A 56340-nucleotide genomic window follows, 5' to 3' on the forward strand; every position below is an offset into this window, starting at 1 on the left:
ACCGCACCCTCGCCGACGGCTGGGCCTACGCCCGCCACTACCCCTCAACCCAGCAACGCGACGACACCCTCGAGACCTGGCTGCACTTCTACAATCACCACCGGCCCCACACCGCCATCGGCGGCCAACCACCCATCACCAGGCTGACCAACGTCCCTGGACATCACAGCTAGCGCGGCCACCTCAACCACCGGGCCAGCGCGCGGCCACCTCGACCACCGGGCCAGCGCGCGGCCACCTCGACCACCGGGCCCAGCGCGCGGCCACCTCGACCACCGAACCGGGAGCGGGGTGGCGCGCCAGCGCCGCGTCCCGACACGACGCCGCGTGCCGCCCTACTCCACCGCCATCTGCCGCGGTGCTGACGTCTGACGCGGTGCTGACGTGTCTGGGTGCGCCGCCTGACGCGTGTGCAGTAGCCCGGACACCGCGTTACACGGGCGGGCGACCGGCCACGGACCGGCGACGGTGCGGGCGGATCGACCCCGCCCGCTACCTCACGCCACGTACGGCGCGGCGTCGCCGTCGGCGACCACGGGGCGGCCGGCGGCCTCCCAGTCGAGCATGCCGCCGTCGAGGTTCACGACGTCGCGGCCCTGCTGCGTCAGCCACGCCACGGCCTGGCCGGAGCGGCCGCCGGCCTTGCACACGACGAGCGTCTGCTCGGTCGGCACCTCGTCGAGCCGGGCGGGCAGCTCGTTGAGCGGCACGTGGAGCGCGCCCTCGATGTGGCCGGCGGCCCACTCCGACGGCTCGCGCACGTCGAGCACGGGCAGGCCCTCGGGCAGCGGGTGGGGCACGCCGTCGATGCCGACGGTGGGGATGGAGACCATGCGGCAACGGTACGACCCGCGGGCCACCTCGGGCGGGCCAGGGCCGCGCCCTACTTCAGCAGCTTCGACATCCGCCGGTCGGCGAGCGGCTTGCCGCCGGTCTGGCAGGTGGGGCAGTACTGCAGGCTGGAGTCCGCGAACGACACCTCGCGCACGACGTCGCCGCAGACGGGACACTTCTCGCCGGTGCGGCCGTGGACCGCCAGGTTCGACTTCTTCTCGCCCTTCAGCTCGCTGGCGGCGAGGCCGCGCGAGCGACGGACCGCGTCGCCCACGACGGCGTCGATGGCGGCGAACAGCTGGTCGACCTGCTCCGGGGTCAGGCTGTTCGCCGGCTTGAACGGCGAGAGCCGCGCGGCGTGCAGCAGCTCGTCGGAGTAGGCGTTGCCGATGCCCGCGATCGTCGACTGGTCGCGCAGCACGCCCTTGACCTGCGCCCGCCCGGCCGCGGTGAGGATGTCGGCGAGCGTGTCCCGCGTGAACTCGGCCGACAGCGGGTCGGGCCCGAGCCGGGCGATGCCGGGGACGTCGGCGGGATCGCGCACGACGTACATGGCGAGGCTCTTGCGCGTCCCGGCCTCCGTCACGTCGAGGCCCGTGTCGTCGTCGAGCACGATGCGCGCCGCGAGCGTCGACTTCGTGCTCGGCCGCGGCGGCACCGCGGGCACCTCGTCGCGCCAGCGCACCCAGCCCGCGCGGGCCAGGTGCAGCACCAGGTGCAGCCCCCCGACGCCGATGTCGAGGAACTTCCCGTGCCGCGACACCCCCTCGACGAAGGAGCCGTCGAGCGCGCTCAGCGGCGGGTCGAACGTCTTCAGCGCGCTGAACGCCGCCAGGTGCACGGTCGCGACCGCGCGCCCCTCGAGCCGGCTGCTCAGGTCGAGCGCCAGCGCCTCCACCTCGGGCAGCTCGGGCATGGGCACGAGCCTAGTGCCGCACCCCACGTCGTACGCCGGACCGCGGCCGCCGCAGCAGGCTGCGGCGCGTCTCTACGAACGGGGCTAGACGCCCCGATACGTTCCTCGCCATGGACCCGGTGCGCAACCCCTACGCCCCCGGCGCCGGACAGCGGCCGCCCGAGCTCGCCGGCCGCGACCGCCAGCTGGAGCAGTTCGAGGTCACCCTCGAGCGCGTCGCCGCCGGGCGTCCCGAGCGCAGCATGGTGCTCTTCGGCCTGCGCGGCGTCGGCAAGACGGTGCTCCTCAACGCGCTGCGTTCCGCGGCGGTGAACCGGGCCTGGGGCACCGGCAAGATCGAGGCGCGGCCCGAGGTCAGCATCCGGCTGCAGGTCGCCCAGGCCGTGCACGCCGCCGTGCGCGAGGTCGCCCACCGCCACCGCGACCCCGACCGGGTGGACGAGGTCGCCGGCGTGCTCAAGTCGTTCGCCCTGGCCACCGGCCGCGGCGACCGCGCCGGAAGCCGCTGGGTGCCCGGCGCCCACCTCGCCGACGTGCCGGCTACGAAGGGCCGCGCCGACTCCGGCGACCTCGAGCTCGACCTGCTCGAGCTGTTCACCGACGTGGCCGCGCTGGCCCGCGACCTCGGCGTCGGCATCGGCCTGTTCCTCGACGAGATGCAGGACGTGCCGCTGCCCGAGCTGACCGCCCTGTGCGGCGCCTGCCACGAGATCAGCCAGCAGGGCGCCCCGCTGGTCGTCGTCGGCGCCGGCCTGCCGCACCTCCCGGCCGCCCTCGCGGCGTCGCGCTCCTACGCGGAGCGCCTGTTCGCGTACGTCGAGGTCGACCGCCTTCCGCGCGCCATGGCCGAGCGGGCCTGGACGGTGCCGGCCGCGGGGGAGGGCGTCACGTTCGAGCCCGAGGCGCTCGACGAGCTCTACCGCCTCACCGACGGCTACCCCTACTTCGTGCAGGCCTACGGCAAGGTCACCTGGGACGCCGCGGTCGCCGACCCGGTGCGCCTCGCCGACGTCCACGCCGCCGCCCCCGAGGCGGAGGCCGAGCTGGGCCGCGGGTTCTTCGGCGTCCGCTACGAGCGCGCCACCCCCGCCGAGCGCGACTACATGGTCGCGATGGCCGACCTCGCGCTGGAGACCGGCGACGGCCCCGTCGCCACCGCCGACATCGCGCGGCACCTGGGACGCAAGCCGCAGTCGCTCAGCCCCGCCCGCGACGGCCTCATCAAGAAGGGTCTCGTCTACTCCGCCGAGCGCGGCCAGATCGCCTTCACGGTGCCGCACTTCGCCCGGTTCCTCCGCGGCCGCGACGCCTGAGCCGCGCGCAGCTCGGCGCCCCGCACCGCAGCACCGGGCCCCGGTGGGGGTACGCCGCCCTCAGCCCCTGCGCCGCGCCTTCACCCAGCCGCCCGCGGCGCGCACGGGCGCGGTGACGCGCCACGACGTCGACCCGGTCATGGCGTCGACGCGGCGCTGCGCGTCGACCGCCGCCTGCCGGCAGGCCACGAGCGCGCGCCGCGCCTCCTCCAGCTCGCGCTGCACCGTGGCCAGGCGGGCCCGGCCCTCCTGGAGGTCGTCGCGCAGCTGCTGCTCCTGCGCCGACCCGTCCTTCGCGCGCGCGGCCGCCTCGGCGGCGGCCCGGCGGCGACGCGGCGAGCCCATCCCGTAGACGTCGACGAGCGCGCCGAAGAACTCGACCTCCGGCTTGCCGAGCAGGTCGGCCATGTCCTCGCGCAGGTGCGCCACCAGCGGGCCGGTCGCGTCCGGCCGGGCCAGGTAGAGCTTGTTGGCCGAGACCGCGAACGGTCGCAGGGCGCTGCTCGTCGCCAGGTAGTCGCGCAGGCCGGACAGCACGCCGAGCCAGTGCGGGTTGAAGATGTCGTCGAGCACCACGACGCCGTCGTCGACGAGGCACGCCTCGGCCAGCCGCAGGTCGTGGCACGTGATGCCGCTGGTGTGCCCGCCGTCGACGGAGAAGAGGCGCACGTGCCCGAACGTCTCCACCGCCCGGTCGGGGGCCACGTCGGTGCTCGAGCCCTGCACCACGACCACGCGGTCGGGGTCGGCCCACGCGGCGACGTTGCGCTCGAAGACGGCGCGGTCGCCCTTGCCCGACTGGTCGACGTTGAGGTGCTGGTCGTCGAAGACGTCGAGGGCCACGGCCCGCTCGTCGGGCCGCACGCCGTTGGCGAGCAGCAGGAACGACTTCCCGTGGTGCACGCCGATCTCGGCGACGTCGCCCTGCGTGCCGGCGGCGAGCTGGTGGCGCAGCAGCGAGGCGATCACCTCCGCCGACTCCGTCTCGAACCAGCCCGTGACGGCGCCGAGCCCCTCCTCGACGTACCGGCTGATCCGTCGTTCGACGGACGTCGTCCCTGCTCCCGACATGGGCCCCCCTCGTGTGGTCGCTGGCACCCGACCCTAGCGACCGCGCGCCCCGCCGCGCCGGGGACGACACGCCCCGGCGCGCCCGGCGGGCGGACGGGCGGGTTGACAATGGCGGGATGAGGCCGCTCGTCGTCGCCCACCGCGGTGCCACGGACGTGGCCGCCGAGCACACCCTCGGCGCCTTCGTCGCCGCCCTCGACGCCGGCGCGGACGGCCTGGAGTGCGACGTGCGGCTCACCGCCGACGGTCACCTCGTCCTCGTCCACGACCGGTTCCTGCCGCGCCCTGGTCGCCGCCCCGGCATCGTCTCCACCATGGAGCTCGCGGACCTCCACGAGCTCGACGTCGCCGCCCGCCACCGGCCCTGGACCGTCCTCGGCGACGAGGCGCCCGACCTCGACCCCGCCGAGCACGGCGTGCTGACGCTGCGCCGGCTGATGGAGGTCGCCGCCGACCACGCCCGCCCCGTCGAGCTGGCCATCGAGACGAAGCACCCGACCCGGTACGGCGGGCTCGTCGAGCGCCGCCTCGTCGAGCTGCTGCGCGACTTCGGCTGGGACGGCGCGGACGCCCCCGTGCGGGTGCTGAGCTTCTCCCACACCGCCCTGCAGCGGGTACGCCGGCTCGCCCCCGACCTGCGCGTCGTCCAGCTCTTCGAGCAGGCGCACTACTGGCCCGCGCTGCGCCGGATGATCGGCAGCGACTGGGGCGTGGGCCCCGGCATCGACGAGCTGAGCGAGCACCCCGGGCTCGCCGAGCGGCTGGCGCTGGGGCCGCACGAGGTGCACGTGTGGACCGTGAACGACCGCGCCCAGCTCGACCTGTGCCGCCACATCGGCGCCCACGCCGTCATCACCGACCGCCCGCGAGCGCTGCGGGAGCTGGTGGACGCCGCCCCGACGTGACCGCGCCCGACGCGACCGTGCCCGCCGGCGGCCCCACCGCGCCGCACGACCTAGGGTGGCCCGCATGGCGAAGCGCTCCCGCACCAAGGCCCGCGACCAGCAGACCACCCCCGGCGAGGTCGGGCCCCGGCAGCCCTGCCCGTGCGGCTCGGGCCGCCGCTACAAGGCCTGCCACGGCTCGCCCGACGGCCCGCCGCCCGTCTTCGTGCGCCGACCCTTCGAGGGCCTGGCCTCGGAGTGCGACCTCGTCGCGCTGCGCGAGCTCGTCCCGGCCGCGACCGCGCCCCTGACCCTGCGCGACGGGGGCGACCGCGAGGTCCTCCTCGCCACCCTGCTGCCCGGGGCCGCCCCGGCGTACGTCGGCGCGGACGGCCGCGTCGTGCTCGCGCTGCAGGTGCTCCACGGCTTCGGCGACCCGTCCCGCGACCTCGGGGCGGTGCTGACGGACGCGCTCGCCTACGCGGAGGCCGGCGACTCCGGCACGGTCGGGCTCACGAGCGACCCGGGCGAGGGCCCGCGGCTGCAGGACCTGCTGGTCGACGGCCCGCTCGACATCACGGTCCACCCGACGTTCGGCTACTGGGCCGACGTGGTGGACGACGAGTCGGGCGCCGTCGCGGCCGCCGCGGAGCAGGCCGACGCGCAGATGACGCCCACGCGGCGCCTGGAGAGCGTGACGGCGGCGTACTGGACCGACGTCCGCACCAAGGAGCACCTGCGCTGGGCCATGCCGCAGCCGGAGGACGAGCTGCTCGACGCCCTCGCCCGGCTGCACGCCGCGGGCGCCGACGAGGTGGCCGAGGGCTCGCGCCTCGTCGGGATGTTCCGCGCCCACGGCCTGCTGACCCCGGTGTGGGACCTGCCGTCGGGCACGGGCGCCGACGTGCTCGAGGACGCCGCCACCGCCTTCGCCGCCCGGCTCGACGACGCGCTCGCCGAGAGCACCCCGCTGACCACCGAGCAGCGCTCCGTGCGCTCCGCGCTGGCGGGCCGTCAGGTCACGATTCGCTGAGCGGAGACCGACCGATTTCCCGCGTCGTTGACGGCCGCCGCCCGTCTGGACCGGGATGCGGGACGTTGCCCGCGGAAGTTGCCTCGGGGCCCCGAGGTCAGTAGATTCACCCTCGTCCGGTCGTTGCTGTATCCCCCGTCAGCAGCGGCCGGACTTCTACATTTCCTCCCCGGCCCCCTCGTGCGCGCCGCAGCGGGAGACGCAGGAACCGGCGACCCCGACCGCGTGGGTGGGATCGCCGGCTCCTCCTCCGGTACGGCGGACGCCGCTCCGGTGGTGCGCCGGGGGCGCAGCCTCAGACGTTGACGCCGAAGTCCGACGCGATGCCGCGCAGGCCCGAGGCGTAGCCCTGGCCGACGGCCTTGAACTTCCACTCGGCGCCGTTGCGGTAGACCTCGCCGAAGACCATGGCGGTCTCGACGGAGGCGTCCTCGGTCAGGTCGTAGCGGGCGATCTCCGAGCCGTTGGCCTGGTTGACCACGCGGATGAACGCGTTGCGCACGGCGCCGAAGTTCTGGCTGCGACCCTCGGCGTCGTAGATCGAGACCGCGACGACGATGCGCTCGATCTCGGCGGGCACGGAGGCGAGGTTGGCCTTGATGACCTCGTCGTCGCCCTCGCCCTGGCCGGTGGTGTTGTCACCCGCGTGGTTCACGGAGCCGTCGGGGGAGGCGAGGTTGTTGAAGAAGATGAAGTGCTGGTCGGAGACGACCTTGCCGTTCGAGCCGACCAGGATGGCCGAGGCGTCGAGGTCGAAGTCGGCGCCGGAGAACGTGTTGACGTCCCAGCCGAGACCGATGTCGATGGCGGTGAGGCCGGGGGCCTCCTTCGACAGTGAGACGTTGCCGCCCTTGCTGAGCGAGACTCCCATTGCGGTTCCCTTCGCGTTGCGTGACCCGGGTCGGTCGACCCGGGTCTCCCTGGTGCCAGTTCTAACGGACCGGTGGGCACGGAAGTGCCCGTTCAGCGCCCGCCCTGCTGGGAGCGGGCGATCAACCGCTGCCCGAGCGCGCCGGCCGACTGCGCGTCGAGCAGGTTCGTGTGGCTCTCCACCGTGCGCAGGAGGGCCGCGTCGACGACGAGCTTCTCCGAGCTCTGCAGCAGGATCGTGCCGGCGCCGGTGAAGTCGTACTGGCGCTCCTCGCCGGACTCGCGCCCGAGCATCCCCTGTACCCCCGCCATGAACGACTGCGCCATCCAGTGGTGGTCGTAGTGCTGGCTCGGCGACGGGCAGTCCGACCAGCCGAGCAGCGCCTCGGGGTCGGCGCGGAACGGCGGCTCGACGAAGATGACGGGGCCGTTGGAGGAGGCCAGGAACTTGCCGGTGCCGATGAGGGTGACGAACCCCGGCACGATCGACTGCTTCAGCTCCAGCGTCGGGGCGAACCCCAGCAGGTTGGCCTGCTTGATCGTGAGGTTGCCGTCCTCCAGGTCGTAGGAGTTCACGTCGTGGCCGCGGTCGGCGACGACCACCTTGCCCTGACCGCTCGCGACGACCCACTCGTCGGCGTACATGGGGGAGGAGAAGCGGGCGGCGACCCAGCTGGCCCGCGACGCGTACTGGCTGACGCCGGCGAAGTCGACGTTGCCGTAGTAGGCGATCATCGCGCCCTTGGAGACGAACCACTCGCCCGCCAGCGCGATCGAGAACGCGTAGGGGTTGACGTTGTCGTCGGCCGGGAGGCTCTGGGCGTCGTACGACGCCGTGCCGAGTCCGTCGATCATCAGAACTTCTCCTCCGAGGCCTGGACGTGCACGACGCCGTGACCCGAGACGTGCAGCTGGAACGCCTCGCCCGAACCGCGGCCGATGAGGTCCCGCATGCCGAGCGACTGCTTGAGCTCGACCTGCAGCGCGCCGGTGTGCGCGACGTACGCCTGCGGGTCGACGCCGACGGTGTCCCCGTTCAGCTGGATCGGGAACGTGCCGCCGTGGGAGAGCAGCACGACCGTGCCCTGCCCGGACACGCGCGTGGTGAAGAGGCCCTGACCGGTCACGGCGCCGCGGGCCATCTGCCGCACGCCGCCCTGCCCGACCATCTCGATGCTGGTCTGCAGGTGGGCGTCGTGGACGAGGAGGCGGTCGGCCTCCACCACCATCGAGTCGCCCGTCAGCTGCACGACGGTCGTGTAGAGACCACGGAAGCCGTAGAGCACGGACCCGTCGCCCTCGGTGACCATCATCGCCGTCGACTCGCCCGCCAGCGCGGCGCCGACCATCGACCGCACGCCCTGGCCCTGGCCCGCGACGGGGCGGAAGGAGACCTGGCCGGAGTAGCCCAGCATCGAGCCCCGGCGGGCCAGCACGGGACGCGACTGCGTCACCGGCACCCGCACGACCTTGGAGTTGACCTGCTCGTACGTCACGACGCCCCCCTCAGCGCTCGGCCGGCTGGATGTAGACGCGCCCGTGGCCCTCGAAGCGCAGCGAGAACGGCTCGCCGCCGCCCTCCCCGACGAGCGAGCGCCACGTGACCCCGGAGACCAGGGACATCTGCAGCTGGCCCAGCCCCGCGACGTACGCGTCCGGGTCGACGACCACCGGCTGGCCCGGGGCGACGTCGAGCCCGATGAGCGGCCCGTCGGAGACGATGGCGAGCTGACCGGAGCCGCTGACCTTGGTGGTCGCGAGACCCTGGCCGGTCGTCATGCCGCGCAGGCCGGCGAACTGCACGTCGAGCTGCAGGTCGCGCGTCACCGCCAGCACGTGCTCCGACTCGACCGTCACCGTGTCGTTCTGCACGCCGATGACCGTCACGTCCTGCGCCTGGTAGGCGAGGTGGACGCGGCCGTGGCCCGTGCACTCCATGAGGGAGATCGACTCGCCGGCGACGCGCTGGCGGATCGCGGCCCGGAAGCCGCCACCCCCGCCCATGCCGGCGCTCTTGAACTCGACCTGGCCCTGGTAGGCGACCATCGAGCCGGACATCGCCCGGATCGAGTCGCCCGTGAGGTCCGCGAGCAGCACCCGCTTCTGGGCCACGAGCTGGGCCATCCGTTCCTCCTGCCGCCAGGCGCCCTGGCTCTCACGGCCCCGGGGGGCCCGTCTCGACGCACGTCACCGCACCCGCCACCACGACCCGCTCGGCCCCGAGGCCGCCGCGAGCCTAGCGTCCGGGCTCGGCCCTGCGCAGTACCCGACCGCGCACCCCGGGAAACCCCTTGAGGGTGGCGCGTCGGATGCGCCGGAAGCGGTAGGGCAGGTGGGCGGGAGCGGCCTCGCCCGTCAGCAGGGCGAGCGCCTCCTGCGCGTGGTGGCGCGCCTCGTCGGTCAGCTGCGCCGCGAGGCGGAGCACGTCGTCGCGCCCGCCCCCGTGGGGGTCCTCGGGGTCGTCGGGACCCTCGGGGTCGTCGGGGTCCTCGGGGTCCTCGGCGGCCGCGGCGAGGCTGGTGAGCACCTCCTGCAGTCCGCTGTCGACCACGACGGTGCCGGGGCGCGCGATGGACGTGAGCCGGGCCGCGATGTTGACGGTGCTGCCGTAGACGTCGCCGAGGCGGATGACCACCTCGCCGTACGCGAGCCCCGCCCGCACCTCGGGGAACGGGTCGTCGGCGTCGGCGCCGCGGGTGGTGAGCGCGAGGGCCACCTCGGCGGCCTGCACGGGGTCGTCGGTGACGAAGAGGATCTCGTCGCCGATCGCCTTGATCACCCGGCCGCCGCGGTCGGTCACCTCGGCCGTCGCGACGTCCTCGAACGACTCGATCCAGGTGACGAACTCCGGCTCCGAGAGCGTCCGGCTGCGGCTGGTGTACCCGACGATGTCGACGAATCCGACGGCCAGGTACGCCGTGGGGTCGCCCGCGCGGCTCGCGTCCGGGTCGGGCCCGGTCGGGGTCAGGATGCGGTTCGCGGCGCTGACGAGGTGCCGGCGCCAGATGTAGCTCTGCAGCACCTCCAGGCGCGGCAGCACCTCGTCGGTCAGCTCGGTGATGCGCTGGCCCGGGTCCTCCGCGGACAGCGCGAGGCGGGCCAGGAGGTCGGTCTGCCACTCGGCGAGCCGGGCGAAGCTGCGGCCCCACGTGCGCACCATGGCGGCCTGCGAACCCGCGTCGAGGATGCCCAGCATCACGAGGTCCCGGGCCAGGGAGAGCGCCTCGACGTCGGCGTCGGTGAACGCCACGTCGTCGTCGGCGTGGTGGGGGAAGCCGAGGCGGTGCCACAGCTCCTCGGCGAGGCTCAGCGGCACGCCCACGCGCTCCGCCACCTGCCGACGGGTCAGGTGCGGCTCACCGCCGAGCAGCCCGGTCTCCACCGCGCGCACCTGGGCGCGGACGTCGGGGACCTCACGGCCCTCGCCGACGTCCTCGACCTCTCCGACCTCGCCGACCTCTCCGACCTCGGGGTCCTCGGCGGCCTCGGGTGCGACGAGCGCGTCGAGGGGCTCCTCGGCGGGGGGCACGGGCCCGGGTGCGCTCAGCCGTCGTCGCCGACGCGGGCGGCCGCGGCGGCGCGGACGGCCTCGCCGAAGGCGGGCACCGAGGCGTCCAGCTTCTCGATGGCCTCCGGCGACAGGTGCACGACCTTCAGGCGGGTCAGCGCCACGATCGTCGCGCTGCGCAACGTGTGGTTGATGATCGCCATCTCGCCCATGATGTCGCCGGGGCCGAGGGTGGCGATCTCCGTGCCGCCCTTCCGCACCGAGACCTCGCCCTCGAGGATGACGTAGGCCTTGTCGGCGCCGGTGCGCTCGCTGATGGGCGACCAGCCCGCCGGCAGCGGGAGCGTCGTCCCGGCGGCCTTGACCTTCTCGATCTCGGCCGGGCTCAGGGCGTCGAAGACAGACATGTGGCTACCTCTCGCGTTCGCCGGCGCCGAGGTTCGGCGCCGGTCCTTGCTCCCCTCCGCCGGATCTTCGCGGAGCCCTCCGCCGGATCTTCGCGGAGCCCTCCGCCGGATCTTCGCGGAGCCCTCCGCCGGATCTTCGCGGAGCCCTCCGCCGGATCTTCGCGGAGCGAACGGTCGGTGTAAAGCAGTGTTCGCTCACAGCGACCGGTACCCGGCTGGTGCCGGGCGGGTCGCCGTCGGGGTCGCTGGCGGGTCGCCGGCGACCCGCTCAGGCGAGCGGCTCGCGCAGCACCGGGCAGCTCATGCAGCGCGGCCCGCCGCGGCCCGAGCCCAGCTCGGAGCCGGCGATCCGGACGACCTCGATCCCGGCCGCCTCGAGCCGGGCGTTGGTCTCGTCGTTGCGCTCGTAGGCCACCGCCACGCGCGGGGCGAGGGCGAGGGTGTTGTTGCCGTCGTCCCACTGCTCGCGCTCGGCGGTCACGGGGTCGAGGCCGGTGTCGATCTGGTGGAGGACGTCGATGCCCATGGCCCGTGCGGCCGCCACGAGGAACGGCTCGGGCGGGGCGACGGCCAGCTCCAGCGCCGCCTCGTCGGCGGCCCCCTCGGCCGCACCGGGCCCGCCGGCGAGGGTCACGGCGTGGGCGCGCAGGCTGTCGGCGACGTTGGGGTACATCACCACCTTGTCGACGTCGACCATCGTGCACACCGTGTCGAGGTGCATGGTCGCCCGCTCCTGCGCGATCGGCACGGCGAGCACGGTGTGGGCGAGACCCGCGAAGAAGGCCTGGCGCGCCAGGCGCTCGACACCCGCGGGGGTCGAGCGCTCGCCCACCCCCACCGCGATGACGCCGGGCGCGAGCAGCAGCACGTCGCCACCCTCGACGTACTCGTTGTGCCAGCCGTGGATGCGCTGCGTGCCCGCGAACCGCGGGTGCAGGCCGTAGATGAGCTCGGTCAGCTGCGTCTCCCGGGCGCGGGCCGGCATCGCGAGGCTCGTGACGGCCACCCGGTCACGCACCCACACGCTGGAGTCGCGGGTGAAGAGCAGGTTGGGCAGCGGGTCGACGAGGAAGTCGTCGGGCGCCAGCAGCGACGTCACGAGACCGTGGCCGCCGCGCACCTCGTCGTTGCGGATGCCGGCGGTGAGCGTCGTCGTCAGCTCCTCGGGGCTGGCGTCGGCGAGCGCGTCGGCGAGGTAGGAGCGCAGGGTGTCGCCGAGGTGCAGGCTGGTCAGCACCGAGGTGATGGCCTGCGCGCGGGCCTCGGGGCTCGCGAAGGTCTCGGTCAGCAGCTCGGTCAGGTAGAGCACCTCGACGTCGCGCGCCCGCAACGCCTCCGCGAAGGCGTCGTGCTCCTCCTGCGCCCGGCCGACCCACGGGATGCCGTCGAAGAGCAGCTTGTCGTTGTTGCGGGGCGTGAGGCGCTTCAGCTCGTTGCCGGGGCGGTGGAGCATCACGGTGCGCAGGCGTCCGACCTCGCTGTCGGCTCCCCACGCGGGTACGGCGGACGGGGCGGCGCTCGGCGTCGTGCTCATGCGCGCCAGCCTAGGGCGGAGCCGGGTTGGCGGTGGCGCGCCGTCGCCGGGGACGTGGACGACCCGGAGATGGGCATCGACCTCTACCTCGACTGAGGCGGGCCCTCCGGCCGCTAGGGTCGCGGGCGTGTGGATCGTCGCCGCCCTCGCCCTGCTCGTCGCCCTCGCCGCCCTCGGTACGGCGGTGGCGGCGCTGCGCCGTACCGCCCGTCCGGCGCCCGTCGAGGGCGTCCCGGCCGACGTGCTCGGCCTCCGTCAGGAGGTGGCGGCGCTGCGGGCCGAGGGGACCGGGGCGCTGCGGCACCTCGCGGTGGTGCGGTACGACGCGCACGGCGACATGGGCGGGCACCTGTCGTGGAGCCTCGCGCTGCTGGACGACCAGGGCCACGGCACCGTCGTGACCTCCATCCACGGTCGCAGCGAGGCCCGCACCTACGCGAAGACGGTGACGGGCTGGACGAGCGAGCAGCAGCTGTCCCCCGAGGAGCTCGAGGCGATCGGCGCCGCCCGGCCCTGACCCCCGGGTCGTCCCACCCGTCGGGGTGAGAACCGGCATCCGAGGGGTGGAGCATTTGCCTGCGCGGGTCGTCGCTGGGAAACTCCCCCCTGCGGTTGAGCAGGCAGCCGAGGGTGAGCTGTGCCCTGGTTTGCGGACGAAGGTGCTCGACGTGCGTGTCTCCGACCTGGGGCGCCGGATGGCGGAGCTGGCCCGGGAGCTCGACTCCCTGCGCAGCGTGGAGGCCGTCCAGGAGCACGTCGTCGCTGCAGCGGTCGACCTGGTCGAGTCCTGCACCAGCGCGAGCCTCGTGCCGTCCGCGCCCGCCGAGGGCCAGGCCAACCACGCCACCCCGGTCACCCCGGCGGCTCCCGTGCCCTCCGCCGTGACGGACCCGCGCCTGCAGGCCCTCGACGACCTGCAGCGCGCCCTCCGGGAGGGGCCGTGCGTGGACGTCGTCGGCGAGGTGGCACTGGTCCACTCCTACGACCTCGCTGCCGAGAGCCGCTGGCCCCGCTGGTCGGCCGAGGTCGTGCGCACCCTCGGGGCCCGGTCGCTGCTGAGCGTGCGGCTGCGGACCAACCGCGACCAGATCGGCGTGCTCACGCTCTACTCCGACGCGGTCGGGGGCTTCGACCACGAGGAGCGGGAGAGCGCGCAGGCCATCGCGGCGCACGGCGCCGTGGCCCTGGCCGCGGTCCGCAACGTCGACCGGATGCTCGAGGCGATGAACCGCCGCACCACCATCGGCGCCGCCATCGGGATCGTCATGGAGCGCTTCGACCTCGAGGAGGCGGTGGCCTTCGAGGTGCTCCGCCGGCTGTCGCAGGAGCAGAACCGCAAGCTCTTCGACATCGCCGAGGAGCTGGTGCGCGAGCGGCACGTCGAGGGGCTCGGCGCCCCCGCTCCCGCCGCCGACTGACGACTCGAGCGCCGGGGGCGGCTCGCGGCGGCTCGCGGAGGCGGCTCAGCGGGGGACGCGCACGAGCACGCGCCCGTGGATGCACTCCATCCGCAGCTCGCGCCCGGAGCCGACGGAGTCGCCGTCGAGCTGGCGGGGGGTGTCGGTGTGGGTGCGCACCACGATGCGCTGGCCGGTGAAGCGGTTGATCGTGTCGTCGACCCGCGACAGCTTGGCGACGATCCGCAGGGCGAGCGGGATCCACGACACGAAGCGCTGGGGGTGCAGCAGCACGACGTCGAGCAGACCGTCGTCGATCGAGGCGCTCGGCAGCAACGGCATGCCGGCCTGCAGCGAGCCGACGTTGCCGACGACGACCGTGCGGGCGCGGTGGACGGTCGGCTCCCCGTCGTCGACGGTGATCTCGACGCGCACGGCCGGGAACATGAGCGAGCGCAGCCCGGAGATGACGTAGGCGAGCCAGCCCACCTTCTTCTTGATGTCCTCGTTGACGCCCTCCATGATCGCGGCGTCGAAGCCCATGCCGGCCATCACCATGAAGTGGGTGTCCTCGATGCCGTCGCCCGAGACCGCGACGAGGTCGATCGCCCGGTCCTGGCCGTTGAGCCCCACGTCGATGGCGGAGCGCAGGTAGAGGGGGATGTCGAGGTTGCGGGCCAGCAGGTTGCCGGTGCCCGCGGGGATGATCCCGACGGGCACGCCGGTGCCGGCCAGCTCGGCGCAGACCTCGCGCACGGTGCCGTCCCCGCCGCACACGAGGACCAGGTCGGCGCCCGCGAGGGCCGCCTGCTCGGCCATGCCCGTGCCGGGGTCCTCGATCGTCGTCAGGTACCAGGTCGGCTCCGACCACCCCGACTCCAGCGCCAGGCGGGTCACGACGGCGCGGAACGCGTCCTCGTCCTCGACCTTGATGGGGTTGAGCACGACGGCGAGTCGCCGGGTCGAGGTGAAGACCTCCGGCAGCGGCTCGACCTTCCCGGCGGTGCTGCGGGGCAGCGGGGAGACGACGACCATGCCGAGCAGCACCATCCCGGCCGCCAGCAGCACGCCGCCGAGCACGTCGGTGGGGTAGTGCCGGCCCAGCAGCACCCGGTCCGCGGCGACGGCCAGCACGGCGAGCAGGCCCAGGGTGGCGACGAGGCGGCGTACCCCCGCCCGGCGCGCCAGCATCACGGCCAGCACGAGCCCCACGCCGGCGAGGGCGCTCACCCCCGACACGTGGCCCGACGGGAACGAGTTGGTGCCGAGCGTGCCGACGACGTCCTGCCACTCGGGCCGCGGGCGACCGACGGCGAGCTTGATGCCGGTCGTCGCGAGCGAGGTCGCGAGCATGACGACGACGACGTAGATCGCCGCCCGGCGGTGGGCCCGCACGAGCAGCAGCGCCAGGACCGCGGTCATGATCGTCAGGCCGACGGTCCCGAAGACGAGCTCGACGACCCCCAGCACGTCGCGCAGCCACGACACCTCGGTGCGCCACGACTGGGCGCCCTCGCCGCGGTTGTCGAGCGCGGCGACCGGTCCCCACTCGCCGACGGCCAGGGTGCCGACCAGCGCCAGCAGCAGGAAGCACGTGAGCGCCCAGCCCAGTTGCAGGGTGCGGGAACGGTCGAGCACGGGGCCTCCTCGGGCGGCTGTCGGGCGGGGCTGCGGACGGCTGTCGGGCGGGTACGACGGGGCTCCCCGCCGCGGGGCCCGGCGCGCACGGGAGCCCTGGAGAGTATGCCTGCTGCGGGCTCCGCGACCGGGCCCGGCGACGCCGTGGCCGCCCCCACGTCCGCGCCCGCGCCGGTACCCCCCACCGGGCGCGCGACGCGCGGCCCGCGCGGCAGGCCGGGCCCGATAGCCTCGCCCCATGATCGATCCCCGCCTCCTCCGTGACGACCCCGACCGGATCCGTGCCGCGCAGGCCAAGCGCGGGCTGTCCGACTCCGTCGTCGACGAGGCCCTCGCCGCCGACCGCGCGCGGCGCACCGCCATCGCGACGTTCGAGGCGAGGCGGGCGGAGCAGAAGCAGCTCGGCAAGCTGGTGCCGAAGGCGGCGCCGGAGGAGAAGCAGGAGCTGCTGGCGCGCACCCGCGAGCTCTCCGCCGAGGTGAAGGCCGCCGAGGCGGCGCAGGGCGAGGCCGAGGCGGCGTGGCAGGAGGCGCTGCTCGCCATCCCGAACCCGGCGGCCGAGGAGTCGCCCGCCGGCGGCGAGGACGACTTCGTGGTGCTGGAGACCGTCGGCACGCCGCGCGACTTCGCCGCCGAGGGCTTCGAGCCGCGCGACCACGTCGAGCTCGGCCGGATGCTCGGCGCCATCGACCTCGACCGCGGCGCCAAGGTGTCGGGCTCGCGGTTCTACTTCCTCACGGGCGTCGGCGCGCAGCTGGAGCGCGCGCTGGTCAACATGGCGATGGACCAGGCGCACGCCACCGGGTTCACCGAGGTGATCGCGCCGGCGCTGGTGAAGCCCGAGGCGATGGCCGGCACCGGCTTCCTCGGCCAGGCGGCCGACGACGTCTACCGGATCGAGGGCCAGGACATGTACCTGGTCGGCACCTCGGAGGTGCCGATGGCGGCGTACCACTCGGGGGAGATCCTCGACGGGGCGACGCTGCCGCTGCGCTACGCCGCGTTCAGCCCCTGCTTCCGCAAGGAGGCCGGCTCGCACGGCAAGGACACGCGCGGCATCATCCGCGTGCACTGGTTCGACAAGGTCGAGATGTTCGTCTACACGACGATCGAGGAGTCCTACGCGGAGCACCAGCGCCTCCTGCAGTGGGAGAAGGACTTCCTCGACAAGCTCGAGCTGGCCTACCGGGTCATCGACGTGGCGGCGGGCGACCTCGGGCTCTCGGCGCAGCGCAAGTTCGACTGCGAGGCGTGGATCCCGACGCAGGGCAAGTACCGCGAGCTGACGTCGACGTCGAACTGCACCGACTTCCAGACGCGCCGGCTCGAGACGCGCGGGCGCTTCCCCGAGGGCACCGGCGCGGTGGCGACGCTCAACGGCACGCTCTGCGCGATGACGCGCACCATCGTCGCGATCCTCGAGACCCACCAGCAGGCCGACGGCTCCGTGCGCGTCCCGGCCGCGCTCCGCCCGTACCTCGGCGGCCGCGAGCTGCTGACGCCGGTCGGTGCCTGACGTGGCCGGCCCCACCCCGGGGGACGGCTGGCGTCCCCGCCTCGTCGCGCTCGACATCGACGGCACGCTGCTGAAGTGGGTCGACGGCTCGGGCACCACCCACGAGGAGGTCGCCCCCGCGGTGCGCGCCGCGGTGCAGCGCGCCCTCGACGCGGGGGCCCACGTGGTGCTGGCCAGCGGCCGCTCGGTGCACTCGATGACCCCGGTCGCCGAGCTGCTCGGCCTGCGCGGGCAGCCCACGCCCGACGGTGACGACCGCCTGTGGGTCGTCGCGTCGAACGGCGCCGTGCTGACGCGGTGGGCCCCGCTGGAGATCGTGCACGAGGAGACGTTCGACGCCCGCGAGGCGGTCCGAGCCGTGCTCGAGCACCACCCCGGCGCGCTCGTGGCGGTGGAGGACCGCGACGGCGGCGGCTACCACGTCAACGCGCCGTTCCCCCCGGGCGAGCTCGACGGCGAGCTGCGGGTCACCGAGCTCGACACGATGGTCGCGGAGCCGGTCAGCCGCGTCATCATCCGCGACCCCGAGGCCACGGCCGAGGACTTCGTGGCGCTCGGCGCCCGACTCGGTCTGCAGGGCACCGACTACGTCGTCGGCTGGACCGCCTGGCTCGACCTCACCCCGGTCGGGGTCCACAAGGCGTCGGGCCTCGCCCACGCGTGCGAGGCGCTGGGCCTCACCGCGGCCGACGTGCTCGCGATCGGCGACGGGCGCAACGACGTCGAGATGCTCGCGTGGGCGGGCCGTGGCGTGGCCATGGGCCAGGCGGTGGAGGCCGTGCGCGAGGCCGCCGACGCCGTGACGGACACCGTGGCCGACGACGGCGCGGCCGTCGAGCTCGACCGCTGGTTCGGCTGAGTCGTCCAGTGACGCACGCGGAGGGGGCCGGCGGCGCGCCCCGGACGGACGGCCCCCTGCCGCGCCTCGTCGCCACCGACCTCGACGGCACCCTGCTCGGCGCCGACGGGCGGGTCAGCGACCGCACCCGCGCGGTGCTGCTCGAGCTCGACGCCCGGGGCGTGCCCGTCGTCTTCGTGACCGGCCGCCCGATCCGCTGGATGGAGGACCTCTGGGCCGACGTCGGGGGCCACGGGCTCGCGGTCTGCTCGAACGGCGGGATCGTGTACGACGTCGCCGCCCGCGCCGTGCGCACCGCTCGTCCGGTGCCCGGCGCGGTGCTGCTCGAGGTCGCGGACCGGCTGCGCGCCGCCGTACCGGGCACCGTGCTCGCGCTGGAGACCACCGAGGGCCTCGCCTGCGAGCCCGCCTGGGCGCCCCGCCCCTCGGGGGCGCGCGACGCGCGCGACGCGGAGCCGCTCGTCGCCCCCTTCCCCGAGCTGGCCGAGCGCTCCGACGGGCCGGCGCCCTGCGTGAAGCTGCTCGCGCGGCACCCGACCCGCACCCCGGAGGTCTACTGGGGCGAGGTCGAGGAGGCGGTGGGCGACCTCGTCACCGTCACGTGGTCCTCGACCGGCGCGCTCGTGGAGATGAGCGCGGCCGGCGTCACCAAGGCCTCGACGCTCGCGCTGCTCTGCGACGAGCTGGGCGTGGCGCCCGCGGAGGTGGTCGCGTTCGGCGACATGCCCAACGACATCCCGCTGCTGAGCTGGGCGGGCACGTCGTACGCCATGGCCGACGCCCACCCGGCGCTCGTCGCGGTGGCCGGCCACCGCGCCGGTCCGCACGACGCCGACGGGGTCGCGGCCGCCCTGGCCGCCGTGTTCGGTCTGGCAGGATGGCCGGCGGCCGAGGACCCCGACGAGGAGGAGGGCGCACGATGACCGACCGACGAGCGCGACACCGCGTCGGAGCCGCCGTGCTCGGCGGCTGGGTGCTGGGCGCCGTGCTGGTGGCCCCGGCCACCGCTGCCACCGCTGCCACCGCGGCCCCGGGCGGTACGACGGTCGCCGCCGAGCAGTGCGCCGGCGACGTCGAGGAGCGCACCCGCGAGGCCCAGGTCGTGCTGCGCGGCGTCGTCCGCACCGCGGGGGTGCCGGGCGTGCCCCCCAAGGACCCGTCGGGCGACGCGAGCGCCGCGGGCGAGCCGGTGCGCGACGTGGTCGTCGTCGCCCAGCGCGTCTTCCGCGGCGGCGTCGAGGAGGGCGGGGCGCCGTTGAAGGTGCAGGTCTCGGGGGCGGCGTCGGCCGCGACGCCGGAGCCGCGGGCGGGCGCGTCGTACGTCATGTTCCTGACGCCGCAGGACGGCGCGGTGGAGTCCTACGTGCTCACCACCGACCTGTGCGGCCTCGTGCCCGCCGGCGAGCTGACCGACGCGGCGGTCGAGGAGGCCGTCGCGGGCGTGGACGCGAGCCCCACCCTCACCTCGGCGGGGGCGGGCGAGCCGCCGGCCTACCTCGGCGCCATGCTCCCGGGCCTGCTGGTGGTCGCGATCGGCCTCGTCGGCTTCGCCGGTACGGCGCTGCTCGGCCGGGTGGTGGGCCGCCGCCACTGACGGCGGCCCGGCGCCGGTGACCCGGCGCGCGACCTAGAGGTACATCCCGCCCGACTCGCCGGGCTGCGCCGGGCGAGCCTGCGCCGGGAGCCCCGCGGTGGGGACGGCGCCGGGCTGGCCCTGGCCGGGCGGCAGCGCGCGCCGCATCTGCTCGAGCTGGGCGCGCGCCACCATCTGCTGGGCGTGGATCGCGGTCTGGATGCCGTGGAAGAGGCCCTCGAGCCACCCGACGAGCTGGGCCTGCGCGATGCGCAGCTCGCCCTCGCTCGGCGTGCCGTCGGCGAACGGCAGCGAGAGGCGCTGCAGCTCCTCGACGAGCTCGGGGGCGAGGCCCTCCTCGAGCTCCTTGATCGACGACTCGTGGATCTCCTTGAGGCGGTTGCGGCTGGCCTCGTCGAGCGGTGCCGCCTTCACCTCCTCGAGGAGCTGGCGGATCATGCTGCCGATCCGCATGACCTTCGCGGGCTGCTCCACGAGCTCGGCCGGGTGCCGCTCGCCGCCCTCGCCCTCGGCGTCGCCGTCCTGCGCGCCGGCGTCCGCCAGGGCGCTGGCCGGCACGGTCGCGACGGGCTGGCCGTCGGGGCCGATGATGACCACGCGCTGCTCGTCGCCGGGGGTCTCCCCCGCGGAGGTGCCAGCCGCGGGGGTGCCGGCCGGGGTCGTGCTCTGCTCGGGCTGCTGGCTCATGCGCCCCACCCTAGCCAGCGGCCGGTGCCGCCCCGGGGCGCCCAGATCGCTCAGATCGCTCAGATCGCTCAGATCGTCAGCAGCACCTTGCCGGAGTGCGAGGACTCCTCGACCACGGTGTGGGCGTCGACGACCTGCTCGAGCGGCAGCGTCGCGTGCACGACGGCGCGCACGGAGCCCGCGCCGACGAGGGGCCACACGTGCTCGGCCACCTGGGCGCAGATCTCGGCCTTCTCCGCCACGGGACGCGCGCGCAGGGACGTCGCGGCGACCGACGCGCGCTTCGTCAGCAGCGTGCCGAGGTCGAGCTCGGCCTTGCTGCCGCCCTGCATGCCGATGACCACGAGCCGCCCGCCGGTGGCGAGGGCGTCGACGTTGCGGGACAGGTACTTCGCGCCCATGTTGTCGAGCACCACGTCGGCGCCGCCGAGCTCGCGGAGCACCGCGACGAAGTCCTCCTCGCGGTAGTCGATGGCGCGCTCGGCGCCCAGGTCGACGCAGAGCGCGCGCTTCTCGGCGCTCCCGGCGGTCGCGAGCACCCGGGCGCCGCGGGCGGCGGCGAGCTGGATGGCGAAGGTGCCGATGCCGCCGGCGCCGCCGTGCACCAGGAAGGTCTCGCCCTCGCGCAGACCGGCGGTCATCACGACGTTCGACCACACGGTGCAGGCGACCTCGGGGAAGGCGGCGGCCGTCACGAGGTCCACACCGGGCGGCGGGGGCATGAGCTGGCCGGCGGGCACGACGACGTGGGAGGCGTAGCCGCCACCGGCGAGCAGCGCGCAGACCTCGTCGCCGACCGACCAGCCCTCGACGCCCTCGCCGAGCGCGGCGACCCGGCCGCTGCACTCGAGCCCCAGCACGTCGGAGGCGCCCGGCGGCGGTGGGTAGAAGCCGCGGCGCTGCAGGAGGTCGGCGCGGTTGACCGCGCTCGCGACCACCTCGACGAGCACCTCGCCGGGCCCCGGCTCGGGGTCGGGCAGCTCGGACAGGACGAGGGACTCGGGCCCACCGGGCTCGGGAGCGGTCACGGCACGCATGGCTCCGACCCTACGCTGGCCCGCATGTCGTCCCCCGGGTCCGGAGCCGCCCCGCCAGCCGTCCTGCGGGTGGCCCTCGTGCAGGAGGCGTCGGGCCTGGACCCGGCCGCCAACCGCCGCCGTCTCGCCGAGGTCGTCGCCCACGCCGGGCCGGGCGCGGACCTCGTCGTGCTCCCCGAGGCCTTCGCCCGCGACTTCGGGACGGCGGGCTCGGACGTGTCGGCGTTCGACGAGCCGCTCGACGGGCCCTTCGTGACGGCAGCCGTCGCGGCGGCCGCCCGCGCCGGTACGACGGTGCTCGCCGGCATGTTCGAGACCTCCGACGACCCGGCCCGGCCGTGGAACACGCTGGTGCTCGTCGACGCCGGGGGCGTGCGGGCGTCGTACCGGAAGATCCACCTCTACGACTCGTTCGGCTACCGCGAGTCCGACCGGCTCAGCGCGGGCGAGCCGACGCCGGTCGTGGCGGCCGTGGCGGGGTTCACGGTCGGGCTGCTCACCTGCTACGACCTGCGGTTCCCGGAGCTGGCGCGCGCGCTCGTGGTCGACCACGGGGCCGAGGTGCTCGTCTGTCCGGCCGCCTGGCTCGCGGGGGAGGGCAAGGCCCACCACTGGCGGACGCTGGCCGCCGCCCGCGCGATCGAGGACACGGCGTACGTCGTGGCCACCGGCCAGCCGGCGCCGCGCTACACCGGCCGCTCCGTCGTCGTGGACCCGCTGGGGCGGACCCTGGCCGAGGCCGGCGACGGCCCCGAGGTGCTGCACGCCGAGCTGCGCCGCGACGTGCTCGACGAGGCGCGGCGCACCAATCCCTCGCTCGCGAACCGGCGGCTGTAGCGTTGGCGGCCGTGTCGAGAGCCTCCGCCGTCCCCCGGACCCCGCGGGAGCAGCGGCTGTCCGCGTGGTGGCTGCTGGTCCTCGGTGGTCTCGCGCTGCTCGTCGGCGGTGGCGTCGGCTGGCTGCCCGCCGTGACCGAGGGGCTGGGCGCGGTCGCCGTGTCCGCCGCCTACTCGTGGGCGCTCGCCGCCCGCACCGGCGGCCGCCCCATCATCGCCGGCGTGCTCGCCGCGGCCCTGGGCCTGACGGCGCTCGTCGTCGACACCCAGACGCTGCGCACCGGCGCGGCCGTCATGACCTGCACGGTCGGGGCGGTGCTGGGCGTGATGGCCACCGTCCCGGCGCGCCGCTTCCTCGCCTGCGTCCGGGAGGTCGCGATCGCCCTCGCGCTCGCCGGCGGGGCCGCCGTGGGGGCGGTGGGCTACGGGCCGACCATCTCGCTGGCCCGGTTCGAGTACACGGTGCTGGCCCTGTCCTTCGTCGTCGTCGCCCTGCTGGTGCACCGGCTCGGCGCGGGCCTCCACGGGCTCGGGCGCCGCGGGGTCGTGGGCGTCGTGGTCGGCACCCTCGTGCTGGCCGTCATCCTGGCGTACGCCGAGGCCCTGCGCCGCTACGGCGCCAGCTCGCTCGTCACGACCGTCCTCGACACGGCCTCCTGGATGCTCGACACCCTCGGCGGCGTGCCGCGGCCCATCCAGGCCGTGCTGGGCGTGCCCGCGCTCGCCTGGGGCGTCTACATGCGCGCCCGCCGCCGGCAGGGCTGGTGGCTCTGCGTCTTCGGTGTCGCCGCCACCGCGCCGGTGGCCAACGGCGTGATGAACCCCTCCGCCACGCTGCTCGAGGCCCTCCTGGGCGTCGTCTACTCCGTCGTCGTCGGTCTCGTGGTGGCGTACGGCGTGATCCGCGCCGACCTGGCGCTCACCGGTTCGCGCGGGTCGCGCGCCCGCCGGGCCGAGGAGCGCAGCGCCGTGCGACCCGAGCCCTCGCGCACCCGCCCGCTGCTCTGACGGGCCCCGACGGGCGCCGACGGGGGGCGGGCGTGCCGACCGCGGGGTGCGGCGTACCTCCCGGTAACGACTAGCGTCACGCCCATGGCTCGCAAGCAGGTCGTGGAGGTCGTCGCCGAGATGGTGGCGTCGGTGGTCGAGGTCGGGTGCGCCGTCGGGGACGACGTGACGCCCACCAGCACGGTGCTGCTGCTGGAGTCGATGAAGATGGAGATCCCCGTGCACCCGGAGCACGCCGGGCGGGTGCGGGAGATCAAGGTCGCCGCCGGCGACGTCATCCAGGAGGGTGACGTGCTGGTGGTGCTCGACCCCGCCTGACGGGGCGGGCGTGCGGCAGAGGGGGCGGGATTCGAACCCGCGGCTGACATCACTGCCAGCGACCGCTTTCAAGGCGGTTCCGATCGGCCACTCCGGCACCCCTCCGTGCGCGGCGGCGCACCGGCCCGCGCGGGCGTCAGTCTAGGCAGGGGCTAGGCGGGGGGCGCGGCGGCGGGCTCGGTGCCGACCCGGCCCGCCTCGCGGACCCGCACGACGTGGTGGTCCACGTCGATGAGCAGGCGCATCAGCTCGCGGCGCACCGTGTCGGGCTCCGGGCTCTGCAGCACCAGGGAGTCGAACGCGCGGGCCCGCTCGATGAGGTGGTTGCGCTGGTCGAGGAGACCGCCCTCGCCCGTGCTGCGCCACCCGGGGCCGTAGCCGTCGGTCTCGTTGACCAGCATGTTGCGCACGGCGCCGAGCCGCTGGCGGACCGTCCAGCGCCAGTTGCCGAGGGCGGGACCCTGGCGGCTGTGCGGCGGCGGGAGGGCGTCGAGCGCCACGTGCAGCGCGTGCAGCGCGGGGGCGGAGCTGCGCACAGGGTCACCTCCATCGGGCGTCCGGGCGGACGGACGTCCATCGTAGCGGCTTGTGACGGCCATCACGCAGCGGTCCCCGTCCGCGGACGGCGCGACGGGCGGGGGAGAATGGCGGGGTGCAGCACGACTACCGCCCGGCCCCCGCCCTCGTCGCCCGCCTGCTGGGCCTGGCCCTCGCCGGCCTCGGGGTGGTCCTCCTGGTGCTCCTGCTCGCGGCGTGGCTGCTCGACCTCCCGCTGGGGTACGCCGTGCTCGTCGCCGCCGTCCTGCTCTTCGGGCTGGGCGCCGTCGGCCTCTGGCTGCTGCGCCGGGCCACCGTCCTCCGGTTCACCGACCAGGGCTACCGCCTGCGCTTCGTGCGCGGTGCCGGCGTGACCCGCGCCCGCTGGGCCGACGTCGAGGACGCGGTGACGACCCACGTCGCGGGGTCGCCCTGCATCGTCCTGCGCCTGCGCGACGGCGGGTCGACGACCATCCCCGTCGACGTGCTGGCCGGCGACCGCGAGGAGCTGATCCACGTCGTGCAGGCGGCGCTCGACCGCGGCCACGGGCTGCGCCGGCTGAAGTGAGCCCGGGCGCCCGCCGTACCCGCCCTGGTTGCGCACTCCCGGCGGCTTCCTAGTAGCCTGTCCGGGCTGTCGGGGAGGCGTCGCCTAGTCCGGTCTATGGCGCCCGCCTGCTAAGCGGGTTTGGGGCTACAACCCCATCGAGGGTTCAAATCCCTCCGCCTCCGCCAGCCGAGCCGAAGCCCCGCCCAGGAACTCCTGGGCGGGGCTTCGTGCGTCCGAGCGGGGCTGGTCAGCGCACCGAGAACGTCCGGGTGGCGCTGGAGGGCAGCAGGTCGGGCGTGCCGCCGTACCCCACCACGAGCTGGTAGCTCCCGCGCGGCAGGCGGGGCAGGCGCACGACCATGTCGCCGACCCGCGGCGGCACGCGCAGGACGCCGGAGGACCAGACGACCCGGCTCCCCTGGTAGATCTTCCACGCGATCGGCGCCGGCGGGCTACCCACACCCGCGAACCTGACGGTGGTGCGCAGCCGACCCGTCGCGCTGGTCGTCGGCACCTGGAGGAACGAGGTGCCGATGCTGGTGGGGGCCGGCACGATCGTGACCCGCCCGGTGGCGCTCAGGCCGTCGCCCACCGCCCCGTCCGGCACGTCGAGGGTCGCGGTGTAGTCGTACGTGCCGACGTGGTCGGAGGGGAGCGTCAGCACCCCGACGCCGCCCTGCAGGTTCACCGACACGTCGAACGGGCCGCGGGGGAGGCCGGTCACCGTGACGCGCGAGCGTGGCGGGACGTCGTCGACGCCGATCGGGAGGCGGGCGACGCCGTACGGCACGGTCACGGGCTCGCCCGCGGTGACCGCCACCCGCGGCTCGAGGGCCGCCCAGTCGATGGTGATCGGCGCCTCGGCCTGCCCGAGCGCGCGCCCGCCGTCGGGGACGACGTACAGCGCGTAGGTCTGGTCGGGGTCGAGCGGGTACGCCGCGAGTCGGTACGTGAGGGTCGCGTCGTCGCTGTTCAGCGAGTACCGGGGCCCCTGCGACACGACGGTCTCGGGCGTCGCGGCGACGTCCTCGATGCCGGGCGCCGCGAGGGCGAGGCGGTAGTAGGCGAAGTCCCGCTCGCCGTAGGGCCCCAGGCCCCATCCCCGCAGCCGCACCGTGACGTCGATGCCGAGGCCGTAGCCGATCTCGTCGACCGCGACCACCTCCACGCTCGGTGCGGGCTCGGCCGCAGTCGTGCGCCCGGGCGCCGCGGTGGTCTGCGTCGCGGCGTGCGTCGCGGCCTGCGCCGCGGGCGCGGGCAGCGGCGCCAGCGCGACCACGATGCCCAGCACGACGGTGGCGATCCACCCGTTCCGCCGGGCCGTGCCCGACGCCTCCCCCGTGTCCGTCACGAGGGGGAGGGTACGTCGCAGCGGACCCCCGCTCACCTGGTCCTGCATATATCTGCATTGCACAGAGTTGAGCCAGCATTCGGCGCTGCGGGCCCGTCGGGGTGCCGCACTATTGACCTCGGAGCGCCGCGAGGCCCGCGGTGCACGAGCAGGATGGAGACCTGGATGAGATTCGTTCGTCGAGCTGGCCTCGCGCTGGCAGCGACTGCGGTGAGCATCGGGCTTCTCGGGGCCGCATCGACCACGGCGCACGCCGACACCAGCTGGGGTCAGAAGTTCAAGAGGACCGTTCCGACGGAGACCGTCGAGGTCCAGCCCCTCGACACCAGCTGGGGCATGAAGTGACGGTCTGAGGCGGTCGCGCACGACACAACTCAACAGACTCCTGAGGCGAGGGCCAACCCAACCCCCACAGTTCGGTCCCTACGCCCCCCCGGCTCGCCTCAGGTGGTGAGGGCGGTGGACGCGGATCCCGCGTCCACCGCCCTCGGTACGTCCTCACCTCGTCAGCGGTACGCCGACGAGGTGTGCGGGTGTGCCTCAGCCAGCTGAGCGCAGCTCGAGGAAGACGGTCGTCCCCTCGCCCAGCGTGCTCTCGATCCGCACGTCGCCGTGCTGGCGCGCCATGAGCCGACGCACGCTGTCGAGGCCCAGGCCGTGCCCGCCGTCGGCGGTGGCGAGGCGTCCCCGCTCGCCGGGCTCGAAGATCCGCTCGAGGTCGTCGGGGTGGATGCCGCGCCCGGAGTCGGTGACGGTGATCCGCACCAGCGACGTGCCCGGCCGGGCGCCGTCCGCCGTACTGGTCGGCACGGCCTCGGTCGCGACGACCACCTCGCCGTCGGAGTAGCGCAGCGCGTTGCCGACGACGTTCGCGAGCACGCGCTCCATCGCCTGCCGGTCGGCCAGGACGGTGCGGGCCGTCGTCGACAGCCGCAGCCGCACCCGATCGGCCGCGGGGGCCGTGAGCGCTGCGCGCACGGTGGCCGGGACGACCTGGTCGATGCGGATGGCCTCCAGCTCCAGGACGTCCGCAGAGGCGGACCCCGGAGAGCGCGGGGCGCCGAGCTGACGCTCCATCATCGTGTCGAGCCGGCGCAGGCTCCGTACGGCGCGCTCCAGCATCGCGGCGGGCACCCCGGCGGCGTCCAGCTCCTCGAGGGCGAGGTCGACGTACCCCAGGGCCGCGGTCAGCGGGGCCCGCAGGTCGTGGGTGAACGCGGCGTGCTGCTGCTCCCGGGCGAGCTCGGCGAGGTGCTGGTCGGTGACGTCGCGGGTGACCTTGACGAAGCCGGCCAGGCTCCCGTCGGCGTCCCGGACGGCGCTGATCGTGACGTCGGCCCAGAACCGCGTGCCGCCCCGGCGCAGCCGCCAGCCGACCGAGTGGGCCACGCCCTCCTCGGCGGCCTGGCGCAGCAGCCGGGCCGGCAGGTCGGCGCGCTGGTCGGTCTCGGTGTGGAAGCGGGTGAAGGACGTGCCGACGACCTCGGAGCTGCGGTAGCCCTTGACCTGCTCGGCCGCCGCGTTCCAGCTCAGCACCGTGCCGTCGACGGTCAGGGTGATGACGGCGTAGTCGCGGATCTGCGCGAGCAGCGCGTGCACGTCGCGCAGCACCCACGACTCGTGGGCGGGGCCGGCGCCCCCGGCGGGACCGGAGCTGCGGGGCACGGGCGTGTCACGAGGGACGTCCGCGCGGGACGAGGCGCGGCGGGCGTCCGTGGGTACTCGGGTTCTCGGCACGCGGCTGGCTCCTGGGTCGTCGACGATCAACGGCGGTCGCGGTCCGAGATGCCGCAGGCGACGGCCGGGGCCGCCGTGGTGGTCCCCGGGTACGCGCACCCGACGACGGTGAACAGTGTGCTCCGTCGGGGCGGGCAACGGGGCATTTTCGAGGTTACCGGCCGGTCGGAGGTCGTTCGTGGCCCGAGACCCCCCGCTGGCCCATCGTGTAGCCGAGCTGGAACCGGGTCTGCGCCTCGAACTCCTCCTTGAGGTCGGCGACGTAGCCGGCGTACGTGCGGGGGCTGACGCCGAGACGCTTCGCGCTCACCGGGTCGGCGTGGCCCTCGATGAGCATGCGGATCGTCATGGCCCGCTGCTCCGCGGCGATGTCGCGCAGCATCGACGACTCGTTGTTGGCGAAGGCGCGGCCCCGCTCCCAGTGCCGCTCGAACACGTCGACGAGGTAGGCGACCAGGGACGGCTCGCGGATCGCGATGGCGACGGAGTGCCCCTCCCGGCCGGGGATGATCGCGAGCCGACGGTCCACCACGATGAGGCGGTTGAAGAACTCGTCGAGGGTGCGCACCTCCGCGCCGCGCTCGGTGACGGTCGCGACGTACTTGTGCGTGATCGAGCTGCGCCGCGCCGCGTGCTGGTAGAGCGTGCGCATCCGCACGCCCCGTTCCAGCGCGGCGCTGTCGCGCTCGGCGGCCTTCGCGAGCGCGGCCGCGTTGCGGCCCACCTGCGGCTGCGCGGTCAGCAGCTCGGTCTCCGCGTCCGCGACGATCGCGCCGATGAACGGGTCGATGGCGTCGCCGCGGATCTCGGTGACGGGGCCCGAGGCGGGCTGCGGCGCGCGCCGCCACGCGTGGGCCAGCGTGCCGAACGTGCGGGCCCAGGCCGAGGACTCCGCGAGCAGCTCGGCGCCGCGCTGACCCAGGGGCGAGACGACCTGCGACTGCGCGGCGGTGGGGTCGATCGCGACGTACCGGTTGCCCTCGCGGCCCAGCAGCCCCAGCTCGAGCAGGAGGGCGAGCGCCTCGGCGAGCTCGGCCCCCGGCTGCAGGCGGGGGTCGTCGACGGCCAACCCGTTCGCGTCCAGCGCCTCCTCGTACAGGCGGGTACCCGCCTCCTCGAAGAGCGCTCGCGCCCCGGGACCCACCTCGACCACCGCACCCGCCCTCCGCGACGACGACACACCGACCCCCGCGGACGATCATCCCACCCCGCACACGCCCGAGGTGGACGGATGCGGCAGCACGCAGGACGGCCCCGGGACCGCGGGGTCCCGGGGCCGTCCGTGTGCGGTGCGCGACCTGCGCGCCGCGGCGTGGTCTCAGAGGCCGAGGCGGGCCTTCAGGCCGTCGAGCTCGGTCCACAGCACGCTCGGCAGGTCGTCGCCGAACTTGTCGAACCACTCCTGGATCTGCGGGATCTCGGCCTGCCACTCCTCGACGTCGACCAGGAGCGCCTGCTCCAGCGCCTCCGTGGTCATGTCGAGGCCGTCGATGTCGAACGAGCCGACCTCCGGCACGTGGCCGATCGGGGTCTCGACGGCGGCGGCCTGGCCATCGATGCGCTCGACGATCCACTTGAGCACACGGCTGTTCTCGCCGAACCCGGGCCACAGGAAGCCGCCCTCGTCGTCGCGGCGGAACCAGTTGACGTAGAAGACGCGCGGGAGCTTGGCCGCGTCGTTCTCCTTGCCCACGTTGATCCAGTGGCTGAAGTAGTCGCCGGCGTTGTAGCCGATGAAGGGCAGCATAGCCATCGGGTCGCGGCGCACGACGCCGACCGCGCCGACGGCGGCGGCCGTGGTCTCCGAGGAGAGCGTGGCGCCGAGGAACGTGCCGTGCGTCCAGTCGCGGGCCTCGAAGACCAGCGGGACCGTCGTCTTGCGGCGACCGCCGAAGAGGATCGCGTCGATCGGCACGCCGCGCGGGTCGTCGTACTCCGCCGCGAGGATGTCGCACTGCTTGATGGGGGTGCAGTAGCGGCTGTTGGGGTGGCTCGACAGCTCGTCGCTGTCGGGCGTCCAGGGCTCGCCCTTCCACGAGGTGGCCTTGGCGGGCGGGTTCTCGAGGCCCTCCCACCAGACGTCGCCGTCCTCGGTGAGCGCCACGTTCGTGAAGAGCGAGTTGCCCTTGTTGATCGTGCGCATGGCGTTGGGGTTCGTGTGCTCGTTCGTGCCCGGCGCCACGCCGAAGAAGCCGTACTCCGGGTTGACGGCCCACAGGCGGCCGTCGGGGCCGATGCGCATCCAGGCGATGTCGTCGCCCAGCGTCTCGACCTTCCAGCCGGGGATGGTGGGCTCGAGCATCGCGAGGTTGGTCTTGCCGCAGGCGCTCGGGAAGGCGGCGGCGATGTACTTCACGACGCCCTGGGGCGAGGTGAGCTTGAGGATGAGCATGTGCTCGGCCAGCCAGCCCTCGTCGCGGGCGATGACGCTGGCGATGCGCAGGGCGTAGCACTTCTTGCCCAGCAGCGCGTTGCCGCCGTACCCGGAGCCGAACGACCAGATGGCCCGCTCCTCGGGGAACTGCACGATGTACTTCGTCTCGTTGCACGGCCAGGCCACGTCGGCCTCGCCCGGCGCGAGCGGGTGGCCGACGGAGTGCAGCGCGGGGACCCAGCGCACGTCGGCACCGGCGGCGTCCAGCTCCTCCATGCGGCGCAGCACCGGGGTGCCGAGGCGGGCCATCACGCGCATCGAGACGGTGACGTAGGCGGAGTCGGTGATCTCGACGCCGAACATCGGCTGCTCCGCGTCGAGGTGACCCATCACGAAGGGGATGACGTACATCGTGCGCCCGCGCATGCAGCCGGCGTAGAGCCCCCGCATGAGCTCCTTCATCTTCTCCGGCTGCATCCAGTTGTTCGTGGGGCCGGCGTCGCGCTCGTCGACGGAGCAGATGTAGGTGCGGTCCTCGACCCGGGCGACGTCGATGGGGTCCGACGCGCCGTGGAACGAGTTGGGCTTGAGCTCGGGGTTGAGCCGGGTGAAGGTGCCGGTCGCGACGAGCGCGTCGGTCAGCTCGGTCCACTCCTCGTCGGAGCCGGTGACCCAGTGGATGCGCTCCGGCTGGGTGAGCTCGGCGACCTCGGTGACCCAGGCGAGGATGCCCTCGTGGCTGGTCGGCTGGTCGGTGCTGGCGGGTGCTGCGGTGGCGGTCATGCCTGCGGGGTTCCCTCTCGCGCATCGCGGTGCCGACCCCTGTGGGACGACGCCGGCCGTCGAGCGTGTCGACGGTGTGGTCGGAGTGTGCTGATCGCGCGGCGACGTCGGCGGCGATGCCTCCCCGTGACGCGGCTGCACCGCGGGGAGGACTTCTGGGCGCCCGGCGGGCCGGGCGTCACCGAGGCTGGCACACGATCGGCTGCCGCCCTATTGGATCGATCTATGGACCATGGTTCCGGTTGGGAACATGTCCGAACGTGCCCGCAACGGGTGTTTCCGCAGGTCACCGGCCGAGTGCTCGCTCGGCGCGGGCGTCACGATAGCGCGCCGACGGCCCGGACGTCATGCGGATCGTGGCCCGGGGCCTCGGGTCCGGATGACGTCCGGGGTGGGGGCGGCGGGGGAGGGTGGGGCGGCGGCGGCGGGGCGGCGGTCGGGCGGTGCTCAGGCGGCCGGTACGGCGGAGCGCGGCGCCACGCGGGCGCGGTGCGCGACGAGCTCGACGACGGCGGGGTGGGCGCCGATGACGTCGGCGACGACGCTCGCGCCGGCGGCCCGGGCGAGCTCGGCGCAGCGCCGCGCGAAGAATCCGGGCGCCAGGAGGTAGGGCGCGACGGCGTCGCCGGGGCGCACCACGTCCTCGGGGCGCTCGCCGAGCCCGGAGAGGGTGGCGACGCGCACCGGGGCGCCGCGCAGCACGCCGAGCATGCGGGCCGCGGCGGCGAGGTCCGCGGTCGACCCGGGGCGGCGGGAGCCGGCGGCCACCATCGTCACGGGCTGGCCGGGGTGGGCGCCCGCCTCGACGAGCCGGTCGCACATCGCGTCGGCGAGCAGGGGCGAGGGCCCCAGGGCGGCGGCGAGTGCGGTCGGCACGGGCGCCGCGGCGACGGCCTCGGGCACGTCGGAGTCCACGTGCAGCCCCGACGACAGCAGCAGCGGGACGACGACGACCGGGCGGGTCGCCGCGGCCAGCACGTCGTCGAGCAGCGGGGCGGCGAGCTCGACGTACGACGCGGTGGCCGGCACCCCGAGGCGCGCCCCGACGGCGGCGGTGAGCGCCTCGGCCACGGGGCTGCCGGAGCCGTCGCGGGTGCCGTGGGCGACGGTGACGAGGTGGGCCTGCTGGTGGGGGCGGTGGGCGGGGGCGGTCACGCTGCTCCTCGGGCTCACAGGTCGACGGCGAGGCGGTAGCCCCGCTTGTAGACGGTCTGGACGACCTTCGTGCCGACGCCGGCGCGCAGCCGGGCCACGGCCATGTCGACGGCGTGGTCGGAGCTGCCGGCGCCCGCGGCGCCGCGGGGCAGGGCGCCCAGCAGCTCGCGGCGCGACACCACCGCGCCGGGCCGCTCGGCGAGGGCGTGCAGGATCGCGAGCGGCGCGGGGGTCAGGGGGGCCTCGGCGCCGTCGACGATCACGGTGTCGCCCACGAGCCGCAGGACGTGGCCGCCCGCCTCGAGCACGAGACCGGCGTGGCGCAGCGGCAGCTCCTGCTCGAGCAGCTTGACCATGGCGGCGAGGCGGGCGCGGTCGGGCTCGACGGTCGGCACGCCCCACAGCTCGAAGGCCGCGGAGGTGACGGGACCGACGCAGGTGGCGAGCACGTCGGCCTGGAACGCGGCGACGACGTCGTCGCGGCGCCCGACCGAGGCGGCGGCCTCCATGAGGGCGGCGACGGCGGGCGCGGAGGTGAAGGTGACCGCGTGCAGCGAGCGGTCGGCGATGCGGTCGATGAGGGTGAACATGGGCGTCGGGTCCTCGGCGGGCTCGACGCGGTACACGGCCACCGAGGTGACGGTCGCCCCCAGCCGGCGCAGCGCGTGGGCCACCATCGACAGCGACTGCCCGTGCTCCTGCACGACGATGTGCGCGCCTGACAGGTCCCGGCCGCGCACGTGGCGCAGCACGTCGTCGAAGCGCTCCGAGTCGGGCGCCCACAGCTCGCGCAGGCCGCGCCGGCGCAGCGCCCCCACCGACTTCGGGCCGCGCGCGAGGATCTCGGCCCGCCCGAGGTGCGCCACCAGCGCCGGCAGCAGGCCCCACTCCTCGGCGGAGTCGAACCACGCCTTCATGCCGATGCCCGTCGTGGCGAGGAAGAGGTCGACCGGGGTGGCCAGCACCTGCTCGGTGACCGCCCGCAGCTCCGCGTCCTCGACGCGCCGGGGGTGCATCGAGAGCGCGGGCGCCCACACGGTCGCGGCGCCGCGGCGCTCGAGCAGCGCGACCTGCTCCTCCACCTTCCGCGCCGCCGTGACGCCGACGGTGAACCCGGTGAGCGGCCCGGTGCCGTCCGCCGTACCGGTCTCGTCGGCGGCGTCGGTGGCGTCGGCGACCGCGGGGGCCTCGTCGGTCATGGGGCTGCGACTCCCTGGGTCTCGGGCGGTGTGCCGGCGACGGTGCCCACCTCCACGACGCCGTCGACGACGCGGACGGGGTACGTCGCGACCCGGACGTCCGGGTCGTCGAGGCACACGCCGTCGCGCAGGCCGAAGGGCTGCTTGAGCATGGGCGAGGCCACGAAGGGTACGTCGCCGCGCGTGCCGACGATGCCACGGGCCAGCACCGAGGCGCGGGCGAACGGGCAGTGGTTGTCGAGCGCGAACCACTCGTCGTCGTACGTGCGGAACACCGCGACCGCCCGGCCGGCCACCAGCGCCGCGACGCCGCGCTCGCGCCCCAGCCGGTCGGTGGCGCAGACGGGCGTCCAGGTGGTCGTCGCGGTGGTGGCCGGCGTGGTGGTCGGGGTCATCGGGGGGCTCCCACGGGGATCGTCGCGCCGAGGTCGACCGGCGCGGGGGCGGGGTCGTCGGCGAGGACCGGGCGGATCTGGCCGCGCTCGGTCGTGAAGGTGATGGTCGGGTCGGGGGTGCCGGGTGCGTTGACGAAGGAGACGAAGCGGGACAGCTTCTCCGGGTCCTCCAGGGTCGCGCGCCACTCGTCGGCGTAGGTCTCGACGTGCCGCTCCATCGCGGCCTCCAGCTCGCTGCCGAGGCCGAGGGCGTCGTCGACGACGACCGCGCGCACCCGCTCCAGGCCGCCGTCGAGGGACTCGACCCAGGCGGCGGTGCGCTGGAGGCGGTCGGCGGTGCGGATGTAGTACATGAGGAACCGGTCGAGGTAGCGCAGCAGCGTGGGGGTGTCGACGTCGCCGACCAGCAGCTCCGCGTGCCGCGGGGTCGCGCCGCCGTTGCCCCCGACGTACAGGTTCCAGCCCTTCTCGGTGGCGATGACCCCGAAGTCCTTGCCGCGGGCCTCGGCGCACTCGCGGGCGCAGCCCGACACCCCGCCCTTCAGTTTGTGGGGGCTGCGCAGGCCGCGGTAGCGCAGCTCCAGGTCGATGGCGAGCTGCACCGAGTCCTGCACGCCGTAGCGGCACCAGGTCGACCCGACGCACGACTTCACGGTGCGCAGCGACTTGCCGTAGGCGTGGCCGGACTCGAAGCCGGCGTCGACGAGACGGGTCCAGATGGCCGGCAGCTCCTCCATGCGGGCGCCGAAGAGGTCGATCCGCTGGCCGCCGGTGATCTTCGTGTAGAGCCCGAAGTCGCGGGCGACCTCGCCGATCACGATCAGCTTCTCGGGGGTGATCTCGCCGCCGGGGATGCGGGGGACGACGGAGTAGGTGCCGTTGCGCTGGATGTTGGCGAGGTAGGCGTCGTTGGTGTCCTGCAGCGCGCCGGTCTCGCCCTCGAGCACGTGGCCGTTGAACTGGCTGGCGAGCACCGAGGCGACGGTCGGCTTGCAGATGTCGCAGCCGCGGCCGGTGCCGTGGGCCTCGACGACCTCGGTGAAGGTGCGGTAGCCGTGCACGGCGACGACGTCGAAGAGCTCCTGGCGGGTGAGCGCGAAGTGCTCGCAGAGGCTGCGGTCGACCTCCTTGCCGACGGAGGCGAAGTAGTCCTCGATGATCCCCTTCACCGTCGGCACGCACGAGCCGCAGGTGGTGCCGGCGCTCGTGCACGTCTTCACCGTCGCGAGGTCGGCGCAGGCGTGCTCGCCGTCGACGTCGACCGCGTCGAGCAGGTCGCGCTTGCTGACGTTGTTGCAGGAGCAGACGACGGCCTCGTCGGGCAGGCCCAGCTGGAGCGCGCCGCGGCTCTCCGGGAGGATCAGCTCCTCCGGGTTGTCGGGCAGCAGCATGCCGCTGGCCACCATCGGCCGCAGCAGCCCGTACGCCGACGCGTCGCCGACGAGCACGCCGCCGAGCAGCACGTAGGCGTCCTCGCGGGGGGTGCCGTCCTCGGCCGGGCCGGCGGGGCCGACGACCAGCTTCTTGTAGAGCCCCGCGACGGCGTCGGCGAAGACGAGCTCGAGCGCGTCGGGGGTGGTGGCGAACGCGTCGCCGAACGACGCGACGTCGACGCCGAGCAGCTTGAGCTTGGTGGACATGTCGGCGCCGGTGAAGGCACCGGCGGTGCCGCCGAGGAGGGTGTCGACGACGATCTCGGCCATCGCGTAGCCCGGGGCGACGAGGCCGTACATGACCCCCGCCGGGGCCGCGCACTCGCCGATCGCCCACACGTGGGGGTCGGTGACCGAGCGCAGCTGCTCGTCGACGAGCACGCCCCCGCGCGGCGCGACCTCGAGCTCCGCGGCCCGGGCGAGGGCGTCGCGGGGGCGGATGCCGGCGGAGAACACGACGACGTCCGCGGCGATCGGGTCGGCGTCGCGCAGGCCGAGGCCGGCGACGCGGCCGGTGCCGTCGTCGAGCACCTCGGTGGAGGCGACCCCGCAGTGGACCGTCAGCCCCAGCTTCTCGACGTGGCGCACGAGCGTCGCTCCGCCGACCTCGTCGAGCTGCACGGGCATGAGCCGGGGCGCCATCTCCACGACGTAGGTCTCGGCGCCGAGCTGGTGCAGCGCGTTCGCCGCCTCGAGGCCGAGCAGGCCGCCGCCGATGACGATGCCGCGCCGGCGCGCACCGTCGGGCCCGGGCGCCACCGCGTCGCGGATCGCCTCGAGGTCCTCGATGGTGCGGTAGACGAAGCACCCGTCGAGCTCCTTGCCGGGGACGGGCGGCACGAAGGGGGCGGCGCCGGTGGCGAGCACCAGCTCGTCGTACGTCGTGGTGCCGCCGTCGGAGAGGGCGAGGGTGCGGGTCGCCCGGTCGAGGCCGACCACCTCCGTGCCGAGGTGGAGGGCCACGCGGGGGTCGTCGTACGCCGCGCCCGGCAGGAACGACAGCGCCTCCGCGCCCACCTCGAAGAAGGAGGTGAGGGCGACGCGGTCGTAGGCGGCACGGGGCTCGGCGCCGTAGACGACCACGTCGTGGGTCTCGGTGAGGCCGCGCTCGATCGCGGCGGCCACGAAGCGGTGGCCGACCATGCCGTGGCCGACGACGACGATGCGGGGCCGGCGGCCTTCGGTCGTGGGGCTCATGGGGTTCTCCTCGGGGGTACGGCGGGTGGTGCGGGCGGGTCGGGCAGGTCGAGCGGGGCGGGCGGGGTGCGGGTCAGGCGGGGGCGGGCACGGGTGGCCGGGCGGCGAGCAGGGCGCGGACGCTGCTCGCGCAGCCGCCGCACCCGGTGGTGGCGCGGGTGGTGGCGCGGACGTCCTCGACCGACGCGCACGCCCGCACGGCCCCGGCGCTGACGCCCGCGCAGGCGCAGACCTCGGCGTCGTCGGGCAGGTCGGCGGGACCGGTGGCGGCCGAGCGGGCCTCGGGCAGGAGCAGGTCGCCCGGCTCGTGGGGGCCGAGCACGGTGCCGCGCTCGACGTACTGGGTCAGCAGGCCCACCCGCGCGAGGTCCCCGACGAGGGCGGCGGCGACGATGCGGCCGTCGCGGACGACCAGCTTGCGGTGCGAGCGGGCGATCGGGTTGGTGACGGCGACGACCTCGCCGCCGGCCGCGGCCTCCGCCTCGGGGTCGCCGACCACCGCCACGTCGAGGCCGGTCGCGCGCAGGCGGGCGACCTCCCGGTTGCCGGGGTACGGCGCGACCCCGCCCCCCGCGCGCCGCGCGAGCAGCTGCGCGGCGAGCGCGGTCGCCTGGTCCCACGCCGGCCCGACGAAGCCGGACACGCGCCCGGCGTGCTGGGCGCAGTCGCCGATCGCGTGGACGCGGGGGTCGCTGGTGGTGAGGAGGTCGTCGACGACGACGCCGCGGCGCACCTCGAGGCCGGCGCCGCGGGCGAGGGCCACCGACGGGCGGCCGCCGGCGGTGAGCACGACGAGGTCGGTGGCGAGCACGTGGCCGTTGTCGAGGCGCACGCCCACGGCGTGCTCCGGCATCGGGGAGGGCACGAGGCCGGTGGCGCGCGCCCCGGCGTACGTCGTGGTGCCGAGCCGCGCGAGGTCGCGGGCCAGGATGCTCGCGCCGCTGCGGTCGAGCTGGCGGCTCAGCACGTGGGGGGCGCCCTCGACGATCTCGGTGACGACGGCGGCGCGGCCGGTGCGGGCGCCCTCCTGGCTGCTGAGCGCGCGGGCCACCTGGAGGCCGAGCAGGCCGCCGCCGACGACGACCGCGCGGCGCACCGGCTGCTCCCTGCGGGCGAGGGCGGCGACGAGGCCGCGGCAGTCGGCCTGGGAGCGGAAGGCGTGGACCGTCGGGTGCAGCGTGCCGTCGGGGCGCACGAGGCCGCGGATCGGCGGCAGGGTCGGGATCGACCCGGTGGCCAGCACGAGGCGGTCGTAGGGGACGCGGTCGCGGTCGACGAGCACGACCTCGCTGGCGTCCCGGTCGACCTGGGCGACGCGGACGCCGGCGCGCAGGACGACGCCGTTCTCGGCGTACCACTCCTCGTCGCGCAGCACGGTGGCCCGCGGGTCGTGGGTGCCCTCGAGCACGGCGGAGAGCAGGATCCGGTTGTACGCCGGACCCGGCTCCTCGCCGAGCACCGTCAGGCGACCGCCGCCGGTGACCCAGCCGCCCGCGACGAGGCTCTCGACCAGGCGCACGGCGGCCATGCCGTGGCCCACGACGACGAGGTGCTCCCCGGTGCTCATGCGCTCACCGCCGCGGCGCAGACCTTGAACTCGGGCATCCGGCTGGCCGGGTCGAGCGCGTCGTTGGTGAGCCGGTTGGCCCCGACCCAGTGGAAGGGAACGAAGACGGTGTCGGGGCGGATGGTCGCGACGACGCGGGCCGGGGCGCGCATCGCGCCGCGCCGGGTGCGGACCGTCAGCAGCTCACCGTCGGTGGTGCCGAGGCGGCGGGCGAGCTGCGGGTGCAGCTCGACGAACGGGCCCGTGTCGGGCAGCTCCTTCACGCGGCGGGTCTGGGCGCCGGACTGGTACTGGCCCAGCACGCGCCCGGTCGTCAGGTGCAGCGGGTAGTCGGCGCAGGGCTGCTCGGCCGCGCCGCGGAACTCGGTGACGAGGAAGCGGGCCCGGCCGTCGGGGTGGCCGAAGCGGTCGGCGAAGAGGCGCGGGGTGCCGGGGTGCGGCGCCCCCTCGGGGCCGTCGGGGCCGCCGGCGGCCGGGTCGGTCGCGGGGCAGGGCCAGAACACGCCGTGCTCGGCGCGGATGCGGTCGTAGGTGATGCCCGAGTAGTCGGCGGGCCCGCCGGCCGAGGCCCGCCCCAGCTCGGCGAAGACCTCCTCCGGGTCGGTCGCGAACGCCACGGGGGAGCCGAGGCGCTCGGCCAGCCCGGCGATGACCTCGAGGTCGGTGCGGACCCCCTCGGGCGGCGTCAGCGCCCGCTGGCGCAGGACGACGCGGCCCTCGAGGTTCGTCATCGTGCCGGTCTCCTCGGCCCACTGGGTCACGGGGAGCACGACGTCGGCCATCGCGGCCGTCTCCGAGAGGACGAGGTCGGCGACGACGAGGAGGTCGAGCGCGGCGAGGCGCTCGGTGACGTGGGTGGCGTTGGGGGCCGAGACGACGATGTTGGAGCCGTGCACGAGCAGGGCCCGCGGGCCGTCCGGCGTACCGAGGGCCTCGAGCAGCTCGTAGGCCGAGCGGCCCTTGCCGGGCAGGGAGTCGGGGTCGACGCCCCACACCCCGGCGACGTGGGCGCGGGCGGCGGGGTCGGTGATGAGGCGGTAGCCGGGCAGCTGGTCGGCCTTCTGGCCGTGCTCGCGCCCGCCCTGGCCGTTGCCCTGGCCGGTGAGGCAGCCGTAGCCGGCGCCCTCGCGCCCCGGCATGCCCAGCGCCAGGGCCACGTTGATCCAGGCCAGGACCGTGTCGGAGCCCTGGCTGTGCTGCTCCACGCCGCGGGCGGTGAGCACCATGACGCGCCCGCCGCGGGCCGCCGTGGAGATCAGCAGGTCGGCGAGCGCTCGGACCTCGTCGGCGGCGATGCCCGTGACCCGCTCGACCCGCTCGGGCCACCAGGAGGTGACGCTGCGGCGCACCGCGTCGAAGCCGCTCGTGCGTGCGGCGACGTAGTCCTCGTCGACCGCGCCCGCGGCCACGACGAGGTGGAGCACGCCGAGCGCGAGCGCGAGGTCGGTGCCCGGCACCGGGGCGAGGTGCAGGTCGGCGCGGTCGGCGGTGGGGGTACGACGGGGGTCGACCACCACGACCCGCCCACCGCGCTCGCGGAGCCGGTCGAGGTGGCGCGCCGCCGGCGGCGCGGTCTCGGCCAGGTTGGAGCCGGCCAGCACGAGCACGTCGGCGCGCTCGACGTCGGCGAGCGGGAACGGCAGGCCGCGGTCGAGACCGAGGGCCCGCAGCCCCGCCGAGGCGGCCGAGCTCATGCACCAGCGGCCGTTGTAGTCGATCTGGCTCGTGCCGAGCGCGACCCGGGCGAACTTGCCGAGCTGGTAGCCCTTCTCGTTCGTCAGCCCGCCGGCCCCGAAGACGGCCACGGCGTCGGGGCCGTCCTCGGCGCGGATCGCGGTGAGGCGGTCGGCGACGAGGTCGAGCGCCTCGTCCCAGGTCGCCGGCCGCAGCTCGCCGCGCGAGCCGTCGGCGGCGCGGTCCCGCACCAGCGGGGTCGTGAGGCGCTCGCGGTGCCCCCGCAGCCCGGCGGCCGTCCAGCCCTTGCGGCACAGCGCGCCCTCGTTCACCGGGAACGCCTCCCACGCCCCCACCGCGAGGGAGCGTCCCTCGCGGGTGAGCGTCATGCCGCACTGCAGGGAGCAGTAGGGGCAGTGGGAGGTCGTCACGGGGGCTCCTCGTTCCGGTGCGGGTGGGTCGGTCAGACGTGCGACGCGGTGCGGCCGCGGCGCAGGTAGACGGTGCAGACCACGACGACGCAGAGCGCGTAGTAGCCGGCGAAGACCATGAAGGCGCCCTTGGTCGCGGTCAGCGGGTCGGCCACCCAGGGCGCGCTGAACGCGAGCGGGATGAGGAAGCCGCCGATCGCCCCGACGGCGCCGATCACGCCGAGGGCGGCCGAGGCCTGCTGGCCCGCAGCGGTGAGCGCGGTGGTGCGCTCCGGCGTACCGGCGGGGGAGGTCGCCTCGGCCCGGCGGCGCCAGATGGCGGGGATCATCTTGTACGTCGAGCCGTTGCCGATGCCGGTGCAGGCGAACAGCACGAGGAAGAAGCCGAGGAAGAGCGGGAACAGGCTCTCGTTCTCGGTGGCGATCGCCGGGTCGGCGGTCGGGTTCGGGGTGAGCTGGAAGACGGTCCAGAGCACCGCGAGCGTGCTGGCGGCCAGGCCGAGGAAGGCGACCAGCGTGATGCGGGCGCCGCCGTACCGGTCGGCCAGCCAGCCGCCGATCGGGCGGGCGACCGAGCCGACGGCCGCGCCGAGGAACGCGAAGTAGGCGAAGTAGATGCCCGTGCCGAGCGGCGCCGGGTCCGGCACCCAGAAGTTGAGCTTGATGAGCAGCGGCATGGCGGCGGAGTAGCCGATGAACGAGCCGAAGGTGCCGATGTAGAGCACCGACATCACCCAGGTGTGCGGCTCGCGGACCACCCGCAGCTGCTCGCGGGGCTTCACGACGGCGGTGCCGAGGTTGTCCATCCACAGCCACGCGGCGACGGTCGCGACGACGGCGAGGGCGGCGTACACGAGCGCGGCCCGCTCCAGGTGGATGCCGCCCTGCGAGGCCTGCACCAGCCCGAAGAGGCCGGCGCCGCCGACGATGACGGGCAGCAGCAGCTGGATGAGCGCGACGCCGAGGTTGCCGCCCGCGGCGTTGAGGCCGAGCGCGGCGCCCTTGCGCGCGGTCGGGTAGAAGTAGTTGATGTTGGCCATCGAGCTGGCGAAGTTGCCGCCGCCGAAGCCGGCCGTGGCCGCGATGACGCAGAAGACCCAGTACGGCGTGCCCTCGTTCGTCACCGCCAGCGCGAACCCGAGGGTCGGGACGAGGAGCAGGGCCGCCGAGACGATGGTCCAGTTGCGCCCGCCGAACAGGCCGACCGCGAAGGTGTAGGGGATCCGCAGCAGCGAGCCCACGAGGTTGGGGATCGCCACGAGCAGGAACAGCTGCTGGGCCGAGAAGGCGAAGCCCATCGCGACGAGGTAGGCCGAGCTCACGCTCCAGATCAGCCAGACGGAGAAGCCGAGGTGCTCGGCGAAGATCGACCACGCGAGGTTGCGGCGGGCCACGGGCCGGCCGGTCTCGGACCAGAACTGCGGGTCCTCGGGGCGCCAGTCGTCGATCCAGCGGCGGGTGCGGCGCTGCGGGCCCGCCGGTGCGTCGGTGGCCGCGGCGCCGGTGCGCGCCTCGGGCGCGGGCCCGGTGCCGGGCGGGGGAGCGGTGATGGTCACGGGGGCCTCCTGGGGCCTGCGTGGGCCTGTTCTCGGACTCCCCCGACACTGGGTCTCGCGTGTTACGCCGAGCCGTGCGCGTGTTTCACGAGTGCGTCACTTTTCGCTCACGGGCTCACAAGAGCCGTCGGGGCCTGCCCGTCCGGGCCATCCCTCCTCCCCGATGAGTTCGCCGCCGCCGGCCGGTCGGTGCGGGCGTGGACACCGATCGACCCGTGCCGGCGACCACCGCCGCCGCCGTGCTCGCGCGCCTGGAGGCCGCCGCGACCGACGCCGACCTGGCCGCGCTGCGGCGCCGGCTCGGACCGGACGAGCCTGCGTTCGGCCTGCGGATGGGCACGCTCTTCGCGATCGCGCGGACGGCCGCCGGCCTGTCGCTGCCGGAGGTGGAGCGCCTCCTGGCGCACCCGACCTTCGAGGGCCGGATGGCGGGGTTCTGCGTGCTCGACGAGCAGGCGCGTCGGGCGCTGCGCGCGGACCGCCGCGGCGACCGGGCGCTGCGCGAGGTCTACCTCGCCCACCACGACGCGATCACGACGTGGGACATGGTCGACCGCGCAGCGCCCCGGGTGGTCGGGGCGACGCTCCTGGGCGGCCCCCACGACCTGCTCGACGACCTCGCCCGGAGCCCCGACCCGCTGCGCCGGCGCACCGCCGTGACGGCGCCCCTGTGGTTCACGCGGGCGGGGACGGCGGACGACCTCGCGGCCGGCTTCGCGCTCGCGGCCCGCCTGCACGCGGACCCCGAGCCGCGGGTCCACCTGCCGGTGGGCATCTTCCTCGCCCACGCGGGCAAGGTCGCGCCCGACGAGCTCACCCGGTTCCTCGAGCGGTACGGCGCCGCGATGCCGCGCGCGGCCCTGCGTCAGGCCACCCGCCTCCGGCGCACCGCGTGAGCCGCGCCCCGGCCCGTCGCGTTCAGCCGCCCCAGCCGCGCAGTGCGGCGTCGAGAGCGTCCAGCGCGCCCGGCCAGGTGGCGGCGGGCGGCGGGTCGCTGTGGTCGAACGCGCCGGACAGCTCGAGGTCGACGTACCCGTGCACGACACTGCCGAGCAGCCGGACGGCGAGCACCTCCGCCTTGGGTGGGAGGTCGTACCCGCGGAGCACCGCCCGCGACAGCTCGGCGAGCCGGCGCCCCTCGGCGACCGCCGGGGAGCCGGGCGCGACCCGCAGCCGCGTCGCGGCGTACCGCCCCGGGTGCGCCTGGGCGTAGGCGCGCACCACGTCGGCGTACGCGACCAGCGCGTCACGGCCCGCTCGGCCCGCCACCGCGTCGCCCGCCCGGTCCGCCAGCTCGCCCAGGGCGAGGGCGGTCACCGCGGCGCGGATCTCGTCGAGCCCGGCGACGTGGGCGTAGACGCTCGCCGGCCGCACCCCCAGCCGCTCCGCCACCGCGGCGACGCGCAGGGCGCCGAGGCCCTCGGCGTCGACGAGGTCGGCGGCCTCCCGGACCACCCGCTCGGCCGTCACGCCTGCTCGTGCCACATCGCCTCCTGCTGTCAGGCATTTGCCTACGGGTCGTAGGAAACCTAGCGTGCTCGTCGTGGACCCGCTCACCGAACCCCAGATCCGCTCGTCCTTCGTCAACTGCTCGAAGGGCGAGGCGGCGCGCCTGGGGGTGCCGCGAGACCTGGCCGACCGGCCCTGGGACGACCTGGACTACCTGGGGTGGCGCGACCCGCAGGCGCCCGCGCGGGCCTACCTCGTGACCGTCCACGACGGGGTACGGCGGGGGATCCAGCTCCGCGCACCCGGCGGGACCGGCGCTCGGCAGCAGGGCATGTGCTCGCTGTGCGCGGCGGTCCGCTCGGGCGAGGTGGCGCTCCTCGTCGCACCCCGCGCCGGCCGCGCGGGGCGGGCTGGGCACACGGTCGGCACCTACGTCTGTGGAGACCTCGCGTGCTCCCTGCTGGTGCGCGACAAGCTCGTCTCCGGCGGTCCCCGGACCTAGGAGACGCTCACCGTCGAGGAGAAGGTGGCGCGCCTGCGCCGCAACCTCGACGCGTTCGTCGCTCGGGTGCTGCGCCAGGACTGAGCCTGCGCTGCTGCGCTAGCCGTGGGCGGTGGGGGAAGGCGATTTCGCCTCGCCCGGCGCGTCGGCTATTGTTCACTGGTCGCTCGCTCGAGTGAGCGGCATGCGCCTGTAGCTCAACGGATAGAGCATCTGACTACGGATCAGAAGGTTTGGGGTTCGAATCCCTACAGGCGCGCAGCACAGGAGAGGCCCCCGACCACGCGGTCGGGGGCCTCTCCGCGTTCGTGGACGTCACTAGGCTGGCCCGAACCGCACCGAGGAGGTCACCCGTGCCGCTGTTCGAGTTCCAGGGCGTCGCCCCCACCATCGACCCCGACGCGTGGGTCGCGGAGACCGCGACGCTGATCGGCGACGTACGTCTCGGGCCCGGGGTGAGCATCTGGTACGGCGCGGTGCTGCGCGCCGACGTCGGGCCCATCATCATCGGGGCCGGCACGAACGTCCAGGACAACTCGGTGCTGCACGTGCGCACCGGCAGCCGGCTCGACATCGGCGCCTCGACCACGATCGCCCACGGCTGCATCGTCCACGGACGATCCATCGGCGACGGCTCGCTCGTCGGGAACGGCGCCGTGCTGCTCGACGACTCGGTGATCGGCTCGGGGGCGTTCATCGCTGCGGGGTCGCTCGTCACGCCCGGCACCGAGATCCCCGACGGCGCCCTGGCCAAGGGCTCGCCCGCGAAGGTGACCGGCGCGGTCGAGCCGGGCGGCACCGCCGCGGGCATCCTCGAGCGCAACGCGCCGGGCTACCAGGAGCTGGCGCGCGCCCACCGCGAGGGTGTGCGCCGCATCGGCTGAGGGGCCTTGGGGTGTGTAACGCGGTGTCCGGGCGTCTGCACACGGGTTCCACCGCGTGTGCAGACGCCCGGACACCGCGTTACAGGGGCGGTGGGAGCGGCGAGTGACAGCGCGCGCGGGCTCAGTCCCACGGCACCGCGATGTCGTACTGCGCGACCTTGCGGTAGATCGTCGCCCGGCTCATGCCGAGGCTCGCGGCGGCGGCGGCCATCGTCGTGCCGGGGCGGGTGAGGGCGCGGACGATCTCGTCCCGCTCGAAGGTCTCGATGCGGGTGAGGGTGCGCCGTACCCCGGAGAGCACGGCGGGGGGCAGGTGCTGGAGGTCGACGAGGTCGGTGCGGGTCGCGGCGTGGTGCACCGCCTCCTCCAGCTCGCGCACGTTGCCGGGCCAGCGACACGCGGTGAGGGCGCGCAGCGCGGCGTCGGTGAACCCGACCTCGCGGCCGCGCAGGCGGCGGGCGGTGTGCCGGGCGAGGGGGACGACGTCGCCGGTCCGCTCCCGCAGCGGTGGCACCGCGACGATGCTGCCGACGGTGTCCGCCAGGGACGGGGCCACGGCGTCGAACGACTCGGCGGTCATGGCGAGCGTCGGTCCCACACCTACCGCGCCCGCAGCCCCGCCCGCCGCGCCACCGGCCGCGCGCCGGGTGCGGGCGGCGAGGTCGCGCAGGGCGTCGAGCGTGCGGACCGGCAGGCGGTCGACGTCGCCGATGATGACGTGGGTGCGGGGCTTGCCGACCTCCGGGCCCCAGACGGCGAGCCAGTCGTCGACGTCCTTCGCCTCGGGCGCCTGGGCGCACAGCACGCGGTCGCGCGGCCGTCGCCGCTGCAGCGCCTGGGCGAGCACGGTCACCCGCCCGACCCGGTCTCGCCCACCGCGAGGGTGACGCCGGGGGCGTCCACGCCCCGCTCGGCCTCGGCCAGCGCGCGGGTCCACACCGGCGACATCGCCCCCGCCGGGCCGTCGCCGGGCTCGAGCCAGGTGGTCCGCACGCGGCGTACCTCGCCCCGGTGCGCGGGCGGTGCGTCGTGCCCCCGCGAGCGCACGAGCATCAGCGACGCCGTGCTGCCCGCCGCGGCCTGCGCCAGCGCGAGCAGCACGTTGCCGGACTGCTCGGACCACGTGGTCAGGTTGACGCTGCCCTCCAGCCGCCCGGTCAGCGGGTTGATGACGGGCGCCGCCGCGCAGGTGTAGGTGCACAGGCTCATCGCGTAGTGCTCGTCGGCCCGCACGAGGGTGGGGACGCGGTCGGCGAGCGCGAGCCCCAGCCCGTTGGTGCCCGCCTCGCGCTCGGAGTAGCGGAACCCGGGCGCGAGGTGCACGTCGTCGAGCGCCCGCAGCAGGGCGTGGTCGCCCGAGCGCCGGTTGAGCACGAGGCCCTCGGCGTCGGTCAGCATGACGCTGACCGGGTCGTCGGCGAGCGTCTCGTGCAGGCCGTCGAGCACCTCGCGGCCGCACTCGGCGAACAGGGACTCCTCGTCCCAGGAGCCGCTGAAGGCGGGCTCCACCTGCTCGAGGGAGACGCCGTACGCCTCGCTGCGCTGCCACGACGCCACCACCCGGCCCGGCACGTCGCGGCGCTCGGCCGCGTCCGTCGTACGACGCCCGAGCCGCGCGGCGTCGGCCTGCAGGTCCGCCCTGCGCAGCGCGTGGTCCGTCATCGCCGCACCTCCTCGTGGCCGTGCCCGGTAGCGCGGCGGGGGCCGGCGTCGGGTGTGAGCCACGTTTACAACCGGGCGTCGGTGGCGGATCTGGACGACCGTCTCAGGTTGAGACACCCCGCGTCTCGGATTGAGACGCCCGCAGCCCCGCGGCGAGGGCCGACCGTTCCTACGGTGGCCGCTACGTGTGACGCCAGTCACCCGAGCGGACGGAGACCTCCATGTACACCAAGGACGGCGAGAGCTACTTCATCGTCGACGCCCACGTCGCCCTGTGGGACGCGCGGGTCGAGAACCAGCGCAACATCCACGGCAAGCAGTTCATCGACTGCTTCTACGACTACCACTCCAACCTCTCGCCCGACGCGGAGAAGTGGGGCTACGAGGAGTACCTGTACCAGGGCGGCGAGCGCCTGGTGAAGGACCTGTTCGAGGACGGGTACGTCGACCACGCGATCTTCCAGCCGGCGCACCTCGGCGAGTTCTACCGCAACGGGTTCGGCCAGACCGAGGAGGCGTTCGCGCTCACCCAGGCGAACCGGCACCGCCTCACCTACAACCACCACTTCGACCCGCGCAACGGCGAGGCCGGCCTCGACCAGCTGCGCGCCGACGCCGAGCGGTTCGGGCTGCAGGGGGTCAAGCTCTACACCGCCGAGTGGCACGGCCAGTCCCGCGGCTGGCGGCTCGACGACCCGTGGGCCTACCGCTACTTCGAGCTGTGCCGCGAGCTGGGCATCACCAACATCCACATCCACAAGGGCCCGACGATCCGCCCGCTCGACCGCGACGCGTTCGACGTCGCCGACGTGGACCACGTGGCGACCGACTTCACCGACCTCGACTTCGTCATCGAGCACGTCGGCCTGCCCCGGCTCGAGGACTTCTGCTGGATCGCCACGCAGGAGCCCAACGTGCACGGCGGTCTCGCCGTCGCGATGCCGTTCATGCACACCCGGCCGCGCTACTTCGCGCAGATCATCGGCGAGCTCGTCTACTGGATCGGGGAGGACCGCATCCAGTTCTCCTCCGACTACGCGCTGTGGACCCCGCGCTGGCTCGTCGAGCAGTTCGTCGACTTCCAGATCCCCGACGACATGACGGAGTACGCGCCGCTCACCACCGCGCAGAAGAAGAAGATCCTCGGCCTCAACGCCGCGAAGATGTACGGCATCGAGGTGCCCGAGCACCTGCGCCTGCCCGACGCCGACGAGACCGCGACCGGCCCGCGCCAGCCCGAGCGCGCCGACCTCGTGGGGGCGCGGTGAGCACCGCCGCGGTCGGCCGGGCCGCCGCGGTGCCGACGCTCCTCGACGTACGACGCGTGCTCGCCACCGTCGCGGACCCGGAGCTCGACGAGCCGATCACCGACCTGGGCTTCGTGCGCAGCGTCGACCTGGCCGAGGGGCGGGTCGAGGTGCACCTGCGGCTGCCGACGTCGTTCTGCTCGCCCAACTTCGCCTACCTCATGGCCTCCGACGCGAAGGACGCCCTCGCCGCGCTCCCGGGGATCGGTGAGGTCGTCGTCGAGCTCGACGACCACCACGACTCGGGGCTCATCAACGCGGGTCTCGCGGCCGACGCGGACTACCGCGGCACGTTCGGCCACGAGGCCGAGGACAGCCTCGACGAGCTGCGCGCGACGTTCCGGCGCAAGGCCCACACGGCGGCGGTGGAGCGCTGCCTCACCGCGCTGCTGCGGGCCGACCCCGACCTGCCGGAGGCAGCGGTCGGCGCCGTGACGCTGGGACAGCTGCCGCCCGCGGCCCCGACGACCCGGGCCCTGCTGCGCCGTCGCGCCGAGGTCGGTCTCGGCGACCACCCCGACGCGGTCGTGCTCGTCGACCACGCGGGCACGCCGTACCCGCCCGAGCAGGTGCCGATGGCCCTGCGCCGCGCCCGGTCCACGCGCATCTCGATCGACGGCAACGCCCACTTCTGCCGGGGCCTGCTGCGCACCCGCTACCCCGGCTCGGAGGACGACCAGGCGCCCCGCGGCGACGAGGCGTTCTTCTCGGTCGAGGCGCTGCTCGCGGGTGCGAGCGCCCCCGCCACCCCCGCCACCCCCGCCACCCAGGAGAAGGACCACTGACATGAGCGCCACGATGCGAGCCGTCCAGGTCGTCGGCTACCACCAGGACCTGCGGATGGCGGAGGTGCCCGTCCCGGAGGTCACCGGCCCGTTCGACGTGGTCGTGCGGATCGGCGGCGCCGGCGTGTGCCGCACCGACCTGCACATCCTCGAGGGCCAGTGGGCGGAGAAGTCCGGCGTCGCGCTGCCCTACACGATCGGGCACGAGAACGCGGGCTGGGTGCACGCCGTGGGCTCCGCGGTCACCCACGTCGCCGAGGGTGACACGGTGATCGTGCACCCGCTCATCACCTGCGGGCTGTGCCGCGCGTGCCGCTCCGGGGACGACGTGCACTGCCAGGCCAACCAGTTCCCCGGCATCGACACGAACGGCGGGTACGCCGAGTACCTGCGCACGTCCGCGCGCAGCATCGTCAAGATCGACCCGTCGCTGCACCCCGCCGACGTGGCCGCGCTCGCCGACGCCGGGCTGACGGCGTACCACGCCGCGGCGAAGGCCGCGCGGCGGCTCGGGCCGCGCGACAAGGTCGCGGTCATCGGCGCGGGCGGGCTCGGGCACATCGGCATCCAGGTGCTCAAGGCGCTCACGGCCGCAGAGATCCTGGTCGTCGACCGCAACCCCGACGCGGTGAAGCTGGCGCTCACGATCGGCGCCGACCACGGCGTCGTGGCGGAGGGCCGCCAGGTCGAGGAGGTGCTCGACCTCACCGGCGGGCACGGCGCCGAGGTGGTGGTCGACTTCGTCGGCGAGGGCGGTGCGACCGCCGAGGGCACGGCGATGCTGCGGGACGCCGGCGACTACCACGTCGTCGGGTACGGCGAGAACATCGACGTCCCGACCATCGACGTCATCAGCCGCGAGATCACCTACGTGGGCAACCTGGTGGGCTCCTACGAGGACCTCTGCGACCTCATGGAGCTGGCCGCGCGTGGCCTGGTCACGCTGCACACGCAGAAGTACGCCCTCGACGACTTCCAGAGCGCGATCGACGACCTCGACGCCGGCCGCGTGCGGGGGCGGGCGATCCTGCAGCCGTAGGCGGGAACCGTCCGGGCCGGCTGACGCGTCCGTGCGGGCATGGAGCTGACCCGACGCGACACGTTGCGGCTGGCGGGCCTGCTCGCCCTGCTGGCGGGTACGCCGGCCCTCGCCGCCTGCGGGGACGGGTCGTCCCCGGCCGGCGGCGTCGACCTGGCGGCGGCCGACGTACCGGGGGCCGAGGTGGATCCGGCGCTCGCCGCCGTCGGTGCGGCGAGCGCCCACGCGGTGGGGGCGGCCCTCGTGGCGCACGCCGCGGAGGCCGGTCTGGAGGTGGACGGGCGGCTTCGCAACGCAGTGGTCTCGCCGTGCTCGGTCGCCGTGGCGCTGGCCATGACGCTGGCCGGCGCCCGGGGCGCGACCGCCGCGGAGATGGAGGCGGTGCTCGGCGGGGACGCCGAGGGGCTGGGCGACGGCTTCAACGCGCTGACTGCCCACGTCGAGGGCCTGGCGGGCCGGGTCACGCTGGCGGACGGTGGGGCGGCGGAGGTGGTGCTGGCCGTGGCCAACCGTGTCTTCGGCCAGGCGGGCCTCAGGTGGGAGGAGGCGTTCCTCGAGGCGCTCGCGACGTCGTACGGCGCGGGCCTGCAGCTCGCGGACTTCGCGGCCGATCCTGAGGCCGGGCGCGTCGCCGTCAACGGCTGGGTGGCGGAGCAGACCGAGGAGCGCATCCCCGAGCTCGTGCCTGCGGGCGTCATCAGCGACGCCACGCGGCTGGTGCTCGTCAACGCGGTCTACTTCCACGCGCCGTGGGCCACCGCTTTCGAGGTCGCTGCCACGGAGGACGGCGTCTTCACCACGGGCGCCGGCGAACAGGTGACAGTGCCGCTGATGTCGAGCAGGTCCGTCGCGGACGGGTACGGCGTGGCCGACGGGGTGCAGGTGGCGCGGCTGCCGTACGCCGACGGCCGGCTGGCGATGACAGTGATGCTGCCGGCGGCCGGCGAGGAGGCTGAGCTCGTGGAGCGGCTCGCGGGCGGGGGCCTGCCGGGGCTGCTCGACGCCGTCGAACCCGTCACCGACGTGCAGGTCGTGCTGCCGCGGTGGGAGATGCGGACACAGGCGAGGCTGGAGGAGGCGCTGTCCGCAGCCGGCATGCCGACGGCGTTCGGGCCGGGCGCCGACTTCTCGGGGATGAGCGTCGAGCTCGCCCTGGTGATCGGCGCGGTCGTGCACGAGGGGTGGATCGAGGTGACCGAGGCCGGGACCGAGGCGGCTGCGGCGACGGCGCTGGTGATGGACGGGGTGTCGGCGTTCGTCCCGCCAAGCCTCACGTTGGACCGCCCGTTCGCCTACTGCATCCATGACGTCGCCCACGGCACACCGTTGTTCGTGGGGTGGGTCGACGACCCGTCACAGCGCCCCGATTGAGGTGGCCGCGCCGGCAGCGTGGTGGTTGAGGCGGCAGGGCGACGGTGGTTGAGGTGGCCGCCCCGGCGGCCCTCGAAACCACGACAGGTCTCCGGGCGTGGCTTCGAGGGGTTGCCAGAGCAACCCACCTCAACCACCGGTAAGTCCCGGTGGTTGAGGTGGCCGCGCTAGTCCGGTGGTTGAGGTGGCCGCGCTAGCGGCCCTCGAAACCACGGTGCGGCTGAGGGGGGGGCTGCTCAGTTCCGCCGGGTGAACCGCAGCTTGCCGGTGCCGAGGGTCTCGGTGAGGTACGTCGGGTCGTGGGCGACGCGGTGGTGGCGCCAGCACAACAACCGGCCCCGTTCGACCGACGTGCGGCCGCCCCTCGACCAGGGGTCGTCATGGTGGGCCTCGCACCAGTGCGGTGGTGCGTCGCATCCCTCCGCGGTGCAGCCCTGGTCGCGCAGGAGCATCGCGATCCGCTGGGGCTTGGTGTGGAACCGCGCCGCCCGGCCGAGGTCCAGCACCTCGCTCTTCGTGCCCAGCACCGCCGGGACCAGGTCTGCACCACATGCCAGGCGTCGGGCCTCACCCGGAGAGATGCGGTGCCCGGTGTCGAGCGACGCCGCGGCCAGGCCACCGGTCAGGGTGTCGACCTGCATCGTGACCACGACCGTCGCGCCAGCACCCGCGGCGTCGGGGAGGTCGGCGTCGCGCATCCGCTCGATCAGCTCGACGAACGCCTGACCGCGACGCTCCCACGCTGGCCGTGCGGCGGCTGGCTCAGCGTCCTCGGCGCCGCCCTCCTCTTCGCGCAGGTGGTCGCGTCGGGGTGAGGCGATGGCGTCGAGCATCTTGGCGAACATCGCGCCGTGCATCTCCGGCATCGTGAACTTCCCGTGGACGCAGCCGTGCCCGTCCTCGCGCATCGTCAGCCGCACCTTCGCCGCAGCCTCGCGCTCCTCCCGCGCCAACAGCTCCGCCTCACGCGCCTCGCCGACAGCGGGGGCGACGACGTCGAGGATCCGCCGGCCCAGCACCCGAAGGGCCTTCGCGTCGTGCTGACGGGCGAACCCGACCAGCGTCCGCTCGGCCTCCGTTCGGACGTCCACGTCGAGGTCGTCGCCGAGGTCGTCCAGCGCCCGCACCACCACCTCGACCTGGACAGGCGACACCGCGCCGGACGCACCCGCGGCGGCGAGGGCGTCGTACTGCTCCTGCGTGGCGACCGCGGTGCGGACCCGGCGGTGGGCCTCGGCCCGCGTCGTACGGGTCGCGGTCGCGAACCACACCGCGGTAGACGCTGCCCCCGTCTCGTCCTCGACCCGCGCGGCGGCGGCGTGCGCCAGCAGCTTCGACTGCAAGGCCGCGAGACGGTGCGCGGCCCGCTCGAGGTCGACCAGTGCGGCACCCGTCTCGGCCGGGCCCAGCGTGAGCAGACCGAGCTCGAAGCCGTCGTCGAGGTCCCCGTGGACGCGCGCGACGACCCCGGCCAGGGGGTGCAGCGCGGTCTCGGTCATGAACCCATCACACCAGGAAGCACCGACAGTTCTGGCCGGGAACGGTGCTTCTCCACAGGACGAGTTTCCGCAGGTCAGAGCGGGTCCGCACTGACAGTCGACCCCGGTCGCGGTTTCGAGGGCCGCTAGCGCGGCCACCTCAACTACCGGTACAGCGCGGCGACCCCGACCACCGCAGGGCGTGGCCACCTCACCCACCGGCTAGCGCCGCCACCTCACCCACGGGCGGGCTGGGCCCAGTCCCGGAACAGGCGACGTGACAGCACGCGGCCGCCTGCGTCGTGCTGCTCGAGGTTCTGCCCGGCGTGGCCCCACAAGTAGTCGACCTCGAGGATCGGGCTGGTCGCGCAGGCCACCGGCAGCCGCAGCAGGACCCAATCGTCCGCGGGTGACGTCGCGACCGATGCGGGATGCCGGCACGGGCCGCCGTCGAACTGCGGGGGGTCCGCCCAGGCGAAGGCCACCGCGTGGGTCGAGGCGTAGGCACGCGGCGCGTGGCCGACGCCGAAGAAGACGTTGCCGGCCATCAGGGGGAAGTTGTCGAACCCCATCTCGAACGAGAAGTACTGCTCGCCCTGCTGCCGGCCGCCGACCCGGCCCGCCCCGTAGAAGTCGCGCACGTCGATGCGCGCGTAGACCGTCGTGTCGGTGAGTGCGACCTCGACCCGCGTCACGTCGACGGCCTGCGGGTCGATCCGCGGGGTGAAGCCGCCGCCGAAGCCCGCGTCGCGGTCCGCGGTGACGTCACGGGTGGGGTCGGGGAACGTGTACGACGGCTGCGGCGCGGCGACGGCCGGTGCCCAGCCGAGGCCGGCCGCGACGGCGAGAGCCACGCTCGCCACCCAGGTCCTCCGCACGCGCACCCCCGCTCCTCGTCGCGTCAGTGAAGCACCCTCGGGCCCGGCTGTCCGCGGACCTCTCGACCCCACCCACCCCCGCCCGCCCCTTGGGACGATTCAACCCGAACCTCGCGCCTCGGGCTGTCGCTGGCCCGCGCTGGCTGCTGATGACGTGTAACGCGGGCGGAACCCCGCGCCTGGCAGGCTGGACCCGTGGGTGACCTCGCGGGCGTCGTGCTGGCCGGGGGCCGGGGCAACCGGCTCGGCGGCGTGGAGAAGGCACGCCTCGTCGTCGGCGGACGCACGCTCCTCGACCGGGCGCTCGACGCCTGCGCCGCCGCGAGCGAGGTCGTCGTGGTCGGTCCCGTCGTGCCGACGGAGCGGGCGGTCGCCTTCGTGCGCGAGGAACCGGCGTACGGCGGCCCAGCCGCGGGCCTGCTCGCCGGGGTGGCCGCGCTCGGCGCGACGGTCCGCCGCGTCGTGGTGCTCGCCGTCGACATGCCGCACGTCACCGCGGCCACGGTGACGCGCCTCGGGGCGGCGCACGACGGGGCGGAGGCGGCGGACGGCGCCGTGCTCCTCGGCGCCGACGGCCGGCGTCAGCTCGCGATGGTGCTCGACGTGGCGGCGCTGCAGGCGGTCGCGCCCCCGCCGGATGACCGGGCGGGGCTCCCGGTGCACGTGCTCGTCAGCGGGCTGCGGCTCGTCGAGGTGCCCGCGCTCGAGCGCGAGGGCGAGGACGTCGACACGTGGGACGACGCGCACGCCGCCGGCGTGCCGGTGCTCAGGCCCCCGGCGCCGTGACCGTGCGGAACGCCGCGACGGCCTGCTCGTAGAGGTCGACGAGGTCGGGCTCGGGGCCCTCGGGCGCGGCCTCGAGCTGCTCGGCCCACCGGTCCATCGCGACGCGGACGACGGCCGTGGTGGTCTCCACCAGGATGGCCGGCGTCGGGTCGTCGGGCGTCGCGCCGGTCAGCTCGGCGAGCGCGCCGGCGAACCCCGCCCGCCGCTCGTCGTCGACCGCGACGGCCGCTCCACGCAGGCTCGGCTCGGCGCGCAGCAGGCGGTAGAGCCGGCGCAGCTGGTGGCCCGACGCGCTGCGGCCGTTCTCGTGGCGCCGCAGCACCTCGACCCACAGGGCCTCGAGCTGCGGCAGCAGCGGCTCGTCGGGGCGCAGCGCGGCCACGCCCTGCTCGAACGCGTCCTCGATGTCGCCGGTCACGACGAGCGCGGCGCGTTCCTTCGTCACGGCGTACCGGAAGAACGTGCGGGACGAGACGCCCGCCGCCCGCGCGATGTCGTCAGCGGTGCAGCCCGCGACGCCGTGCTCCTCGAAGAGGGTCAGCGCGGCCTCGCAGATGTCCTGCTCGGTCTGCCGTCGTCGCCGACGGCGCAGGGGCTCCTCGCCCACCGGCGTGGGGCCGGTCACCTCGGTCGTCATCGCGCCTCCTCGCCGTCGGACTCACGTCGACGGCAGTTCGTGCCTTCTTGGCAGTGACTGCCACAATAGGGCGGTCGAGAAAGGACCCGTGTGAGCACCGAGCAGAGCACCACCCCGAAGTTCCCCTCCACCCACCCCCGCGAGGCGGCGGCGCCGCCCGCCCTCCCGCGCGCCGTCGTACCCCTGCTGGTCGTGTCGGCCTTCGTCGTCATCCTCAACGAGACGATCATGGGCGTCGCGCTGCCCGAGCTGATGGTCGACCTCGACATCACGGCGGCCCGCGCGCAGTGGCTGACGTCGGCGTTCCTGCTGACGATGGCCGTGGTCATCCCGCTGACCGGCTGGCTGCTCCAGCGCCTGCACGTGCGCACCGTCTTCCTGCTCGCCATGTCGACCTTCTCGGCCGGCACGCTGCTGGCCGCGCTGGCGCCCGGGTTCGAGGTGCTCGTCGTGGGCCGCGTCGTCCAAGCCGTCGGCACCGCCATCATGATGCCGCTGCTGATGACGACCATCCTGACCACCGTCGCTCCCGAGCGGCGCGGCCGGATGATGGGCACGATCTCCATCGTCATCTCCGTCGCCCCCGCCATCGGCCCGACGGTCTCCGGCCTCATCCTGCAGTCGCTGAGCTGGCGCTGGATGTTCTGGATCGTGCTGCCGATCGCGCTCACCTCGCTGCTGCTCGGCGCGATCTGGGTGCGCAACGTGACCACCCCGACCCGCCCGAGCCTCGACGTGCTCTCCGTCGTGCTGTCCGCGCTGGGCTTCGCCGGCCTCATCTACGGCCTGTCGAGCATCGGCGAGTCCGCTGGCGGCCACGCCCCGGTCGCGCCGTGGATCCCGCTCGTCGTCGGCGGCGTCGCGCTCGCCGCGTTCATCACCCGCCAGCTGGCGCTGAAGGACCGCGCCCTCATGGACCTGCGCGCCTTCGCGACGCCGACCTTCACCATCGCGGTCGCGCTCGTCGCGGTCAGCATGATGGCGCTGTTCGGCACCCTCATCCTGCTGCCGATCTACCTGCAGACGGTGCTCGGCGAGTCGACGCTGCGCACCGGGCTCGTGCTGCTGCCCGGCGGTCTCGTCATGGGTCTGCTCGCGCCGGTCGTCGGCCGCCTCTTCGACGAGCACGGCCCGCGCCCGCTCGTCGCGCCCGGCGCCGTGGTCGCGTCCGTCGCCCTGTGGTCGATGTCGATGCTCGACCAGGACACGTCGCTCGGCACGGTCGTGGCCATCCACGTGCTGCTGAGCATCGGCCTGGCCCTCATGTTCACGCCGCTGCTCACCTCGGCGCTCGGCTCGCTGCCGCCGCAGATCTACTCGCACGGCAGCGCCATCGTCGGCACCGTCCAGCAGGTCGCGGGCGCCGCCGGCACCGCGCTGTTCATCACCGTGATGACGCGCCGCTCGACCGCCGAGCTCGAGGGCGGCCTCGACGTCGCCGCCGCGACCGCCGAGGGCGTGCACGCCGCGCTCCTGTGGGGCGGGGTCATCTCCGCGCTCGCGGTCGTCGTCGCCCTCTTCGTGCGCCGGCCCCGCGCCGTCGTCGACGAGGCCGCCCCGGCGGAGCGGGTCGCCGCGCACTGACGCCCGGCAGCACCGGTCACGAGCCGGTACGGCGGACCCGCGGGCCCGCCGTACCGGCTCGTGGCGCGTGCGGGGACCCTCGGCGCCTCACGGCAGGATCGCGTCGACGTACCCGCCGTCCGCGCGCAGCGCCCCGCCCGTCGTCGCCGAGGCCAGGTCGGAGCTGAGGTAGACCACCATGTTCGCGATCTCCTCGGGCTCCAGCAGGCGCTGGACGAGCGAGGACGGGCGGTGCTCCTGCACGAACTGTCGCTGCCGCTCGTCCCACGAGCCGTCGGTGCCGACCATCTCGGCGACGAAGTCCTCGACGCCCGGGGTGTGCGTGGGCCCGGCGATGACCGTGTTGACGGTGACGCCGCTGCCCGCGACGGCCTTCGCGAAGCCGCGGGTCACGCCGAGCAGGGCCGTCTTGGTGACGCCGTAGTGGATCATCTCGGCCGGGATCGCGACGGCGGAGTCGCTGGCGATCGTCACGGCGCGCCCCCACCCGCGCTGCTGCATGCCGGGCAGGTAGGCCCGCAGCATCCGCACGGCCGACATCACGTTGACCTGGAAGTAGTGCTCCCACGTCGCGTCGTCGACCTCGAACGGGTCGAGCGAGCCGAAGATCCCGAGGTTGTTGACCACGATGTCGACGTCGGGCAGCTGGCGCACCGCATCGTCCGCGCCCGCACCGGTCGACAGGTCGGCCACGACCTGGAGCACGTCGGCGTCGGGTACGGCGGAACGCACCGCCCCGGCCGCCTGCTCCAGCGCCTCGGCCCGGCGGCCGTTGAGGG

Annotated in this window: 55 protein-coding genes and 3 tRNA genes (1 of these 58 only partly in view); 25 read left to right on the top strand and 33 right to left on the bottom strand. The window is 74.7% G+C overall.

The window, feature by feature from the left end:
* Positions 1–173: integrase core domain-containing protein (locus tag KK617_RS01815; RefSeq protein ID WP_277497804.1), on the top strand; the 173-nt coding region annotated here is incomplete at its 5' end.
* A gap of 324 nt (positions 174–497) precedes the next feature.
* On the opposite strand, the gene KK617_RS01820 is transcribed toward KK617_RS01815, so the two are convergent.
* Both KK617_RS01820 and KK617_RS01825 read right to left on the bottom strand, forming a co-directional pair.
* On the bottom strand, positions 498–833 hold the full coding sequence (locus tag KK617_RS01820; RefSeq protein ID WP_277497691.1) for a rhodanese-like domain-containing protein: 336 nt from the start codon (positions 831–833) through the stop codon (positions 498–500).
* Between the two features lie 50 nt (positions 834–883).
* Positions 884–1750 (bottom strand): DNA-formamidopyrimidine glycosylase family protein, encoded by an 867-nt coding sequence (locus KK617_RS01825; RefSeq protein ID WP_277497692.1) that lies wholly within the window; start codon positions 1748–1750, stop codon positions 884–886.
* 110 nt (positions 1751–1860) lie between these two features.
* Between KK617_RS01825 and KK617_RS01830 the strand changes: the two genes are divergently transcribed.
* Positions 1861–3063: an ATP-binding protein gene (locus tag KK617_RS01830; RefSeq protein WP_277497693.1), complete on the top strand. Its 1203-nt coding sequence runs from the start codon at positions 1861–1863 to the stop codon at positions 3061–3063.
* Between the two features lie 60 nt (positions 3064–3123).
* On the opposite strand, the gene KK617_RS01835 is transcribed toward KK617_RS01830, so the two are convergent.
* Complete coding sequence (locus tag KK617_RS01835; protein WP_277497694.1) at positions 3124–4134, bottom strand: class I SAM-dependent methyltransferase; 1011 nt, start codon at positions 4132–4134, stop codon at positions 3124–3126.
* Between the two features lie 116 nt (positions 4135–4250).
* Here KK617_RS01835 and KK617_RS01840 point away from each other — a divergent pair, with 116 nt between their 5' ends.
* Together KK617_RS01840 and KK617_RS01845 are read left to right on the top strand one after the other, a co-directional pair.
* Positions 4251–5039, top strand: coding sequence for a glycerophosphodiester phosphodiesterase family protein (locus tag KK617_RS01840; protein ID WP_277497695.1), 789 nt, complete (start codon positions 4251–4253; stop codon positions 5037–5039).
* 64 nt (positions 5040–5103) lie between these two features.
* Positions 5104–6051: a DUF5926 family protein gene (locus tag KK617_RS01845; RefSeq protein ID WP_277497696.1), complete on the top strand. Its 948-nt coding sequence runs from the start codon at positions 5104–5106 to the stop codon at positions 6049–6051.
* A 295-nt stretch (positions 6052–6346) separates the two neighbouring features.
* On the opposite strand, the gene KK617_RS01850 is transcribed toward KK617_RS01845, so the two are convergent.
* The 7 genes from KK617_RS01850 to KK617_RS01880 all read right to left on the bottom strand — a co-directional run bounded on the left by KK617_RS01850 (position 6347) and on the right by KK617_RS01880 (position 12370).
* Positions 6347–6922, bottom strand: a complete 576-nt coding sequence (locus KK617_RS01850) for a TerD family protein (RefSeq protein ID WP_277497697.1) — start codon at positions 6920–6922, stop codon at positions 6347–6349.
* A gap of 92 nt (positions 6923–7014) precedes the next feature.
* Complete coding sequence (locus KK617_RS01855; protein ID WP_277497698.1) at positions 7015–7776, bottom strand: AIM24 family protein; 762 nt, start codon at positions 7774–7776, stop codon at positions 7015–7017.
* Positions 7776–8417: an AIM24 family protein gene (locus KK617_RS01860; protein ID WP_277497699.1), complete on the bottom strand. Its 642-nt coding sequence runs from the start codon at positions 8415–8417 to the stop codon at positions 7776–7778. The genes KK617_RS01855 and KK617_RS01860 overlap by 1 nt, the downstream gene beginning before the upstream one ends.
* A gap of 10 nt (positions 8418–8427) precedes the next feature.
* A complete protein-coding gene (locus KK617_RS01865) occupies positions 8428–9045 on the bottom strand; it encodes an AIM24 family protein (protein WP_277497700.1) in 618 nt (205 codons plus the stop codon).
* Positions 9046–9157: 112 nt separating this feature from the next.
* Positions 9158–10450, bottom strand: coding sequence for an adenylate/guanylate cyclase domain-containing protein (locus KK617_RS01870; protein WP_277497701.1), 1293 nt, complete (start codon positions 10448–10450; stop codon positions 9158–9160).
* Positions 10451–10464: 14 nt separating this feature from the next.
* On the bottom strand, positions 10465–10836 hold the full coding sequence (locus KK617_RS01875) for a cyclic nucleotide-binding domain-containing protein (RefSeq protein ID WP_277497703.1): 372 nt from the start codon (positions 10834–10836) through the stop codon (positions 10465–10467).
* Positions 10837–11104: 268 nt separating this feature from the next.
* Complete coding sequence (locus KK617_RS01880; protein WP_277497704.1) at positions 11105–12370, bottom strand: arginine deiminase; 1266 nt, start codon at positions 12368–12370, stop codon at positions 11105–11107.
* A gap of 127 nt (positions 12371–12497) precedes the next feature.
* Here KK617_RS01880 and KK617_RS01885 point away from each other — a divergent pair, with 127 nt between their 5' ends.
* Together KK617_RS01885 and KK617_RS01890 are read left to right on the top strand one after the other, a co-directional pair.
* The gene (locus KK617_RS01885) at positions 12498–12887 is read left to right on the top strand and encodes a DUF4446 family protein (RefSeq protein WP_277497705.1); all 390 of its coding nucleotides are present in this window, start codon (positions 12498–12500) and stop codon (positions 12885–12887) included.
* A gap of 151 nt (positions 12888–13038) precedes the next feature.
* A complete protein-coding gene (locus KK617_RS01890) occupies positions 13039–13788 on the top strand; it encodes a GAF and ANTAR domain-containing protein (protein WP_277497706.1) in 750 nt (249 codons plus the stop codon).
* Positions 13789–13833: 45 nt separating this feature from the next.
* Here the strand turns inward: KK617_RS01890 and KK617_RS01895 are convergent, their stop codons facing one another.
* Positions 13834–15405 carry a YegS/Rv2252/BmrU family lipid kinase gene (locus tag KK617_RS01895; protein WP_277497707.1) on the bottom strand — a complete coding sequence of 524 codons (1572 nt, stop codon included), beginning with the start codon at positions 15403–15405 and terminating at the stop codon, positions 13834–13836.
* Positions 15406–15643: 238 nt separating this feature from the next.
* On the opposite strand from KK617_RS01895, the gene serS reads away from it, so the two are divergent.
* From serS to KK617_RS01915, 4 genes are read left to right on the top strand one after another with little or no spacing between them, the layout of a single operon-like run.
* The gene (serS, locus tag KK617_RS01900) at positions 15644–16921 is read left to right on the top strand and encodes a serine--tRNA ligase (protein ID WP_277497708.1); all 1278 of its coding nucleotides are present in this window, start codon (positions 15644–15646) and stop codon (positions 16919–16921) included.
* A gap of 1 nt (position 16922) precedes the next feature.
* Positions 16923–17780, top strand: coding sequence for an HAD family hydrolase (locus KK617_RS01905; protein ID WP_277497709.1), 858 nt, complete (start codon positions 16923–16925; stop codon positions 17778–17780).
* Positions 17781–17788: 8 nt separating this feature from the next.
* Positions 17789–18703, top strand: coding sequence for an HAD family hydrolase (locus KK617_RS01910; protein WP_277497710.1), 915 nt, complete (start codon positions 17789–17791; stop codon positions 18701–18703).
* Positions 18700–19374 carry a hypothetical protein gene (locus KK617_RS01915; RefSeq protein ID WP_277497711.1) on the top strand — a complete coding sequence of 225 codons (675 nt, stop codon included), beginning with the start codon at positions 18700–18702 and terminating at the stop codon, positions 19372–19374. The genes KK617_RS01910 and KK617_RS01915 overlap by 4 nt, the downstream gene beginning before the upstream one ends.
* Positions 19375–19407: 33 nt before the next feature.
* Here KK617_RS01915 and KK617_RS01920 read toward each other — a convergent pair whose 3' ends face one another.
* Both KK617_RS01920 and KK617_RS01925 read right to left on the bottom strand, forming a co-directional pair.
* Positions 19408–20061 (bottom strand): bacterial proteasome activator family protein, encoded by a 654-nt coding sequence (locus tag KK617_RS01920; protein WP_277497712.1) that lies wholly within the window; start codon positions 20059–20061, stop codon positions 19408–19410.
* Between the two features lie 68 nt (positions 20062–20129).
* Positions 20130–21098 (bottom strand): NAD(P)H-quinone oxidoreductase, encoded by a 969-nt coding sequence (locus KK617_RS01925; RefSeq protein WP_277497713.1) that lies wholly within the window; start codon positions 21096–21098, stop codon positions 20130–20132.
* Positions 21099–21122: 24 nt separating this feature from the next.
* On the opposite strand from KK617_RS01925, the gene KK617_RS01930 reads away from it, so the two are divergent.
* From KK617_RS01930 to KK617_RS01940, 3 genes are all read left to right on the top strand, one after another.
* Positions 21123–21935, top strand: coding sequence for a carbon-nitrogen hydrolase family protein (locus KK617_RS01930; protein ID WP_277497714.1), 813 nt, complete (start codon positions 21123–21125; stop codon positions 21933–21935).
* An 11-nt stretch (positions 21936–21946) separates the two neighbouring features.
* Positions 21947–22942 (top strand): hypothetical protein, encoded by a 996-nt coding sequence (locus KK617_RS01935; RefSeq protein ID WP_277497715.1) that lies wholly within the window; start codon positions 21947–21949, stop codon positions 22940–22942.
* 84 nt (positions 22943–23026) lie between these two features.
* On the top strand, positions 23027–23260 hold the full coding sequence (locus tag KK617_RS01940) for a biotin/lipoyl-binding carrier protein (protein WP_277497716.1): 234 nt from the start codon (positions 23027–23029) through the stop codon (positions 23258–23260).
* Between the two features lie 16 nt (positions 23261–23276).
* On the opposite strand, the gene KK617_RS01945 is transcribed toward KK617_RS01940, so the two are convergent.
* Positions 23277–23365, bottom strand: a tRNA-Ser gene (locus KK617_RS01945).
* A gap of 47 nt (positions 23366–23412) precedes the next feature.
* Complete coding sequence (locus KK617_RS01950; protein WP_277497717.1) at positions 23413–23796, bottom strand: hypothetical protein; 384 nt, start codon at positions 23794–23796, stop codon at positions 23413–23415.
* Between the two features lie 116 nt (positions 23797–23912).
* Here KK617_RS01950 and KK617_RS01955 point away from each other — a divergent pair, with 116 nt between their 5' ends.
* Together KK617_RS01955 and KK617_RS01960 are read left to right on the top strand one after the other, a co-directional pair.
* Complete coding sequence (locus KK617_RS01955; RefSeq protein ID WP_277497718.1) at positions 23913–24365, top strand: hypothetical protein; 453 nt, start codon at positions 23913–23915, stop codon at positions 24363–24365.
* Between the two features lie 73 nt (positions 24366–24438).
* Positions 24439–24532: transfer RNA gene (locus KK617_RS01960), tRNA-Ser, on the top strand.
* Between the two features lie 62 nt (positions 24533–24594).
* On the opposite strand, the gene KK617_RS01965 is transcribed toward KK617_RS01960, so the two are convergent.
* From KK617_RS01965 to KK617_RS02015, 11 genes are all read right to left on the bottom strand, one after another.
* The gene (locus tag KK617_RS01965) at positions 24595–25698 is read right to left on the bottom strand and encodes a hypothetical protein (RefSeq protein WP_277497719.1); all 1104 of its coding nucleotides are present in this window, start codon (positions 25696–25698) and stop codon (positions 24595–24597) included.
* 540 nt (positions 25699–26238) lie between these two features.
* Complete coding sequence (locus KK617_RS01970) at positions 26239–27363, bottom strand: ATP-binding protein (RefSeq protein WP_277497720.1); 1125 nt, start codon at positions 27361–27363, stop codon at positions 26239–26241.
* A gap of 226 nt (positions 27364–27589) precedes the next feature.
* Complete coding sequence (locus tag KK617_RS01975) at positions 27590–28588, bottom strand: LuxR family transcriptional regulator (RefSeq protein ID WP_277497721.1); 999 nt, start codon at positions 28586–28588, stop codon at positions 27590–27592.
* Positions 28589–28753: 165 nt separating this feature from the next.
* Positions 28754–30592, bottom strand: coding sequence for a phosphoenolpyruvate carboxykinase (GTP) (locus KK617_RS01980; RefSeq protein WP_277497722.1), 1839 nt, complete (start codon positions 30590–30592; stop codon positions 28754–28756).
* A gap of 447 nt (positions 30593–31039) precedes the next feature.
* The gene (locus tag KK617_RS01985; protein WP_277497723.1) at positions 31040–31747 is read right to left on the bottom strand and encodes a CbiX/SirB N-terminal domain-containing protein; all 708 of its coding nucleotides are present in this window, start codon (positions 31745–31747) and stop codon (positions 31040–31042) included.
* A gap of 14 nt (positions 31748–31761) precedes the next feature.
* Positions 31762–32946, bottom strand: a complete 1185-nt coding sequence (locus KK617_RS01990; protein ID WP_277497724.1) for a uroporphyrinogen-III synthase — start codon at positions 32944–32946, stop codon at positions 31762–31764.
* Positions 32943–33341 carry a nitrite reductase small subunit NirD gene (gene nirD / locus KK617_RS01995; RefSeq protein WP_277497725.1) on the bottom strand — a complete coding sequence of 133 codons (399 nt, stop codon included), beginning with the start codon at positions 33339–33341 and terminating at the stop codon, positions 32943–32945. Before nirD ends, KK617_RS01990 begins: the two co-directional genes overlap by 4 nt.
* Entirely contained in the window at positions 33338–35971 is a 2634-nt protein-coding gene (gene nirB, locus KK617_RS02000) for a nitrite reductase large subunit NirB (protein ID WP_277497726.1), read from the bottom strand. The genes nirD and nirB overlap by 4 nt, the downstream gene beginning before the upstream one ends.
* A 73-nt stretch (positions 35972–36044) precedes the next feature.
* The gene (locus KK617_RS02005; RefSeq protein ID WP_277497727.1) at positions 36045–37538 is read right to left on the bottom strand and encodes an FAD-dependent oxidoreductase; all 1494 of its coding nucleotides are present in this window, start codon (positions 37536–37538) and stop codon (positions 36045–36047) included.
* A complete protein-coding gene (locus KK617_RS02010; protein ID WP_277497728.1) occupies positions 37535–39643 on the bottom strand; it encodes a molybdopterin oxidoreductase family protein in 2109 nt (702 codons plus the stop codon). Before KK617_RS02010 ends, KK617_RS02005 begins: the two co-directional genes overlap by 4 nt.
* A gap of 32 nt (positions 39644–39675) precedes the next feature.
* Positions 39676–41199: a nitrate/nitrite transporter gene (locus KK617_RS02015; RefSeq protein WP_277497729.1), complete on the bottom strand. Its 1524-nt coding sequence runs from the start codon at positions 41197–41199 to the stop codon at positions 39676–39678.
* Between the two features lie 215 nt (positions 41200–41414).
* On the opposite strand from KK617_RS02015, the gene KK617_RS02020 reads away from it, so the two are divergent.
* Positions 41415–42095 carry a DNA alkylation repair protein gene (locus tag KK617_RS02020; RefSeq protein WP_277497730.1) on the top strand — a complete coding sequence of 227 codons (681 nt, stop codon included), beginning with the start codon at positions 41415–41417 and terminating at the stop codon, positions 42093–42095.
* A 22-nt stretch (positions 42096–42117) separates the two neighbouring features.
* Here KK617_RS02020 and KK617_RS02025 read toward each other — a convergent pair whose 3' ends face one another.
* Positions 42118–42684: a WHG domain-containing protein gene (locus KK617_RS02025; RefSeq protein WP_277497731.1), complete on the bottom strand. Its 567-nt coding sequence runs from the start codon at positions 42682–42684 to the stop codon at positions 42118–42120.
* A 49-nt stretch (positions 42685–42733) separates the two neighbouring features.
* Between KK617_RS02025 and KK617_RS02030 the strand changes: the two genes are divergently transcribed.
* The 3 genes from KK617_RS02030 to KK617_RS02040 all read left to right on the top strand — a co-directional run bounded on the left by KK617_RS02030 (position 42734) and on the right by KK617_RS02040 (position 44034).
* Complete coding sequence (locus tag KK617_RS02030) at positions 42734–43150, top strand: FBP domain-containing protein (RefSeq protein ID WP_277497732.1); 417 nt, start codon at positions 42734–42736, stop codon at positions 43148–43150.
* 186 nt (positions 43151–43336) lie between these two features.
* A tRNA-Arg gene (locus KK617_RS02035) sits at positions 43337–43409 on the top strand.
* Positions 43410–43503: 94 nt separating this feature from the next.
* Positions 43504–44034, top strand: a complete 531-nt coding sequence (locus KK617_RS02040; protein WP_277497733.1) for a gamma carbonic anhydrase family protein — start codon at positions 43504–43506, stop codon at positions 44032–44034.
* Between the two features lie 121 nt (positions 44035–44155).
* On the opposite strand, the gene KK617_RS02045 is transcribed toward KK617_RS02040, so the two are convergent.
* Positions 44156–44887 carry a helix-turn-helix domain-containing protein gene (locus KK617_RS02045; protein ID WP_277497734.1) on the bottom strand — a complete coding sequence of 244 codons (732 nt, stop codon included), beginning with the start codon at positions 44885–44887 and terminating at the stop codon, positions 44156–44158.
* Complete coding sequence (locus tag KK617_RS02050; RefSeq protein WP_277497735.1) at positions 44884–45696, bottom strand: GAF domain-containing protein; 813 nt, start codon at positions 45694–45696, stop codon at positions 44884–44886. Before KK617_RS02050 ends, KK617_RS02045 begins: the two co-directional genes overlap by 4 nt.
* Before the next feature lie 221 nt (positions 45697–45917).
* On the opposite strand from KK617_RS02050, the gene KK617_RS02055 reads away from it, so the two are divergent.
* The 4 genes from KK617_RS02055 to KK617_RS02070 are packed head-to-tail and all read left to right on the top strand — an operon-like array spanning position 45918 to position 50198.
* Complete coding sequence (locus tag KK617_RS02055) at positions 45918–46964, top strand: amidohydrolase family protein (RefSeq protein WP_277497736.1); 1047 nt, start codon at positions 45918–45920, stop codon at positions 46962–46964.
* A complete protein-coding gene (locus KK617_RS02060) occupies positions 46961–47788 on the top strand; it encodes an iron-sulfur cluster assembly protein (protein WP_277497737.1) in 828 nt (275 codons plus the stop codon). Before KK617_RS02055 ends, KK617_RS02060 begins: the two co-directional genes overlap by 4 nt.
* Position 47789: 1 nt before the next feature.
* Positions 47790–48827, top strand: a complete 1038-nt coding sequence (locus KK617_RS02065; RefSeq protein WP_277497738.1) for an NAD(P)-dependent alcohol dehydrogenase — start codon at positions 47790–47792, stop codon at positions 48825–48827.
* 39 nt (positions 48828–48866) lie between these two features.
* The gene (locus KK617_RS02070) at positions 48867–50198 is read left to right on the top strand and encodes a serpin family protein (RefSeq protein ID WP_277497740.1); all 1332 of its coding nucleotides are present in this window, start codon (positions 48867–48869) and stop codon (positions 50196–50198) included.
* A 236-nt stretch (positions 50199–50434) separates the two neighbouring features.
* Here KK617_RS02070 and KK617_RS02075 read toward each other — a convergent pair whose 3' ends face one another.
* A complete protein-coding gene (locus KK617_RS02075; protein ID WP_277497741.1) occupies positions 50435–51697 on the bottom strand; it encodes an HNH endonuclease signature motif containing protein in 1263 nt (420 codons plus the stop codon).
* 215 nt (positions 51698–51912) lie between these two features.
* Positions 51913–52560: a hypothetical protein gene (locus KK617_RS02080; protein ID WP_277497742.1), complete on the bottom strand. Its 648-nt coding sequence runs from the start codon at positions 52558–52560 to the stop codon at positions 51913–51915.
* A gap of 189 nt (positions 52561–52749) precedes the next feature.
* On the opposite strand from KK617_RS02080, the gene KK617_RS02085 reads away from it, so the two are divergent.
* The gene (locus KK617_RS02085) at positions 52750–53340 is read left to right on the top strand and encodes an NTP transferase domain-containing protein (RefSeq protein ID WP_277497743.1); all 591 of its coding nucleotides are present in this window, start codon (positions 52750–52752) and stop codon (positions 53338–53340) included.
* Here the strand turns inward: KK617_RS02085 and KK617_RS02090 are convergent.
* Positions 53321–53977 carry a TetR family transcriptional regulator gene (locus tag KK617_RS02090; RefSeq protein ID WP_277497744.1) on the bottom strand — a complete coding sequence of 219 codons (657 nt, stop codon included), beginning with the start codon at positions 53975–53977 and terminating at the stop codon, positions 53321–53323. The genes KK617_RS02085 and KK617_RS02090 overlap by 20 nt on opposite strands.
* Before the next feature lie 90 nt (positions 53978–54067).
* Here KK617_RS02090 and KK617_RS02095 point away from each other — a divergent pair, with 90 nt between their 5' ends.
* Entirely contained in the window at positions 54068–55561 is a 1494-nt protein-coding gene (locus KK617_RS02095) for a DHA2 family efflux MFS transporter permease subunit (RefSeq protein WP_277497745.1), read from the top strand.
* Positions 55562–55648: 87 nt separating this feature from the next.
* Here KK617_RS02095 and KK617_RS02100 read toward each other — a convergent pair whose 3' ends face one another.
* A protein-coding gene (locus KK617_RS02100) for an SDR family oxidoreductase (protein WP_277497746.1) crosses the window boundary here: on the bottom strand, positions 55649–56340 show its 3' portion. The gene runs 103 nt beyond the window's last position; only the last 692 of its 795 coding nucleotides appear in the window; its start codon lies off the right edge, out of view; its stop codon occupies positions 55649–55651.

The organism is Nocardioides sp. ChNu-99 (assembly GCF_029493445.1).
Taxonomy (GTDB): domain Bacteria; phylum Actinomycetota; class Actinomycetes; order Propionibacteriales; family Nocardioidaceae; genus Nocardioides.

Bases quoted from the DNA above. Each gene is read 5' to 3' on its own strand.
- KK617_RS01830 (WP_277497693.1), top strand. From the start codon at position 1,861: ATGGACCCGGTGCGCAACCCCTACGCCCCCGGCGCCGGACAGCGGCCG.
- KK617_RS01850 (WP_277497697.1), bottom strand. From the start codon at position 6,922: ATGGGAGTCTCGCTCAGCAAGGGCGGCAACGTCTCACTGTCGAAGGAG.
- nirB (WP_277497726.1), bottom strand. From the start codon at position 35,971: ATGAGCCCCACGACCGAAGGCCGCCGGCCCCGCATCGTCGTCGTCGGC.
- KK617_RS01990 (WP_277497724.1), bottom strand. From the start codon at position 32,946: ATGACCGACGAGGCCCCCGCGGTCGCCGACGCCACCGACGCCGCCGAC.
- KK617_RS02070 (WP_277497740.1), top strand. From the start codon at position 48,867: ATGGAGCTGACCCGACGCGACACGTTGCGGCTGGCGGGCCTGCTCGCC.
- KK617_RS02075 (WP_277497741.1), bottom strand. From the start codon at position 51,697: ATGACCGAGACCGCGCTGCACCCCCTGGCCGGGGTCGTCGCGCGCGTC.
- KK617_RS02005 (WP_277497727.1), bottom strand. From the start codon at position 37,538: ATGAGCACCGGGGAGCACCTCGTCGTCGTGGGCCACGGCATGGCCGCC.
- KK617_RS01825 (WP_277497692.1), bottom strand. From the start codon at position 1,750: ATGCCCGAGCTGCCCGAGGTGGAGGCGCTGGCGCTCGACCTGAGCAGC.
- KK617_RS01920 (WP_277497712.1), bottom strand. From the start codon at position 20,061: ATGAGCCAGCAGCCCGAGCAGAGCACGACCCCGGCCGGCACCCCCGCG.
- KK617_RS01835 (WP_277497694.1), bottom strand. From the start codon at position 4,134: ATGTCGGGAGCAGGGACGACGTCCGTCGAACGACGGATCAGCCGGTAC.
- serS (WP_277497708.1), top strand. From the start codon at position 15,644: ATGATCGATCCCCGCCTCCTCCGTGACGACCCCGACCGGATCCGTGCC.
- KK617_RS01925 (WP_277497713.1), bottom strand. From the start codon at position 21,098: ATGCGTGCCGTGACCGCTCCCGAGCCCGGTGGGCCCGAGTCCCTCGTC.
- KK617_RS01915 (WP_277497711.1), top strand. From the start codon at position 18,700: ATGACCGACCGACGAGCGCGACACCGCGTCGGAGCCGCCGTGCTCGGC.
- KK617_RS01840 (WP_277497695.1), top strand. From the start codon at position 4,251: ATGAGGCCGCTCGTCGTCGCCCACCGCGGTGCCACGGACGTGGCCGCC.
- KK617_RS01820 (WP_277497691.1), bottom strand. From the start codon at position 833: ATGGTCTCCATCCCCACCGTCGGCATCGACGGCGTGCCCCACCCGCTG.
- KK617_RS01880 (WP_277497704.1), bottom strand. From the start codon at position 12,370: ATGAGCACGACGCCGAGCGCCGCCCCGTCCGCCGTACCCGCGTGGGGA.
- KK617_RS02055 (WP_277497736.1), top strand. From the start codon at position 45,918: ATGTACACCAAGGACGGCGAGAGCTACTTCATCGTCGACGCCCACGTC.
- KK617_RS02090 (WP_277497744.1), bottom strand. From the start codon at position 53,977: ATGACGACCGAGGTGACCGGCCCCACGCCGGTGGGCGAGGAGCCCCTG.
- KK617_RS01940 (WP_277497716.1), top strand. From the start codon at position 23,027: ATGGCTCGCAAGCAGGTCGTGGAGGTCGTCGCCGAGATGGTGGCGTCG.
- KK617_RS02050 (WP_277497735.1), bottom strand. From the start codon at position 45,696: ATGACGGACCACGCGCTGCGCAGGGCGGACCTGCAGGCCGACGCCGCG.
- KK617_RS01855 (WP_277497698.1), bottom strand. From the start codon at position 7,776: ATGATCGACGGACTCGGCACGGCGTCGTACGACGCCCAGAGCCTCCCG.
- KK617_RS01875 (WP_277497703.1), bottom strand. From the start codon at position 10,836: ATGTCTGTCTTCGACGCCCTGAGCCCGGCCGAGATCGAGAAGGTCAAG.
- KK617_RS01845 (WP_277497696.1), top strand. From the start codon at position 5,104: ATGGCGAAGCGCTCCCGCACCAAGGCCCGCGACCAGCAGACCACCCCC.
- KK617_RS01930 (WP_277497714.1), top strand. From the start codon at position 21,123: ATGTCGTCCCCCGGGTCCGGAGCCGCCCCGCCAGCCGTCCTGCGGGTG.
- nirD (WP_277497725.1), bottom strand. From the start codon at position 33,341: ATGACCCCGACCACCACGCCGGCCACCACCGCGACGACCACCTGGACG.
- KK617_RS02065 (WP_277497738.1), top strand. From the start codon at position 47,790: ATGAGCGCCACGATGCGAGCCGTCCAGGTCGTCGGCTACCACCAGGAC.
- KK617_RS01865 (WP_277497700.1), bottom strand. From the start codon at position 9,045: ATGGCCCAGCTCGTGGCCCAGAAGCGGGTGCTGCTCGCGGACCTCACG.
- KK617_RS01980 (WP_277497722.1), bottom strand. From the start codon at position 30,592: ATGACCGCCACCGCAGCACCCGCCAGCACCGACCAGCCGACCAGCCAC.